The following is a 55367-nucleotide window of genomic DNA, read 5'->3' as shown; positions in this document are numbered from 1 at the left end:
ATGTCGTTCGTGTTCTCCCACGTCCACACCACCAGACCACCGCACCGCTCGACGGTCACGAAGACGCCCCCGCAGCAATCGGTGACGCAGTGATCGTTCGACAGCTCGACCCGCCGCGGTTCGTCACCGGCCCTCAGCGGCCATGTTTCGGGCGGGCCGATCAGCATCTCGTGAAAGAGGCTCGAATCGCTGTCGGGGTGGATCGTCTCCACGACGTCCACCCCGTCGACCAGCAAACGGATCCGCGCCGCCGCTCGCCATGACTCCGGATCTGCGGGGACATGGCGAAGGGAAAGGACGTTGAACGGCTCGGACGGCTTCATCTCCTCATATTCGCACTCTCGGAACCCGACCTCCCGATGCTCGCGCGAATCCGTACACCCTTCCCGGCCCGACCCGGCATCGACCGTATAGGGCGGACGGTTCGCGTCCACTGCGTACAGTCCATGCCCGTCGACACCCTGATGGCGCGGCCCGGCGAAAAGGGTTTATCTTCTTGCGCATGGATCACCAGGGGGAGTTCCGTCGGGCAGCGCTTGAGGCGGGCATTCCGGACGACGAGATCGGCAGGTTCAGTCGGCATCTTCGTTTGTCGATCGGGTTGTTCGGGGGCAGCGGTGGTTCTCCGGTCGGGCGGTTCGGTGGGTCGCCCCGGCTGCCGGTGGGCATGGAGTGGCCGTCGGCCGGGGACGTTCCGTTGCCCTTGTTCCTTTCCGTCGATTGTGGGGCGCTGCCGAGAGTGGACGGCTTCGACCTGCCGGCGGACGGGACGCTGCTCTTCTTCGTGCGCCAGGAAATGGACCATGAGGACAGTTCCGGAAAGTACGCGCGGATCGTGTACGTACCGGACGGCACTGAAACCGTGGTCGCGGAAGCCCCCATCTCCGCGTGTGTCCGCGAGCAGATCGACCTCTGCGCCGAGCTCAAAGCCGAATTGCCCCTTTGGCTCCAGGAGGGTGACGAGGACGAGGGCTGGCACGAGTACTGGGAGGATCTCGAATGGGAGGACATGTCGCCCTTCCAGCAGCAGTTGTTCCGGTCCATGGAGCATGACCTGCCGCACCTGGACGAACTCCGTGCTCTGGCCTACGACCTCTGGCCCTCTGGTGCCGGTATCGCCATCGGCGGGTATGCCGACGACGAGGTGATCGGCAGCATCGCGGAGCAGACCCTCGCGGGGCGTGAGAAGGCGGGCGAGATCCCCGCCGTCCCGATCGCGCAATGGTATTCCCGCCTGGAGGAGGAGAAGCACCGGCTGACGAGCGAATGGATATCGCTCGCCGGTGAAGCCCGGGTCTACGAGGAGTACCGCACGAGTTTTGTGATCCGCCACGACGACCTGGCCGCCGCTCGGGTGGACAAGGCGCTGGCCGTGACCGATTTCGAGGCCCCGTGACCGGATCCGACGCACCTCTGTGACCGATGGGCCGATGAGCCCTGTTCGCAGAGGCCGTCCCGGCGTCCGCGCCGACGGTCGACCACTTGCCCGTGTCGACCACCCGGTTGCCGAGGATCATCCGGCCGGACCTGCGCCGGCGGTCAGTCGACGAGCGCGGTGGCTTCGATCTCGACGAGGACGCCGGGTGCGAAGAGGCGGTCCACACCGATGAGCGACGACGGGGGGAAGGGGGACGGCAATCCGATCTCGTCCGCGACGGCCTCGGCCCCCGCCGTGAAGGCCTCCATCTTCTCCGGTTCCCACTGTGTGACGTAGAACGTCAGGCGCAGTACGTCGTCGAACGTGGCGCCGGCTCCGGCGAGGCCGCGCGCGGTGTTCCGCAACGCCTGTGCGACCTGCCCGGAAAGGTCTCCCGCCGCGACGGGCGTCCCGTCGGCGAGGCCGGAGATCTGCCCGCTGACGTGGACGTGCCTGCTGCCGGTGCCGACGGCGACGTGATGGTAGGGCGTGGGCTGCAACAGGCCCTCGGGAGTGAAACGTTGAACGGGCATGACGGTCTCCTTCTCGCGAAAGACGCTGGTATACCTTTGATACCTAAGAGACGCAGCAAACTTCAACGAGACCAGGTTTCATGAGCGATACCGCCGCTTCTCCCGAGAGCGAATTGAGCATCCCGGCACCGCACCGGGAACTGCTCGACCAAGTGCTGGACAAGTGGTCGCTGAGCGTGCTCGGTGAACTGTGCGAAGGGCCACGTCGGTTCAACGAGCTGCGCCGGGCGATCCCCGCCGTCACGCAGAAGTCGCTGACCGCCACCCTGCGCAGACTGGAACGCAACGGCATCGTCGAGCGCGAGGTCGTGAACGACAGGCCTGTCGCGGTGGAATACCGGATCACTCCGCTGGGAAAGACCATGCGCCCGCCTGTCGACGTCCTTCTGGAGTGGGCGCGTACGTACATGCCCCGGATCGAACGGGCGCGAGAAGTCTTCGACAGCAGGTGAGGCGTTGAGCGGTTGGTGTTCCAGCCGGATATTCGTGCCCTGAGCCGAACGGCACGCGGCCGAAGTGGACGCCGGTCGACGCCACCGCCATCGGCGTACACCCTTTCCTCAGCGGTGAGTTGCTGGTCGTGGCGCACGTCGTGCGGCCTTCGCGACAGGGGCTGTTCCGCCCGTACCGCACCGAACGCACCACGGGACGACCGCTTCCGGTGGGGCGGAAGGGATTCTCTTTGCCGAAGTTGCGGATGTTTCGTCTCGAGATTGTCGGTCAGGCGGAGAACGACCCGATACCGAGGAAGCAGGAGGGACACGATGATCACCCGCGAGCAGATCCCGACCGTGCTGGACCGCCCGGTCTGCGACGCCGAGGGCAACAAGATCGGCGACGCCAAGCACGTCTTTCTCGACAACGCCACCGGCCGCCCGGAGTGGGTCAGCGTCGAGACCGGCATGTTCGGCACCAGCGAGTCGTTCGTGCCGATCAAGGACGCCACCGTGGTCGAGGGCCGCCTCCAGGTCCCCTACGCCAAGGACAAGGTCAAGGACGCCCCCAACGTCGACGTCGACTCGGGCGGGCACCTGTCCGGGGACGAGGAGCAGCGCCTGTACGAGCACTACGGCATCGCCTGGGACGAGGCCTGGCACCAGGCCAATCAGCCCGGCGAGACCGGTTGGGCCCACGCCTCCGCGACCGAGAGGACCGGTGGGACCGGCATCTCCGGCAGGGCCGCCGGCGGCGACGAGGCGATGACCCGCTCCGAGGAGCGGATGCGCGTCGGCACCGAGCAGCAGGAGGTGGGCCGGGCCCGTCTGCGCAAGTACGTGGTGACCGAAGAGGTCCAGCAGACCGTCCCCGTCCGGCACGAGGAAGTCCGCATCGAGCGCGAGCCGATCACCGACGCCAACCGTGACGAAGCCCTGTCCGGCCCCGAGATCTCCGAGGCCGAGCACGAAGTGACCCTCTACGCCGAGCGTCCTGTCGTGGAGACCGAGGTCGTCCCGGTGGAGCGGGTGCGTCTGGGCACCGAGGGGCACGTCGAGGAGGAGACGGTTCGCGGCCAGGTCCGCAAGGAGCGCGTCGAAGCCGACACCCCGGACCGCGACACCCGCCACTGACAACCCTCTTCCTTCAACGGAAGAGAGCGAACCGGCCCCCGGGGTAGCCCCGGGGGCCGGTTCGCGTACCGTGCCACCTGTTCGGTGAGGAGACGCATGGCCCGGGACCCCCGTCACAGGGGTCGGCAGCGGGGCGACTCCCGGCCCCGGAACTCCCGGCGAACCCGCTGAAGGCCCGGCGCGATCCCCGCTGTACCGGACTTTCCGTCTCCCCGATCACGCGCCCTCCTCCTCTTCCCGACGGACGGAGAAGGCGCCCGCGGCAGCGGCCAGGACCGCTGCCTCCGCGGCCCGTTCCGGGAGTCGAGGATCCGGATCGGCACGCAGGAGCACCAGTTGGTGGTAGAGCGGGGCCGTTGCGGCGATCAGCAGGCTCCGGGCGTCCGTGTGCCGGGCGGGGAGTTCACCGCGCTCGACGGCCCGCCCGACGAGGACCTCGCACTGGGCGTACCGGTCCGTCCACAACTGAGTCTGGGCCCGCGCGGCCTGTTCGGAGTGGAACGAGGCGGCCATCAGGGCGACGGCGAACGAGGGCCGTACGACCAGGGATTCGTGGATCTCCTGATTGAGGGCCGTCAGATCGCCGCGCAGGGAGCCGGTGTCCGGCGGCTGCCAGTCGATCTCGCCGGCGGCGGCGATGACGTCGGCGAGCAGGCCGCCGACGTCGCGCCAGCGCCGGTAGACCGTGGCGCGGTGCACCCCGGCCCGCGTCGCGACCCCCTCCATCGTGAGCCGTTCGTGGCCGCCCTCGGCGAGTTCGGCGCGCACCGCGGCGAGCACCTGGGCGCGGACGCGGGCGGTGCGACCGCCCGGACGGCGGTCCGGCGTCGTGTCCAGTGGGTCTGTCATCGGCAGGCGGTGTCCGGTTGATCGGAGCGACAGGGCTGTGCCAGCATCTTAATGCGACAGTCGTCGCTCCAGGCTCGTCAGAGAGGAACCGCCGCCGCGATGCAGCCCGTTCCCGCCGACCCCACCGTGCTCCACCCGATGCCCGAGCACCCGCGCGTGGTTCTGCTCAAGCCCCTGGTGAAGTCGCCGCTGATCGAGGTCGGCGACTTCACCTACTACGACGATCCGGACGACCCGACCGCGTTCGAGACGCGCAACGTCCTGTACCACTACGGTCCCGAGCGGCTCGTCATCGGCAAGTACTGCGCACTCGGGACGGGCACCCGGTTCCTCATGAACGGCGCCAACCACCGCATGGACGGCCCCTCCACCTTCCCGTTCCCCACCATGGGGGGCTCCTGGGCGGAGCACTTCGACCTGATCACCGACCTGCCCGGCAGGGGCGACACGGTCGTCGGCAACGACGTGTGGTTCGGCCACGGCGCCACCGTCATGCCCGGCGTACGCATCGGTCACGGCGCGATCGTCGCCGCCGGTGCCGTGGTCACCGGCGACGTTCCCGACTACGGCATCGTCGGCGGCAACCCCGCCCGGCTCATCCGTGTCCGCCACGACGCCGCGGACGTCGCCCGGCTCCTCGCCGTGGCGTGGTGGGACTGGCCCGTACGGCACATCACCGGGCACGTACGGACGATCATGTCGGGAACCGTCGCCGACCTGGAAGAGGCCGCCGCACGGCTCGACTCACCGGCTGCGCAGTAGGAGCAGGGCGGTGTCGTCCGTGCGGGTGTGCCGGAGGCCCGTGTGGTGGAGGAGGCTGTCGGCCAGGTCCTCCAGGGGACGGTCGGCGTTGCGGGTGAGGTGGCGGGTGAGGGCGGTGATGGAGTCGGTGATGTCGGTGCCGGGGGTTTCCACGAGCCCGTCGGTGTAGAGCGCGAGGAGCGACCCCGGGGGCAGCGGAACGGTGGTGACGGGATAGTCGGCCCCGGTGCACGGGTGGATGCCGAGCAGGGGTCCCGGCTCCACGGGGAGCGCGACGGTGTGCGGCGACGGGGCGGAGCTGTGCAGGAGCGGGGGCGGGTGTCCCGCGCTGGCCAGGTGGAGGCGCCGTTCGGCGAGGTCGACGTGGATGTACAGGCAGGAGACGAACAGGTCGGTCTCGAGGTCGGTCAGGACGCGGTTGGTGCGGGCCAGGACGTCGCCGGGCGCCGCTCCGGCGGTGGCGTGGACGGCGGTGCGGACCTGACCCATGAGGGCCGCGGCCTTGATGTTGTGGCCCTGTACGTCTCCGATGACGGCCGCCGCCGCGGTGTCGCCGAGGCGGATCAGGTCGTAGAAGTCGCCGCCGATGTCGACGCCCCGGGCGGCCGGCAGGTAGCGGGCGGCGACGGCCAGACGGGGAACGGGAGGCAGGGTGACCGGCAGGAGCGCCTGTTGCAGACCGTGGGCGAGGTCGTGCTTGGCGTCGTACAGCAGGGACCGGTCCATGGCCTGGGCGATCAGCCCGGCCAGTGACACCAGGACGGCGCGGTCGCTCGCGCCGAAGGAGCGGGGACGGTCGTAGGACAGGATGCAGCAGCCGACACGGCGGTCGGAGACGAGCAGGGGCAGGAACGCCCAGGCCTGTTTGCCGCTGAGCGCGGGCGCCTGCGGGTGGGCGCGGGTCATCTCGGCGGGATCGGCGTAGAAGGCCGGGACGCCGCTCCGCAGGACGTGGCCGACGGGGGTGACGCCGGTGTCCAGGGGCAGACCGTCCAGGCGGGCGATGGTGCGCGGGTCGTAGCCCCGCTGCCCGAGGATCCTCAGACGGCCGGCGTCGGCGGCGGAGACGACCATGCCCTGTGCTCCGAAGGCGGGCAGGATCTGATCGGCCACCGTGTTGACGACGTCGGCCACGGTGACGGTCTGGCTCAGGGCGGCCGCCAGATGGATCAGCTGGTGGATCCGCCCCGTACCGGCGGCCTGCGGCGGAGGGTCCGGAGCCGGGGTGACGCGGGGCGACGGGGCGTCGGCCGACCGCTCGCGGAGGCTGGGGGAGACGAAGGCGCTGATGCCGCTGTCACCGGGGTAGAGCCGGATGTCGAACCAGCGGCCGGACGGGCCCGGCGCGGTGTAGGCGACGGGTTCGCGGCCGAAGACGGCGGCGCGGTAGTGGTCCTCGTGGACCGGGGCGTCGAGCCAGGGCACGGCCTGCCACGGCAGGGTGCCGAGGAGGTTGTCGGCGCTGCGGCCGAACAGCCGGGCGGCGGCCTCGTTGAGGTAGGTGATACGGCCCTGCAGGTCGAAGCCGAGGGCGCCGACCGGCAGCCGCTGCAACAGGTCGTCGGCGGCGAGCCCGGTCTGTGCCGGGTCCGGACCGGGCCGGAGCAGGGGCACGGAGCGCGGCTCCCCGGGGACGCTCCAGGCGGCGGGCGCCCGGTCCAGCACCTGGGTGATCCGGTTGGCACTGGACAGGACGTGCCCGCGTCCACGACGGGTCAGCGAGGGCGGGTGGCTCTCGGGCCACAACAGCGCCAGGACCCCCCACCGGCGGGTTCCGCGCAGGGGGGCGAAGGCCAGCGCGAACTGGTACGGCAGCCCGGCCGCGGCGTTCGGATACAGACGGGCCATGTCCTCCTGCCGCCCCACCCACACCAGGCGGTCCTCACGCACCGCCTCCGACAGCGGGCCGGCGGCCGACACCGCCACCCGCCACCACGGCGCCACCGCCTTCACCGGCAGCCCGCACATCGTCATCAGGCCCAGCACCGGCTCGTCCGGGGACAGCAGGTACACACCCGCCGCCACCGCTCCGGTACGCCGCACCGTGCCGCTGAGCACCTGGTCCAAGGACACCCAGTCGCCGGACGCGACACCGTCATCACTCACATACAAGACATTAAGGCGTCGGAGAAGAGAAGGTCCGACCGGAAGACCGCGCGGGCATGTCGCATCGGACGGGGGAGCGCGAGACGCGTGGCGTCCAGCGGTTCGGAACGACGGGAGGAGTTCCGGCGGGGAACGTCCTCTGCCGCGCTACGCGCCGTCCGGCGGGTCTTCTCACCGCGCCACGCTCGACGTCCGGCGGCGCGGTGATGTTCTCCGGGCCGTACGGGAGGCGGTGCCGGCCGCGCTCAGGCGGGCACCGTCGCTTCCCGGTCGGTGGCGGGCTCGCGGGCGGCCGGGCGCCGGGGCTCGGGCCGCCAGGTGGTGACCAGGGCCGCGGCCAGGAGCAGCTCGGCGATGTCGCCGCCGTAGTACATGATCTCCGCGCCCGCCCGGACCTGGGGGACGGGAGCGCGGACGTCGATCCAGAAGCCGCCGTACATCAGCTGGGAGACGACCGCGTGGGCCGTGATCGCGAGGCCGAGGTAGACCAGCCGGACGCGTACTCCGGGCCGGGAGGGGGCGGGGTCGGGACCGGCGATGACGTGGGCGAACAGGTATCCGGACAGCAGGAAGTGCACGTGCAGCGGCCAGTGGGCCGCCGGGGTGGCCGCGATCGCGTTGTGGAGGGGGGTGAAGTAGAGGACCGCGAGGCTGCCCGTGGACAGCGCCAGCGCGACGGCGGGGTGCGTGAGCACGCGGGCGGGCGGGCTGTGCAGCACGCCGGTCACCTGTCGTCCCCGGGCCGCGGGCAGAGCGCGCAACAGGAGGGTGACGGGGGCGGCCAGGACGAGCGCGAGCGGCGCGTACATGCCGATGAGCATGTGCTGGACCATGTGCCCGCGGAAGTCCTCGTGCGCGAAGGGCGCCACGGGCGGCAGCGACGCGACGCCGAGCAGGAGGACGCCGGTCAGGAACCATCCGGTCCGCCGGCGGCTCCAGCCCAGGGCCGGGTTGCGGAGGCGCGCCCGCCGGACGAGCAGCAGATAGGCGCCGACGGCGGCCGACAGGACGAGCGCGGGCGGCAGCCACTCCGGGAAGCCGCCGCCCGCGTCGTGTCCGGGACCGTGGACGTGGTGGTCCATCAGGCGGACCGGCCCTCACGCCGCCCGGCGGGGGCGTCGTGGTCGGAGAACCCGCCGCCGCGCCGGAGCAGGTGGCCGCCGGCGACCAGCAGGGCGCCCAGGATGAGGAAGCCGACGTCCCACCAGACCTGGTCTTCTCCGGCGTGGACGTGGTGGATGCCCAGGACGTGGTGGTCCAGGACGCCCTCGACGAGGTTGAACAGCCCCCAGCCGACGAGCACCCAGCCCCACAGCACCCGGGAGGTCCACACCCGCAGCCGGTTCCGGGTGACCCGCGAGTACAGGACGGCGAGCCCGAGGAGGACCGCCAGCCAGCACACGGTGTGGAAGACGCCGTCCCACAGGGTGTTCATCTCCAGGCCGGAGACGGTGCGGGGGTCGTAGTACTTCACCCCCATGCGGTCCTCGTCGGTGCTGGAGAGCATGTGGTGCCACTGCAGGAGCTGGTGCAGCAGGATGCCGTCGACGAAGCCGCCCATCCCCACGCCGAGCAGGATGCCCGGCAACCGGATGCTCACAGGCCGCGCCGTACCGGCCCGGGATTCGCCCGTCGTGGTGGCCATCGCTCGCTTCAGCTCCTGGTCCTGGGGCCTGTTGGAAGGTGTCCCGGGGCTCGTCCGGCCATGATCCGCCGGACATGCCCCGACCGCACCTTCCCCCTTCCCCGGCATTCACGCGCGCGCGTGCCCGCCATGCGGCCCAATCCGCTCTCGGCCTCCTCGCCGACACCGCCCTCGGGCTCGGCCCGGTCCGGCGTCGCGTCCGCGGTCACGCCGAAGGCCGGGGATCAGTGCTCGCAGAGCGGGAACTCCCGTTCGCAGAGCTGCTCGTTGTGCTCGTCCGGCGTACTCGGGCCCGTCCGGGGTGAGGTGGACGGCGGCGAGCTTGACGACGACCCGGAGGCCGCGGCCGCGCAGGCCGATCCGGGCGGACGCGTCGGGGTCGGCGTGCGGTGGCGGGGAGGGTACGTCGGCGGATGCGGGACCCGCTCCCCGCGACCGACGGGGCCCTCGGCCAGGAATAGGCCCGGGCCCGCGCCGGGTTGCCACGGGCATGACGATCAACGCGCCGCAACCCGAGGTCCTGCGCTACACCGCCTTCTCCGGCACCCCCGACGGCGGGAACCCCGCCGGTGTCGTTCTGGACGCCACCGGCCTGGACGACGACGCCATGCTGGCCGTCGCGGCCGGCCTCGGATACTCGGAGTCCGCGTTCCTGACCGCGCCCCCGGAGGGTCTCGGCGGCGAGGGGGAGCGGGCGTACACCATCCGTTACTTCAGTCCCAAGGCCGAGGTGCCGTTCTGCGGACACGCCACCGTCGCGACCGCCCTCGCGCTCGCCGAGCGGACGGGCCCCGGGAAGCTGCTGTTCGCGACGCCCGCCGGCACCGTGCCGGTGGAGGTGACCGAGCAGGACGGGACGCTCCGGGCCACCCTCACCAGCGTCGAGCCGCACGTCGAGGGGATCACCGACGCCGACCTCGCGGAGGCGCTCGCCGCGCTCGACTGGCCGGCCGCCGACCTCGACCCCGCCTTCCCGCCCCGCGTCGCCTTCGCCGGAGCCCGCCACCTCGTCCTCGCGGCGGCGACCCGCGCCCGTCTCGCCGACCTCGCGTACGACTTCGCGCGCCTCGAAGCCCTGATGCACCGCCTGGACCTGACCACGGTCCAGCTGGTGTGGCGGGAGTCGGCCACCGTCTTCCACGTCCGCGACCCGTTCCCCGTCGGCGGCGTCGTCGAGGACCCGGCGACCGGCGCCGCGGCCGCCGCGTTCGGCGCCTACGCACGCGATCTCGGCCTGGTCCCCGAGGACGCCGTCCTCACCCTGCACCAGGGCGAGGACCTGGGACGCCCCGGCGAACTCACGGTGACGCTGCGCGCGGGCGACCCGCGCGTCCGGGTCAGCGGCGCGGGAACCCGTATCGGCTGACGTACCGGCACGGGCCCCGGGGCGTGCGCCGTCGCGTGGAGCACGGCCCCCGGGCCCGTCAAGTGTTGCGTGTGCCTCACCGGTGGGTGCTGTTCAAGGAGAGGTCTCGGCGTCAAGCTGAGCGGCGTGCTCCGGACCATCGCGGGCGCACTTCTGATCGAGTCGGAACACGCCGTTGACGGCCAGAGCAGCGAACGGAGAACACTCGTGATTGTCGGAGTCCTCAAGGAAGCGCGGGCAGGTGAGAGTCGCGTCTCGGCCACACCGGCCACGGTCGAACAGATCCGCAAACTGGGGTACGGCGTGGTCGTCGACCCCGGCGCGGGCGTCGCGGCCGGCTTCACCGACGGCGCCTACGAGGCCGCCGGCGCGACCGTCGGCGACGCGGTGGCGGCGGACGTGGTGCTGGGGGTCAACGCCCCGGCCCCGTCCCAGCTCGACCGGGTCCGGCCGGAGGCGACGGTGATCGCCCTGTTCTCCCCGGCCTTCGACCCGGCGATGGTCGAGGACCTGGGCCGGCGCCCCTTCACCGCCCTGTCGATGGACGCCGTGCCGCGCATCAGCCGGGCCCAGTCGATGGACGTGCTCTCGTCGATGGCGAACATCGCCGGATATCGGGCCGTCATCGAGGCGGCGCACGAGTTCGGCCGGTTCTTCACCGGCCAGGTGACGGCGGCGGGCAAGGTGCCGCCCGCCAAGGTGCTCGTCGCGGGCGCCGGCGTCGCCGGTCTGGCCGCGATCGGCGCCGCGGGCTCGCTCGGTGCGATCGTCCGCGCCACCGACCCCCGGCCCGAGGTGGCCGACCAGGTCCGCTCCCTCGGCGGCGAGTACCTGTCCATCGAGTCCCCCGAGACCGAGGTCTCCAAGACCGGCTACGCCAAGGAGATGGGCGACGACTACAAGGCGCGCGAGGCCGAGCTCTACGCCGCCCAGTGCCGCGAGGCCGACATCGTCGTCACCACGGCGCTGATCCCCGGCCGCCCCGCGCCGACGCTGATCACCGCCGAGATGGTGGCGAGCATGAAGCCGGGCTCGGTGATCGTCGACATGGCGGCCGCCAACGGCGGCAACGTCCAGGGCACGGTGAAGGGCGAGAAGACCGTCACGGAGAACGGCGTGACGATCATCGGCTACACCGACCTCGCGGGCCGACTCCCGGCGCAGGCCTCGCAGTTGTACGGCACCAACCTGGTGAACCTGCTGAAGCTGATGACGCCCGACAAGGACGCCCGCCTCGTCCTCGACTGGGACGACCCGGTCCAGCGCTCGATCACCGTCGTGCGCAAGGGCGAGACGGCCTGGCCGCCCCCGCCGGTCCAGGTCTCGGCCGCCCCGGCCCCCGCGCCCGCGGCGGCCGCGGTGGAACCCGCGCCCAAGAAGGCGCCGACCACGGCGAGGCAGAGGTTCGGCGGCGTGGCCCTCGGCGCCCTGGCCCTCTTCCTCCTTGCCGCGTTCGCGCCGGCGGCGCTGCTGCCCCACGTGACGGTCTTCGTGCTCGCGATCGTGATCGGCTACTACGTCATCGGCCACGTCCACCACGCGCTGCACACACCGCTGATGTCGGTGACGAACGCGATCTCCGGGATCATCGTCGTCGGCGCGCTCCTCCAGATCGGCCACACCAGCACGGCGGTCACGGTGCTGTCGTCCGTGGCGATCCTGCTGGCCAGTATCAACGTCTTCGGCGGCTTCGCGGTGACGCGTCGCATGCTCGCCATGTTCAACCGGAGCTGACATGTCTGCGACCATTGCCGCCCAGGCGGCCTACCTCGTCGCCGCGCTGCTGTTCATCCTGGCGCTGGCGGGACTCTCCAAGCACGAGACGGCACGGCTCGGCAACGCGTTCGGGATGCTCGGCATGGGCGTCGCGCTCGTCGCGACGGTCGTGCTCGCGGTCGACGGCGACGTCAGCACCGCCGGCCTCGGCCTCATGGCCGTCGCGATGCTGGTCGGCGCCCTGATCGGCCTCCAGCGGGCCCGCGGCGTCGAGATGACCGGCATGCCCGAACTGATCGCGCTGCTGCACTCGTTCGTCGGTCTGGCCGCCGTCCTGGTCAGCTGGAACGGCTTCCTGAACGTCGAGCACGACCCCGACGGCCACGAGGCGAAGGCCCTGGACGCGCTCGGCACCCTCGGCATCCACCACGCCGAGGTGTTCATCGGCCTGTTCATCGGCGCGGTGACCTTCACCGGCTCCGTCGTGGCGTACCTGAAGCTCGCCGCGAAGATCGACTCCAAGCCGCTGGTGCTGCCCGGCAAGAACGCCCTGAACCTCGGCTCGCTCGCCCTGTTCGTCGCCCTGACGGTGTGGTTCGTGATCACGCCGGAGCTGTGGCTGCTCATCGCCGTGACGGTCCTGGCCCTCGCCCTCGGCTGGCACCTGGTGGCCTCGATCGGCGGCGGCGACATGCCGGTCGTGGTCTCGATGCTCAACAGCTACTCCGGCTGGGCCGCGGCGGCCTCCGGCTTCCTGCTCGGCAACGACCTGCTGATCGTCACCGGCGCCCTCGTCGGCTCGTCCGGCGCCTACCTCAGCTACATCATGTGCAAGGCGATGAACCGCTCCTTCTTCGCGGTCATCGCGGGCGGCTTCGGCATCGAGGCGGCGTCCGGCGCGGACGTCGACTACGGCGAGCACACGGAGATCACCGCCGAGAGCGCCGCCGAACTGCTCGGCTCGGCCCGGTCCGTGGTCATCACCCCCGGCTACGGCATGGCCGTCGCCCAGGCCCAGTACCCGGTCGCGGAACTCACCTCGAAGCTCCGGGCCAGGGGAGTGGACGTACGGTTCGGCATCCACCCGGTCGCCGGGCGCCTGCCCGGCCACATGAACGTGCTCCTCGCCGAGGCCAAGGTGCCGTACGACATCGTCCTGGAGATGGACGAGATCAACGAGGACTTCGCCGCGACCGACGTCGTCCTCGTCATCGGCGCCAACGACACGGTCAACCCGGCCGGCGCCGAGGACCCCGGCAGCCCGATCGCCGGCATGCCGGTCCTCACCGTCTGGGAGGCCGGCAAGGTCATCGTGTTCAAGCGCTCGATGGCCTCGGGGTACGCGGGCGTGCAGAACCCGCTCTTCTTCAAGGAGAACACCTCGATGCTCTTCGGCGACGCGAAGGCCCGGGTCGAGGACATCGTCGGCGCCCTCTGAGGCACGACGAGGGGAGGGCCTCCCGGCCGGGAGGCCCTCCCGCTCCACCGCACCGTCCGGCGACTACCGTCGCGGGCATGGTCGAACACGATGTACTCGGCGCCACCCGCGAGGCCTACGACGCCGTCGCCTCCACCTACGAGCAGATGTTCCGCGACACGCTGCGGGACCTCCCCCTGGACCGCGCGATGCTCGACGCCTTCGCCGAGGTCGTCCGCGAGGGCGGGGAGGGACGGGTGGCGGACCTGGGCTGCGGACCCGGCCACGTCACCGCCCACCTGGACGGTCTGGGACTGGAGGCGTTCGGCGTCGACGCCTCTCCCGCGATGATCGGACTGGCCCGCCGGGCCCACCCGCACCTGCGGTTCGACGTGGGCTCGATGGCCGCCCTCGACATCGCCGACGGCGCGCTGGACGGCGTGCTCTCGCGCTGGTCCGTCATCCACATCCCGCCGGACGAACTCCCCGCCGTCCTGGCGGAGTTCCACCGCGTCCTGGCCCCCGGCGGCCACCTCCTGATCGCCTTCTCGGGGAGCGAGGGCCCGTCGCACCCGACGCAGGTCTTCGACCACGCGGTCGCGCCCGCCCACCGCTGGTGGCCCGACTACCTCGCCGCGACACTGCGCGCGTCAGGGCTCACGGAAACGGCCCGGATGACCCGCGAGCCGCGGCCCGCCGACCGGCGGCAGTTCCAAGAGGTCCACCTGCTGGCCCGCAAGACCTGAGCGGTGCGTCCGTACGCGTTCCCCGACGAGGTGCCGCCCGCCCCCGGCCCCGATCACCGGACGCGGCCGTCGGGGCGCCCGGTCCGGGGTGGTCCGGTCGACCGGCGCGATCCTGGGCAGACGACGGTCGTGCCGGGACCCGCCCGCGCCGCCGTCGCCATCAGGAACGGACAGCCGCATGAACCTCCTCGACCGCATCGCCTTCCGCACGGCACGGGCCGCCGCCCGCCGTCGCGGGGACCGGCCGGCCCTGCACCCCCGGGGGACGGCCCTCGCGGGACGCCTCACCACGTCCGGCCACCGGGAGCCCTGGGGCGTGCCGTGGCTCGACGCCCCCGGCTCCGCCACGGTGACGGCCCGCTGGTCCCGGGGCGCCGGGCTGCCGCACCCGCTGCCGGACGGGCTGGGCCTCGCGCTGCGGGTGGAGGACGCCGGCGGGCCGCGCCGCCCCCTGGACCTGCTCCTCACGACCGGCGGCCGAGGCCGGTGGACCCGTCACGTACCGTTTCCCCGCACGTCCGCCACGGCCGGCCCGTACTCCAGTCTCCTGTCGTACGTCGTCGGCGGGCGGCGGGGCGTGCTGGCCGCGTTCCCGGTGCCCGGTTCCCCGCGGATCCCCGCCGACCCCGCGACGGTGGGGGCCGCCGCGGCCGGGCGGCCCGTGGTGTTCCAGCTCTGCTTCGGGGCGGGCGGCACCTGGCGGCCCCTGGCCCGGCTCACCCTCCACGGCGAGGCGCCTCCGGCCACCCGGGAAGCCGGCCCGTTCGACCCCTACCTGAACTCCCTGCCCGGCTTCCACCCCGTCGACCGCCTCCGGTCGCTGCGCCTCGCCGCGTACGCGGGATCACGGGCCGGACGGCACGTACCGCCGCCCTCCTGAGCGGGCTCGCGGGCGGTGCGCCTCACTCGCCGTTCTTCTGGAGCAGACAGTCGTACCCGAGCTGCAGGGTGTCGGCGAGCGCCAGGGCGGTGAGGCCGCCCGTCACGGTCCGCGTGGCACGCGGCCACAGCAGGCGGGCACCGGTGAAGGTGGCCGTCAGCCACACGCTCAGACAGAACGGGCAGGTGATCAGCTCGCCCACGGTCGACCTGACGGCGCCCCCGCGGGGACTCTCGCTCACTTCCGCGGGGCCCGTCGCCGACTCGTACCGCGTGAAGGGCGCCCGCAGGGGACTGGTGACGGACCCCTTGGTGAGGAGCCGGCTCAGCCGGAACACGGCCGCCGCCGTCAACGGGAGGTCCCAGGGGTCGTGGCGGTCGGGCAGCTTCGTCCCGCGCCTGCGGACCGCCGCGCCCCAGGCGGCCGTGTAGGCGCCGAACGCGACGACGGCCCCGAGGTGCCCCCCGAGCCGGCGGTCCTCCTGCGGCGAGTACGCCTCGCCCAACCGTCGGAACGTTTTCTTGAGCTGGTGCACGAAGGGCCTTTCCCTGTACGTCGTGGTTCATGGGGACGGTCTCCGCCGACGGCGCCGGCGGTCGTGTCCGTTCGGTACGGCCAGGACGTCAGGCCCGGTCGGGGGAGGGAGCCGCTTCCGGGGCGCGCAGCCTCACCTCGAGCCGGCCGCCGACGACGCGGGTGTCGAAGGAGGGCTGGGGGGCCGTCGCGGGGCCCTTCACGTTCCAGCCGTCCTCCAGGCGGAAGACGCTGCCGTGCCACGGGCAGCGCACGCAGCCGTCCTCGATCGTTCCCCGGGACAGCGGACCGGCCGCGTGGCTGCACGCGTCCGCGAGGACATGTACGCGGTCCGCGCTCTCGCGCACGACCAGGACGGGCACGTCGCCGACGTGTCGCCGCACCGCCTGCCCGAGGGGGAGGTCGGCGACCTGTCCGAGCGCGTGCCAGCCGGGTTCCACGAGGTCGGGGACCGAGGCGGCGCGGTTGACGCCGGATCCCTGCCGGTAGGCCAGATGACCCCCGATCGCGCCGCCGACGCCGACGGCGGTCAGGCCCGCGAACGCCAGCGCCTTGCCCCGGAGGGTGCGGCCCCGCGCCCGCGCGACCAGGGAGGCCGTGTAGAGCCCCACTCCCGTGGCGTTCGCCGCCGCGTGCACCAGACCGACCCGCATCTGACGGCGCCGCAGCTCGGCCCAGTCGACCCAGCCCGCCACGGCCGCGGGGGCCGCCGCCGCGAGTCCCACGCCGATCAGCGCGCCCGCCGCCCGCCGCTGCCCCGGCATCAGGTCGAGCACCGCCGCCGAGAACCAGGCCCCGATCGGCACCTGCACCATCACCGGATGGACGGGGTGGCCCAGCCAGCGCCCGTGCAGCGCGTCCCTCCCACGGCCCAGGGGAATCGCCCGGACCACCTCACCGAGGCGCTCGGCCGACCCGTCGAGGGCGGTGGCGCGCTCCAGGCGATCCATGGCCCGCAGCACCCTGCCGGGACCCGAAGCCGAGGGCAGGACGCGTTCCAGCGCCCGCCGGACGCTTCCGCCCGCGGGGGCATGGGCGTCGAAATCCGAGGCAGAAGTCATGAACGTCGTATAACCGGCACGTGGTCGGCGAAACGGATCACGGTCGTTGTTCAGTACGACGGACGGCAGAGGACCCCGACCCGGGCCGGGGCCCCACGACGGACGGCAGGGCCCCGGCCCGGGACCGGCCGCCGCTACGCGTTCTCGTCGTCGTCCGGCTCCCGCTCCCCCTCGGCCTGCGACGGTGTGGTCCGCTCCGGTTCGACGTCCCGGTGCTCCGTCCCCTCCGGGCCGCTGTCCTCGGGCCGTTCCCCCTCGGCCTGCGACGGGGTGCTCTGCTCCATGGCTCCGTTCCTTCCCTCGGCGCGGTTCGTACGGTCGCGCGGCAACCGCGTACGGGTGCCCCGGGGGCGGTTACCCACTGTCGCGCGGTTCACCGCCCCGCATGGCCGACACCGCCCCGGGTAGAGGCCGGGACATGGCAGACAGGAAGCGCTACGCGGTGGCCGCCTCGGGCAGTTGGACGGACGAGGAGGACGGCCGCCGTCTGCCCGCCGGTGAGGTCCACGCCTGGGAGCAGGGCATGAACCAGACCGTGTGTGGACTCTCCCTGCACCGTTCCCGGCTGACGCGGCTGTCGCACGTCGTCTGGACCGACGTGTTCCCCGAATCCGGCGGCGCCGCCGACCGGGTGCGGCGGGTCTGCCCGCGCTGCGCGTCCGTCGCCGGACGCCGTGGCCCCGACGCCCGCCCGCGGTGGCAGCGCGTGAACCCGCGTCCCTGACCGGGGCGGGAGCTCGTCGGCGCCGAAGATTTCCGGCAATGGTTCGGAGATCGAGCGTATGAGCGGAGCGTAAGGGGGCAGGCGCGAAGTACAGCAAACAGATAGAAACCCTTCCAGCACGCAGGAGGAGCCTTGAGTGACTTCCAGGACTCGGACCGGCAGGACCAGAGCAGGGCGGCGGAAGTAGCGCGAACCGCTCAGGACAAGGCCGGAGAAAGCGCTTCGCTGGTGGGCGGAAAGGCCGCGGAAGTGGGCGGCACGGCGAAGGAACAGGCCGGCAACGTCGTCGGCGAGGCCGCGGCCCAGGCCAAGGACCTGGCGGGCGAACTGCGCAACCAGTTGCAGGGCCAGGCCGAGACCCAGACCCAGCGCCTCGCGGAGAACGTACGACGCCTCTCGCACGAGCTGCGCGAACTGGGCGACAACGGCAAGCCGGACTCCACGATGGCGGACCTGGCCCGCCGGGCCGCCGACGGAGGCCACCGGATGGCCTCCCACGTGGAGAACCGAGGCCCCGACGGCCTGGTGAGCGACCTGCAGAGCTTCGCCCGCCGACGTCCGGGCGTCTTCCTCGCCGGCGCGGCGCTGGCCGGCTTCGTGGTGGCCCGCGCGGGCAAGAGCATCGGCGCGGCGTCCTCCGGTGGCACGGGTGGCACAGGCGGGGAGACCCGCTCTCCGGAACCGTACGCCGGTACGTACGAGACGCACGGCACGTACGGGACGGAGCGCCCCCTCACGGATCCCGACCCCCTGCCGCGCGCCACGCCGGGCACGTACGAGGACCCGCTCGACACCTACGGCCAGTCCCAGCCCCCGCACGTCACGCCGGCTCCGCCGAACCGTCCGCCCGCGGGCGGCGGACAGACGTACGGCGGCCCCTCGCGTCCGGCGGGGGGGATCTGATCATGGCCCTCTCCTTCCAGGAGCGCCCCACCTCGGCGGCCGTGCCGCCGGGTGAGGCGCCCGAACCGTCGATCGGCGATCTGGTCAGCGAGATCGGTCAGGACCTGTCCCGCCTGGTCCGGGACGAGATCGAACTGGCGAAGGCCGAGATCAAGCAGGAGTCCGCCAAGGCGGGCAAGGCCGTCGGCATGCTCGGCGGAGCGGGCTATGCCGCCCACCTGGTGGCGCTGCTCGGCAGCCTGACCGTCGTCTTCGCCCTGGCCAACGTGATGGACCTGGCCTGGGCGGCCCTGATCGTCACCGCCCTCTGGGCGATCGTGGGCGGTGTGCTCTACTCCGTCGGCCGCAAGCGCCTGCGCACCGTCAACCTCAAGCCGGAACAGACCGTGGAGACCCTCAAGGAGGACGCCAAGTGGGCGCGACACCCGACGAGCTGAGGAACGACGTGGAAGAGCGGCGGGCCCATCTGGCCCACAACGTCGACCGCCTGGCCGACCGGATCACCCCGGGCAGGGTCGCGCGTCGCAAGGCCGATTCGATACGGCACCAGGTGAGCGGAGTGAAGGAACGGGTCATGGGCAGTGCACACGACTCGGCGCACGGCGCGTCCGAGGGTCTGAACCGGGCGGCGAGCAGCGTCGCGGACACGGCGCGGGAGGCGGGGGACAGCGTGAGCGAGGCGGTCCAGCAGGCTCCGGCGCGGGTGCGCCGGCAGACCCAGGGCAGCCCGTTGGCCGCCGGTCTCATCGCCTTCGGCGCGGGCATGCTCGCCTCGGCCCTCCTGCCGACCACCGAGGCGGAGGAGCGCCTGGGGCAGCAGCTCAAGGAGCACTCCGACGAGCTGCTGGAACCGGTGAAGCGGACGGCCATGGACGCGGCGCAGGAGGTCCGTGAGGAGCTGCGCGGCCCCGCTGCGGACGCGGTCGAGTCGGTGAAGAGCACCGCTCAGGAGGCCGTCGGGACGACCAAGGAGCACGCGCAGGACGCGGGCCGGGAGACCGCCCAGGAACTGCGGCAGACCGGCCGTGACGCCGCCGACGACATCAGGCACACCTCGGGCGGCGGGGGACAGTCGGGATACTGAGAACCGCGTCGTCGCACGGAACAGTGGCGGCTGCCGGCCCACGGGCCGGCAGCCGCCACTGTGTGTATGTGTATGGAGGGGTGGTGTCCGCGGCGTGGTGCGACCGTCGCGGTCAGCCGACGAGCGCGAAGTCGATCTCGGAGCGGGCGCGGGCCAGTTGACGGCGGGAGGCGACCAGAGCGGCGTCGGCGTCACGGGTGCCGGTGGACACGCACAGGGTGTAGGTGACGTCCTCGAGCTGACGGCGCACCTCGGCCGAACCCTGCTCGGCGTACAGGGCCCGCAGCGTCTCGTACTGCTCGACGAGGTTCTCCAGCACCATGGGGTGGGCCATCAGCATCAGCCGTCTCCTTACTCCGAACGGGGTACATCCCGTTTCGCGCGTGTGCCCCGGACCGCGCGGCGGAAACCGTGCGGTCCGGGGTGTCTCGGAGGGATGGGACGTTCGCGTCCGCGCCGGTGGGTCCGGCGCCGTGATCAGGACCGCCCGTGGGCGGCGTCAGTGGTCGCCGGGCATCCCGCGGCGTCCGCGCGCGCCGGAGCCGCCGCGCGTGTCGCCGGCGCGGTCCCGGGCCGCGGAGGCGGCGGCGAGGGCGAGGAGGGTGGCCACGGCGCCGGTGATGAGGTTGCTGGTGATGGAGCGGGTGTGGGCGACGTCCCCGGCGACGACCCAGGGGGCGACACAGGTCCAGATGCCGATGGCCGCGGCGGCCCAGGCCATGGAGTGGGTGCGTTCGTAGGAGTTGCCGAGGCCGCCGAGCAGCAGCATGTAGGCGATGCCGGCGATGAGGTTGGTGACGGCGAGGGTGGTGAAGCCGTTGAAACCGGCTATCCAGGGTGACGCGGCGAGATACAGACCGGTGACGAGGGCCAGGGCCTCGATCATCTGGGCCCGCGGGGTGGCGGCGGCACGGTCGTGCCGGGCCCGCAGCTCCATCAGGTCGGGGTGCTCTTCGATGGGCGCGCGATGGGTCGACGCCATGATGACCTCCAGAAGGACGGTGCTTGTCCAGCACTTACCCGTAAAAACGGCATAAACGCCCCAATCGGAGCATTCTTGGCATTCTGTTGGTCGATGTCACCCGGCGGCGGGGCGTGCGGGAGCGTGCGGCACGTCGCCCTCCGCGCCCGCCAAGTGGGTGCTTCCTGCCCGTGGCAGTCGAAAAGCGCAGGTCACAGCCGATGGGATGAAGTGTTTTAAGCCGAGTGCCCGCATTTGTTCGGTTCGCCGAAAAAGTTGGTCTACGGTCGCCCTGCACGTGTGCTTTCCTCCAAGCCCTTCGCAGGAGTTCCCATGACCGTCTCCACGGAGCCGCCCACCCTCGTACCCGTGAAAGGAAGAGGCCCCGGGCGGGTCGTCGTGGACTGGGCGACGACGACCGACCACAAGAAGATCGGGCACCTCTACCTGATCACGTCGTTCGCGTTCTTCCTGCTGGGAGGCCTGCTGGCGCTCGTGCTCCGGGCGGAACTGGCGCGGCCGGGTCTGCAGATCGTCTCGCCCGAGCAGTACAACCAGGTGTTCACCCTGCACGGGACGGTGATGCTGCTGCTGTTCGCCACCCCCACGTTCGCCGGTTTCGCCAACGCGATCATGCCCCTGCAGATCGGCTCGCCCGACGTCGCCTTCCCCCGGTTGAACATGTTCTCGTACTGGCTGTTCCTCTTCGGCGGCCTGATCGCCTTCGCGGGCATCTTCACCCCCCAGGGCACGGCGGACTTCGGCTGGACCGCCTACACGCCCCTGAGCGGCGGGGAGCGTACGCCGTACGTCGGCGGCGACATGTGGATCATGGGTCTGGCCTTCGCCGGTTTCGGCACGATCCTGGGCGCGGTCAACTTCATCACCACGATCATCTGCATGCGCGCGCCGGGCATGACGATGTTCCGGATGCCGATCTTCACCTGGAACGTCCTGCTGACGTCGGTACTCGTCCTGCTGGCCTTCCCCGTCCTGGCCGCGGCCCTGTTCGCCCTGGAGGCGGACCGCAAGTTCGGGGCGCACATCTTCGATCCGTCCAACGGCGGGGCGCTGCTGTGGCAGCACCTGTTCTGGTTCTTCGGGCACCCGGAGGTCTACATCATCGCGCTGCCGTTCTTCGGCATCGTCAGCGAGATCCTGCCGGTCTTCTCCCGCAAGCCGCTCTTCGGTTACATCGGTCTGGTCGCCGCGACCATCGCCATCGCGGGCCTTTCGGTGACGGTGTGGGCGCACCACATGTTCGCCACCGGGGCGGTCCTGCTGCCGTTCTTCTCCTTCATGACCTTCCTGATCGCGGTCCCGACCGGCGTGAAGTTCTTCAACTGGATCGGCACGATGTGGAAGGGCTCGCTCTCCTTCGAGACCCCCATGCTGTGGTCGATCGGCTTCCTCGTCACCTTCCTCTTCGGCGGTCTGACCGGCATCATCCTCGCCTCGCCGCCGATGGACTTCCACGTCACCGACAGCTACTTCGTCGTCGCCCACTTCCACTACGTCGTCTTCGGCACGGTCGTCTTCGCCACCTTCGCCGGCTTCTACTTCTGGTGGCCCAAGATGACCGGCACGATGCTCGACGAACGCCTGGGCAAGGTCCACTTCTGGACCCTCTTCACCGGCTTCCACGGAACGTTCCTCGTCCAGCACTGGCTGGGTGCCGAAGGCATGCCGCGCCGTTACGCGGACTACCTGAACGCCGACGGCTTCACCGCCCTGAACACGATCTCCTCCATCGGCGCGTTCCTGTTGGGAGCGTCCACCCTGCCGTTCTTCTACAACGTCTGGAAGACCGCCAAGACCGCCCCCCGCATCACCGTCGACGACCCGTGGGGCTTCGGCCGCTCCCTGGAGTGGGCCACCTCCTGCCCGCCGCCCCGGCACAACTTCGTCACCCTCCCCCGCATCCGCTCCGAGTCGCCCGCCTTCGACCTCAACTACCCCGAGGTCGCCGCCCTCGACCACGCCAAGGGGGACAAGCGGGACGTGTTCGACGACTCCGGCGCCGCCACCCACGGCGGCCCCGACGCCGGCCGGGACGCATGACCGCGTACGGTTCCGGGGAGCCGCGGGCCTCCGCGAGCCGAATCGGCGACGGCGCACGCGGCGAACCGCGCGCCCTGACGGCGGAGGCGGCCGCGGGCATCGCCCGGCTCGAGGGGTACCTCCTGGCGCGGCGGGTCAGGACCGAGGCCGCGGAGGCCGGCGACGTCTTCGCCGACCGGTTTCCGTGGCTGGGGCCCCAGGAGCGGTCGGAGATCGCCCGCGCGTTCGCGGGGGAGCACCTCGCCGTGCGACGCCGCATGCTCCGGGACACCGTCGCGCGCGCGGACGAACTCCGCCGCGAGTACGGCGACCGCTACGACCGCCTCCGCCGTCGGCTGCTCGCCGCCGCGCTGGGCGCGGCCGGTGCGGCGACGGTCGTGGTGTCACTCGCGGTGAGAAGCGCCGGCTGACTTCTGCCGGGCCGCGCGGTCCGACCACCAGACCGCCGCGGACACCAGGCTCAGGACGACCAGGACGCTTCCGGCCACGATGCAGAGCATGCGGTCCGCCGTGTGGACGGCGGTGTTCTGGGCGCCCAGGACGAACGGCGAGGCGATCAGCCAGGCGCCCGCGACGCCCACGACCGCGTCGGACCACAGCCCTCCGCCGCGGTACAGGCGCGTGCTCGCGGCGAAGGCGACCACGAGCCCCACCACCAGCTCGTTCACCTGGGCGTCCTTGGGCCCGTCCTGCGTGGCCATCGGGAACAGCAGGACCACGACGGAGGTGACCAGCATCAGCAGGCCCAGGATCTGGTCGTGCGCCCCCTGGCGCAGGACGTGGGACCGGTCCGGGACGCGCGGGACCGTTCCCCGGTCGACGTGGATCGCCATGGCGCTCATCTCCTCGGGAAGGGTCACCCGCGACTACCCGGTGGGTCCGGCCCCACTCTCCCGTACGACGGTGTGAATCGTATGAAAAGGGTGAAACGGGGCACGCGCGCACCACGGGGACACGAGCGCACCCACGAGGAGGCCGGCATGGACCCGTCCGGCTCGGACCGCCTGGAGATCGAGTTCATCGGCAACGCCACCCTCCTGCTCAGGTACGGCGGGCTGACCCTGCTGACCGACCCCAACTTCCTGCGCGGAGGCCAGTACGCCTATCTGGGGAACGGCCTGGTGAGCCGGCGCCTGCGCGATCCCGCGCGCGAGGTCGACGCGCTGCCCGCCCTGGACGCCGTCGTCCTCTCGCACCTGCACGGGGACCACTTCGACCGCGTCGCGCGGCGCGGCCTGGACTCCGGCCTCCCCTTCCTCACCACGCCCCACGCGGCCCGCCGGCTGAACACGCTGCACGGCTTCCGCCGCGCCCGCGGCCTCGGGACCTGGGAGGACACGGTCCTGCGCAAGGGGGCCACCCGGGTCCGGATCACCGCCCTGCCGGCCCGGCACGCCGGCCACCCCGTCCTGCGGCGGCTCCTTCCGCCCGTCATGGGCACGCTGCTGCAGTTCGGGGAGGTGGACGGACCCGGCGGCGTCAACCTGTACCTCACCGGCGACACCCTGCTCTTCGAGGGGCTGGACGAGATCCCCCGGCGCTTCCCCGGCATCGACCTCGCGGTCCTCCACCTCGGCGGCACCACCCTGCCCGGCGGCATGCTCGTCACCATGGACGCCGAACAGGGCGTCGAACTCGCCCGCCGCGTGGACGCCGCCCGGCTCCTGCCGGTGCACTACGAGGAGTACACCGTGATGAAGTCGTCCCTCTCCGCCTTCCTCGACGCCGCGCGCCGCGAAGGCCTGGGCGAGCGCCTCGTGCACTGCCCGCCCGGCGGCACCACCGTGCTGACCGCGCGGCACCCGGCCCCGTAGGACATCGGCCGTCAGCCCGCCCGCAAGGCCGCGGGCCGGGAGCGCGCGGCGGTCGGCGGCCCCGTGGCGTCCGCGGCCCGCGGCTTTTCACGCGGGTCCCACGGGCTTCCTACAGGCTGGTGAGCAGCTGCGGGGACAGGTTCTTGATCATGGTGTTGGTCCAGCGCATCTGCCGCAGTGTCCGGGGGTGGCAGAACGAGGCGAGCGCGAGGAGCCGGTGGTCCCTCAGGGCCTGTGCGGCCTGGGCCAGCATCTCCCAGTGCAGCGAGTTGTGCGCCGCGGCCAGATGAGCCTCGCGCAGGTCGCGCAGGAGCAGCAGCCCGGGATCGGACGGACCGCCCGCGGGGTCCGGCGCCTTCTTGCGGGGCGCCGCGAACAGGTCGGGGGAGGAGCCGCCGGGCGGACCGTCGAGGCCCGGACCCCGGAGGTCCGGGCCGTCGGAGTCGGGCCCCTCGGAGTCCGGGTCGCCGGAGTCCGGGCCGTCGAGGTCGAGGCCGTAGTGGGCGGCCGTGTCGGCGAGGCGCCGGACGTGTTCCCGGGACCAGGTGGCGACGTCGGTGGCGACGTGATGGACCTCGTGTTCGGCGCGGTGCCGCTCGGCCAGGGCCACGAGGCCGTCGACGAGGTCGCGTTCGCCCTGGTGGAGGGCGCGCAGAACGAGCGTGACGCCGTTCACCGGTCGTCCTCCTTCGTGTCGTGGGCGGGGTGCGGCTCCTGGGTGACGCGCGCGGCCGGCCCTCCGACGGTGGCCGGCACGCCGCGCGGGGACGCCGGGGCCGAGGCGGCGGTGGTAGGCGCCGGCGACGGGGTCCCGTCACCGCGCTCGACGAGGGTGAGCGAGGCCGCGGCCGTCTTGAACATCGGCTGCTTGGACGCGGGGTCCCAGTCGGTGATCGTGGTCTCGTTGGCCGCACGGCCCGGGGTGTCGGGGCCCGGACCGTCGCCGGCGGGGGTGTCCCAGTACCCGTAGTGGAAGGGTACGAAGAGCACTCCCGGCCGCAGACCGGTGACGCGCAGCCGTCCCCGCAGGGCGCCGCGGGGGGTGCGCACCTCGACCAGGTCACCCTCGCGCAGGCCGGTCCGCGCCGCGTCCTCCGCGGAGGCCTCGACCCACACGTCGGGGGCCGCCGCGTTCAGCTGGGGCGCGCGGCCGGTCTTGGTGCGGGTGTGGAACCGGTAGACGGTCCGGCCCGTGGTCAGCTGGAAGGGGTACTCCTCGCTCGGGCCCTCGTGCGGCGGCAGATAGGCGGCGGCCTTGATCATGGCCTTGCCGTCGGGGTGGAGGGAGCGGTACTCCACCGCCCCGTCCGCCGCTCCGGTCACCAGGTCCTTGCCGTAGTTCTCGCACACGTCGGAGGATCGAGGCGGCCTGCACCCAGCGCTGCACCGCGCCGGGCTCCACGCCCTCGGCGAGGTGGGTGTCCACCCGGACCGGCCACGGCTCGTGGCGCCCGTGCGGTACGCGGCCGCCCCAGGGGTCGGCGATCCGGTCCACCGAAGACTCCATCACGACCTCCACCGGGCGACCTGCGGACCGGTCACGGATGCCCCTCGCCCCCGGCCCTCTAACGCGACCGCTCCGGAAGCCACCCCGGTGCCGCGTCGGAGACCGCCGGAGCCCCTCGACGGTCCGGGCGCGGCGGTCCGGGGCCCGGCGGACCGGACGCGGCGGACCGGGCTCGGCGGTCCGCCGGGCGTCCGGCGGGACACGTCCGGCCGCGGTCCGCGGCGCGCGCTCCCGTGGCGCCGTCAGGCGTCCGTCGTATCGGCCCGGCGCCGGCGGCAGTACAGGAACACGTGCGGTTCCGGACCGGCGTGCGGATGGGCCGGGGTGAACAGCGTCTCCTCGCGCTCCAGCACGTCGAGACCGGCCTCCTCGGCCACGGCGACGAGGTCCGGCGCGCCGAAGCTGGTCACACGCACGGGCTGTCCCATGAAGACGCCCTCCACGCCCTCCACGTCCAGCGGCACGGTGGCCAGGACCAGGAGTCCGTCCGGCACCAGCGCCCGCGCCAGCCGCCGGACGACGTCCGCCTGTTCGCTCCGGTCGAGCTGGAGCAGGGAGAAGTACACGCAGACCGCGTCGAACGACGCGACGTCGAGCGGCAGTTCGCGGACGTCGACGCACCGGAAGGAGGCGGACGGCACCTGACGGGCCGCCAGTTCCACCATGACGGGGGAGACGTCGACGCCCAGCACCTCGTGACCGGCGCCCGCGAGCGTCTCGGCGGTGGGCCGGCCCGTGCCGCTGCCCACGTCCAGGACCCGGCTGCCCGGCGCGAGCCGACCGAGCAGCCACTCCAGCGAGCGCCGGTGCGCCTCGGAGTCGGCGAACGCCTTCTCGTACGCCGCTCCCAGCGCGTCGAACACGACTGCCGCGGGGGGCCGTTGCTGCTCGTCGGTCACGGAGGTCCTTCCGGTCGGGTCGGGCGGATGTCGTCGCATCGTTCCACCGGCGGGCGGGCGCCCACAAGGGCTCCCGGCCCCGCCGCCCCGGCGGTCGGAACACCGGCACCGGCCGCTCGACCGGGTCCGGCACCCGACCCCCGCGATTCCCGCCGCGCGGGGCCGGCGGGACGCACCGCGAGCCGGGGTTGTGGCGGTCCCCGAGGGAGGCGACGGCCCGGTCGGAGCTTCTGCGCGACCTCACGTCCACCGTCCTGGCCGACACGGCGCTCAGGGTGAGGCGGACGTGGCGCCCCTCGCTCCGGCGACGAGCGACTTTTGATAATGAAAACCGTTGTCATATACTGGCCCCATGGCACGCAACGAACTCCGCCCGGTCGTCAAGCTCCGCTCCACCGCGGGCACCGGCTTCACCTACGTCACCCGCAAGAACCGCCGCAACGACCCCGACCGCATGGTGCTGCGCAAGTACGACCCCGTCGCCCGCCGGCACGTCGACTTCCGCGAAGAGCGCTGACCCCGGCCCCTCGCCCCACCGTCCGAAAGGTTCCCGCCGTGAAGCCCGGCATCCACCCCGCCTACGGCCCCGTCGTCTTCCGCGACTCCGCCTCCGGCACCGCTTTCCTGACCCGATCCACCCTGACCAGCGACAGGACGATCGACTGGGAGGACGGCAACACCTACCCGCTCGTCGACGTCGAGATCTCCTCGGCGAGCCACCCCTTCTACACCGGCACCGCCCGCGTCCTCGACACCGCCGGCCGCGTCGAACGCTTCGAGCGCCGCTACGGAGCCCGCTGATGGCGCACGTGCGCGAACTCCCCGTCGTGATCGTCGCCGGGCTCCACGCCGAGGCCCGCAAGGAGGTCGTCGACCGCCTCCTGCGGGCCGTCCCGGGGAGCGTGGCGCTCCACCACGACCTCTCCTCGGCCCCCGACGGCACCGTGCTCCGGCTCGTACGGGACGCCTCCGGGCCCGTCTCCCGCGGTGAGACGCCGCTGGTGAACGACTGCGCCTGCTGCGCGCTGCGCGAGGACCTCGTCCCCGAGCTGGAACGCCTGGCCGGCGACGGTCTCACCCGTCTCGCGGTGGTCGAGCTGTGGGACTCGGTCGAGCCGAAGGCCATGGCCGAGGTCGTCGCCGGACACGGCGGGGACCGCCTGTCCGTGACGGGCGTGATCACCGCCGTGGACCCCGCGCTCGTCCTGCCGTACCTCGCCAACGGCGACGACCTCGCGGAGGCGGGGCTCGCCGCCGCCCCCACCGATCGGCGGACCGTCGGCGACACCTGGGCCCGCCAGCTGGAGTACGCCCCCGTCCTCGCCGTGGTCGACAGCGCGGAGGCGGACGACGAGGACCGCGCCCTCCTCGCCCAGCTGCACCCCACCGCCCGCCGCGTGCCGGCCGCCTCGGCCGACCTCGCCCGGGCCGCGTTCGCGGGCTTCGACGTCGAGGCCGCCGCGGCCGCCCAGCACCCCGCGTGCGCGCTCCTGCCCCAGGAGGCCGACGAGGCAGGCGTGACCACCTTCGTCTGGCACCGCCGGCGGCCGTTCCACCCCGAGCGCCTCTACGAGGCCCTGGAGGACCTGTGCTGCGCGGCGGCCCGCAGCCGCGGCCGGTTCTGGCTCGCCGACCGCCCGGACACCCTGCTCGCCTGGGACGCGGCCGGCGGGGCGCTGTGCGTGGAGAGCGCGGGGCCCTGGCTCGCCTCGCTGCCGGACGCGGCCTGGGAGATGGTCCCGCCCGTACGCCGGGCGGCCGCCGCGCTCGACTGGCACGCCGACCACGGCGACTGCTGCCAGCACCTCGTCTTCACCTCGCCCGGCCTCGACCGGGACGGCCTCGAACGGCTCCTCGACTCCTGCCTGCTGACCGACGCGGAGTACGCGTCGGGGCCGGAGGAGTGGAAGCGCCTGCCCGCGGCCTTCGCCCCCCTCCTCGACGCCGCCTGACCCCGCCGCACGACACGTACGACCCGCCCGTCCAAGGAGAGACCCCCGTGGCCCGACGCCCCGAGCCCCGCAAGCCCGTCAAGACCCGTCCCAACCCGCTGGACGCGGCCGGGATCACGTACATCGACCACAAGGACACCGACCTGCTGCGCAGGTTCATTTCCGATCGCGGCAAGATCCGCAGCCGGCGCGTCACCCGCGTGACCGCCCGGCAGCAGCGGGCCCTCGCCGCCGCGATCAAGAACGCCCGCGAGATGGCCCTGCTGCCGTACGCGAGCCGCTGACGCCGGTCGTGACCGGGCCCGCTCACCCCCCGGCGGGGAAGCGGTCCGGCGCGAGCGTGGCGAGGAGGGAGTCCAGGGCGAGTTCCGTCGACACGGCCATGTCGACCGCGTCGGGCGCGAGGAGCCACTGGACCTGGAGGCCGTCCATGACGGCGATGATCGCGCTCGCGGCCGGCTCGACGCGGGCGTCGTCGTCGGCGAGGCCGCCCGCCTCGCGCAGCGCGTCGGCCACGAAGGCGCGCAGCCCGGTGTAGCGGTCGCGGAAGTAGGTCTGCGCGGGGTGGTCGTCGGTGACGGACTCGGCCGAGAGCACCGCGTACAGGCGCACGATGCCCTCGCGCTCGGCGTTGCGGCGGGCGGTGTCGACGAGGTGGCGCAGGAACTCCGTCCCGCGCGGCCGCTCGGGCCCGAGCTGCTCGATGTCGGACTGGTCGCGGAGCTCCAGGACGCTGGTGAGCAGCTGGGCCTTGGTCCGGAAGTAGTGCAGGACCCCGGCCTGGGTGAGTCCGGCGCGGTCGGCGATCTCCTGGATCGGCGCGTTGTGGTAGCCGCGGGCGGCGAAGGTGTCCATGGCGATGTGCAGGATGTCCTGCCGCCGCTGCTTGGCCTCCGCGCTGCGGGGCGTACGGGGCGGGCGCTTCGTCTTACCTACCGGGTTGTCGCTCACGCGCGCCAGCATAGGTGCCCCCGGAAGCCGGGAGACCGGCTCGGGAGGCGCTTCGGAGGAGTGTGAGGCAGACCACTTACTAAGTACTTAGCGGGTGTGCTTTCATGTGGCCGTCACCATGACGGCACGCCGTCACCATGACGGCACGCCGTCACCACGACGGCACACTGTCGTCACGGCTGGAGGGGATCCCCATGTCTGCCCTGTCGCCCGCGCTTTCCGCCCCGCCGGCCCGGCCGGAGGCGGCGGACGAGAGCCGCCGGGCCGCGCTGGTCGAGGCCCTGGACCTGACGAGCAAGGTGCGGCTGCTGACCGGGGCGACCCTGTGGGCGCTGCACGGGGAACCGAGGCTCGGACTCCACCCCGTGGTCACCTCCGACGGCCCGCAGGGCGTGCGGGGGACCGGTGAGGTGCCCGGCGAGACGGGCCTCCTCGCCCCGGCCCCGAGCGCCACCGGCGCCACCTGGGACACGGAGCTCGCCGAGCGCCTCGGACGCGTCTTCGCCGCCGAGGCCCGCCGGAAGAAGGTGGACGTCGTCCTGGCCCCGCTGGTCAACCTCCAGCGCACCCCGGTCGCCGGCCGCCACTTCGAGTGCCTCTCGGAGGACCCCCTCCTCTCCGGCGCGCTCGGCGCGGCGATCGTGCGGGGACTCCAGGGCGAGGGCGTCGCCGCCTGCCTGAAGCACTTCGTCGCGAACGACTCCGAGACGGACCGGACCAGGTACCGCGCCAGGATCGACCCCCGTACCCTCCGCGAGGTCTACCTCGCCCCGTTCGAGCGCATCCTCGCCGAGACCGGGCCGTGGAGCGTGATGGGCGCGTACTCGGGACTCGACGACGGCACCGAGTCGGCCCCGCTCCTCGAACACCGGCGGATCCTGCGGGGCGTCCTGAAGGACGAGTGGGGCTACGACGGGGCGGTGATCAGCGACTGGGCAGCCGCCCGCACGACCGCGGCCACCGCCCTCGCCGGCCTCGACCTGGTGATGCCCGGTCCCGAAGGACCGTGGGGAGACGCCCTCGTCGAGGCGGTCCGCCGCGGCGAGGTGGACGAGGCGGTCGTCGACGACAAGGTCCTGCGGCTCATGCGGCTCGCCGCCCGGGTCGGCAAGCTCACCGAGCCCTGGACGCCCGGCGAGCAGCCCCCGCCCCTGCCGCCCGCGCCCGCGCCCGCACCGGTCGGCGAGGCGGACTTCGCCGCGCTGCGCGAGGTCCTCACCCGGGGCACCGTCCTGTTGCGCAATGAAGGGGCCCTTCTCCCCCTGGACCCGGGCCGGCTGGGCAGCGTGGCGCTGATCGGGCCGAACGCCGTCGAGCCGTACCTCCAGGGCGGCGGCAGCGCCCACGTCCCCGCCGTCCGCACGGTGGGGTACGCCGAGGGGCTGCGGGCCGCCCTGCCGGACGGGGTCGGACTGACCGTGCACCGGGGCGGTTCGTCCCGGCGGCACGCCCCCTTCGCCGACCCCGCGCTCCTCACCGGGATGCGCGCCGCGTACCTGTCCGAGGACGGCACGCCGCTGGGCGAGGAGGTCCGCCGCACCGGCGACTGGGGGGTCTTCGGCGTGCCGGACGGCGTCACCGACGTGGTCCTGACCGGCCGGATCACCCTCGCCGAACCGGGCGAGCACCTCCTGGAGTTCGGCTGCGCCGGACGCTTCACGGTCACCCTCGACGGCACACCGGTCCACACCGGCGAGGACGACCGGGGCGTCGAACTGATCCTGGAGTCCCGCCACAGCCACCCCGGGACCCACCGCCGCACCGTGCGGGTGGACGCCGAACCGGTGCGCCTGGACCTGAGGATCGACCTCCGGGTCGTCGACGCCGACGCCTACGGCCGCTTCGTCACCGCCCACGTGCGCCACCTGCCGCCCGGTCCCGGCGTCGAGGACGAGATCGCCGAGGCCGTCGCAGCGGCCCGCGCGGCCGACGTCGCCGTGGTGGTCGTCGGGACGAACGAGGAGGTCGAGTCCGAGGGCTGGGACCGCCCCGACCTGGAACTGACCCCGCAGCAGCACCGCCTCGTGCGCGCGGTGGCCGCGGCCAACCCCCGTACCGTGGTGGTGGTCAACGCCGGCGCCCCGGTCCTGCTGCCCTGGGCCGACGAGGTCCCCGCCCTGCTCTGGGCGTGGCTGCCCGGCCAGGAGGCCGGACACGCCCTCGCCGACGTCCTGTTCGGCCGCGCCGAACCCTCCGGCCGCCTGCCCTGGACCCTGCCCGCTCGCGCCGAGGACGTCCCGGTCCCCGACGCCGTCCCCGCCGACGGCGTCCTCGACTACCACGAGGGCCTCCACATCGGCCACCGCGGCTACGACCGCGCCGGCACCGAACCCGCCTTCCCCTTCGGCCACGGACTCGGTTGGACCACCTGGTCCTACGACCATGCCGAGGCCCTCGCACCGTCCGCGCCCGCCACCGGCCCGGCCGACGGGCCCCGGATCGCGGTGACCCTCACCAACACCGGCCTCCGGACCGGACGGGAGGTCGTCCAGGCGTACCTGGAGGCCCCCGACGACGCCCCCGGCGAACCCGTCCGCGTCCTGGCCGGGTTCGCCGTCGCCGAGGTCCCCGCGGGCGGCACCGCGACGGTCACCCTGACCCTGCCCCTGCGGGTCTTCCAGACCTGGGACGAGGAGCACCGGACCTGGCGCACGGCCGCCGGACGCCGCCGCCTGCGCGTCGGCCGCTCCAGCCGCGACCCGCGCCTGACGCTCGACCTCGACCTCGACCTCGACCTCGGCTGACGCCCGTACCCCACACGCCACGTTCCGCACGGACGCACCACCCCCTCGTGTCAGGTCCCCCCACCGAAGGAGAGCCGCACCGTGTCCCACCGAACGACCGCACGGACCCGCGCCGCGGGCGCCGCACTCGTCCTCGCCGTCGCGTGTCTCGGCGCCACCGGCGCCGGCACCGCCCGGGCCGCCGACCCCACCGCCCAGGTCTGGGTCACCACCCCGGACGGAACCCGGAAGCTCGCCGCCGAGACCGTCCCCTTCACCGGTACGGTCCAGCCCGTCGACATCCGCGTCGATCCCGGCAGCAGGGGACAGAGGTTCACCGGCGCCGGTGCCTCGGTCACCGAGGCGTCCGCCCACCTCGTCCAGAGCCTGCCCGCCGACAAGCGGGCCGACCTGATGAAGTCGCTCTTCTCCCCGAGCGAGGGCATCGGACTGAACTACCTGCGTCAGCCGCTGGGCAGCACCGACTTCAACTCCGGCGGCTTCTACACGTACGAGGACACCAAGGGCTCGTTCTCCCTCGCCCGCGACCAGCGGGAGATCATCCCGGTCGTCAAGCAGGCGACCGCCCTCAACCCCTCGATCCGCTTCATGGGTTCGCCCTGGTCGCCGCCCGCCTGGATGAAGACCGGCAACTCGCTCAACGGCGGCGGCCTGAGGACCGACCACCACCAGGCGTACGCCGACTACCTGGTCAAGGCGATCAAGGCGTACGGGCAGCAGGGCATCACCCTCACCGACCTCACGGTCCAGAACGAGCCCGAGTTCGCCACCAGTTACCCGTCGATGTCGATGACCCCGGCCGAACAGGCCGCGTTCCTCAAGGTCCTCGACCGGACCCTCACCGCCGCCGGACTGCCCACCAGCGTCCTCGCCTACGACCACAACTGGGACCACCCGAACTACCCGCTGGAGGTCTTCGCCGCCACGCAGGGGATCCAGCGCGTCATCGGGGCGGCCTTCCACTGCTACGGCGGGCAGCCCTCCGCCCAGCAGCAGGTTGTCAATGCCGGGAAGCGCGTCTTCTTCACCGAGTGCTCCGGCACCGACAGCGCGAACACGGCCACCACCTTCGCCGACACCCTCCGGTGGCACGCGGAGAACCTCGTCGTGCAGAACATGCGCAACGGCGGCGAGACCGTCGTCAACTGGAACCTCGCCCTCGACCGGAACGGCGGTCCCCACCAGGGCCACTGCACCAACCGCTGCAACGGCGTCGTCGAGATCGAGAACGGCGACGTCACCCGCAACGCCGAGTACTACGTCCTCGGCCACGTCAGCAAGTTCGTCAGGCCCGGCGCCACGCGGATCGGCTCCACCAGCCAGGGTGCCGGAGGCGTGCAGAACGTCGTCTTCCAGAACCCGGACGGCTCCTTCGCCGCCTACGTCGTCAACACCGCGAGCAGCGACCGGCGCTTCTCCCTGACCGAGGGCGGAAGGTCCCTCGTCCACACCCTCCCGGCCGGCGCCGTGGCGACCGTCGTCTGGACCGGCGGCGGCACCCCCGGAGGTCCGGTCGACCCGGCCGCCTGGTACCGCGTCGCCAACGCAGGCAGCGGCGCCTGCCTGGACGCCGCCGACTGGGGTACGGCGGACGGAACCGCGCTCCAGCAGTGGGGCTGCACCACCGGCACCAACCAGAAGTGGCAGTTCCGCCCCACGGGCGACGGCTACCACCAGGTCGTCAACCAGTTCAACTCCCGCGTCTGGGACGTCGACGGCGGCCCCGGCGCCACCGCCGCCGGCGTCAGGGTCCACCTCTGGAGCTACGTGGGCGGCACCAACCAGCAGTGGCGGCCCGAGGCCGTCGGCACCGGCGGCCGGTACCGCTTCGTCGCCCGCCACAGCGCCAAGTGCCTCGCCGTCGACAACGCCTCGACCGCCCACGGGGCCCGGCTCTCCCAGCAGCCCTGCGACGGTTCGGCCGCCCAGACGTTCACCCTGACGGGCTGACCCCGGCACCGCCGCCTCCTTCCCGTCGTCTCCCCGCCCCTTCCCCGGAACCGGCCGTGGCGAGAATCTGTCCCTGGGGAAAGGGGCCGTCACGGCGCCGGGGAGGGGGCGGGGATGAACGCGTGGGTGGTCCCGGGGTACACGGAGACCCGGGAGCTGGGGGCGGGCGCCGGCGGGCGCGTGGTGCTCGCCGTGCACGACGCGACCGGCACGCCGGTGGCCGTGAAGCACCTGGGGAAGCGGCTCCGCTCGGACGAGTCGTTCGTGCGCGCCTTCCGGTCCGAGGCCCGGCTGCTCGGCGCGCTGGACACCCCGTACGTCGTGGGGTTCTACGAGTACGTCGAGGCGCCGCACGGCGCGGCCATCGTGATGGAGCTGGTGGACGGCGTCGCGCTGAGCGCCCTCCTCGCCCGGGAGGGCGCGACCGGCCCCGAGGCCGCGCTCGTGGTGCTCAAGGGCTCGCTCCTGGGCCTCGCCGCCGCCCACCGGGCGGGCGTCGTGCACCGCGACTACAAGCCCGGGAACGTCCTGGTCGCCGCCGACGGCTCGTCCAAGCTGGTCGACTTCGGGATCGCGACCGGACACGACAGCAGCCCCGGCGTCGCCGGGACGCCCGCCTACATGGCGCCCGAGCAGTGGAACGGCGCCCCCGCCTCCCCGGCGGCCGACGTCTACGCGGCGACCGCGACCTTCTTCGAGTGCCTGACCGGACGCAAGCCCTTCGCGGGCGACAACTTCGCCGAACTCGCCCTCCAGCACCTGGAGGCACCCGTCCCCGACGGAGAGGCGCCGGAGCCGCTGCGCCCGCTCATCCGGCGGGGACTGGCCAAGGCGCCGCACGAACGGCCGGAGAACGCCGCCGCGTTCGTCGGCGAACTGGAGTCGGTCGCCACCGCCGCGTACGGCCCGGACTGGGAGGAGCGGGGCCGCGGCCGCCTGGCGGCCCTCGCCGCGCTCCTGCCGCTGCTCTTCCCCTCCTCCGGCGGTACGGTCCGGGGCGCGACCGCGTTCGCCACGACCACGCTCGTCCGGCCGAGGGCGCCGCGCCTCCGGCGCCGCCTTCCCCGCGGCCTGCCCGCCGGGGCGGCCGCGCTCGTCCTGGCACTGCTGCTCGCCCTCGCCGCGCGGGCCGGGGGAGGGGAGCCGGACGGGGACCGGGCCGCGCAGGCCTTCGCGACGACGTACACCGCACTGAGCACGCTCCCGCCGGACCCGGGCGCGCCGCCCTCTCCCTCCTCGGCCCCCACGCCCACACCGACACCGACACCGACCGCTACTTCGACGGATCCGGAGCCCTCCGCCCCGCCGGACGCCCCCTCACCGACGGACGGCACGCCGACCGCGACGCCCACCCCGGCCGCTCCGGCCACGGAGCCGACGTCGACCCCGCCGACCTCGCCGGCCGCACCCACCGGCTCCCCTCCGACCACCCCGCCCACCGCACCACCCACCACCCCGCCGACCACGCCCCCGACGACGCCGCCCGCCTCCGTGACGGCCGTCTCCGTCACCGGCCTGCGGCAGACCGGGTCCACCACCGCCGAGGCCACCGTCGAGATCACGACCGACGGCACGGGGCCGGTGACGCTCCTCGTCGAGTGGTCCACCGGCGACGAGAAGGGGTCGCCGGGCGCGCCGGACGGCTCCGAGACCTTCCGGCGCGAGGGGGACACCCGGTACACCCTGACGCTCCCGCACGCCTTCCGGGGCTCCGGCTGCTACTGGGGAGCGCGCGCGACCACCGATCCGGCCGCCGCGAACGGCGGTTCCCTCCAGCAGGTCTTCGTCCGGCGGTGCGTGATCTCGTGAACGACGACGACTACAGCGCCACCGAACTCGGCAGCCACTGGTTCGAGGGGCCGGTGCCCGGCCCGGAGCCCGACCGGCGGGAGGGCGAGGTCCTGCGCTTCGGCCCCGGGGTGACCGCGGCCGCCGTCCACCGCGCCGGGAACACCCCCACCGCGGTCCAGATCTGGCACGGCACCCTGCCCGGCACCCCGCCGCCGCGTCCGGCCCGCCCCCGGCGGCTCCGCCGCTACGCGCCCGCCGCGCTGGTCCTGGCCGCCGTCCTGCTCCTCCTCGCCTGGCGCGCGTACGGCCCCCGGGCGGCGGTGCGGGACGTCGCGGTCACCGTCCCCGGGCGCCCGCTCGGCTGCGACGGCACGGCGGACGTCGTGGGCGTCGTGCGCACCGACGGCCGGCCCGGCACCCTGACGTACCACTGGGAACGCAGCGACGGGACCCGGTCCGCGCCCCTGCGCGAGACCCTGGCCCCGGGGCAGGAGGAGGCCCGGCTCCACCTCCTGTGGACCTTCCACGGACCCGGCACCCACCGGGCCGCGGCGCGCCTGGTGATCACGTCGCCCGCCGCCCGCACGGCCGAGGGGACCCTCACGTACCGCTGCGGGTAGCGAACCCGGCGACGCGGTCGGAGCCGGCCCGCCTCCGGTTCGGCACGGCGACCGCCGAGGCGCCGTCACGGCCGCGTGGATATCGTCGGACCCGTGCGGCGCGGGCGACCGGGCCCGGCCGCCCCCCGCCCTCCCGCGTCACCCGAAAGGCACCCCCGTGACCCAGCAGGCCCCCGCCCCCGACGCCCCCGAAGTGCGCCGCGTGGACGCCCGGCACCGCTACGAGATCCTCGTCGACGGCGAGCGCGCCGGCCTGACGGCCTACCGCGACCGCGACGACCGGCGGGTCTTCTTCCACACCGAGGTCGACGACGCCTACGCGGGCCGGGGCCTGGCCGGGATCCTCGTCGAGCGGGCCCTCACCGACGTGCGGGCCTCCGGCATGCGCGTCGTCCCCGTCTGCCCGTACGTGGCGAAGTTCCTGAAGAAGCACGAGGAGTTCGCCGACATCACCGACCCGGTGACCCCCGAGGTCCTCCAGTGGCTGGACGCCCGCTTGGGGCGCTGACCCCGGCCATTGGCCGACACGCGAGCGGATGGCTCGAAAACCTATGTTCGGGCAGGTAAACCCTGTTCGGATCAAGATCACTGCATGGAGGTAAAGGCACCGTTCTCATGAGGTGGACCGGGTGCGCCGGCCGTTACTGTTCCCCGGGATCAGGGCGAACCGCCGGATCTCCGCACCCCGTTTCTCCTTGCGGCGGTGTGACGCGCCCGGGCGCCGATCACCGCCTTCGTGGAAGAGAGCCCGTCCGATGACCGTTGACGACCGCCCGGACGTGCGGCTGGAGCCGCCCCGCCAGTCCAGTCTGAGCACCGCGGCCGCCCGCAGGCTCGCCCACACGGCCAAGTCCGCCCCGCAGACGCAGGAGATCACCTCCCGCTGGCTGCTCCGGATGCTCCCCTGGGTGGAGACCAGGGGCGGCGCCTACCGGGTGAACCGCCGGCTCAGTCACACCGTCGGGGACGGACGCGTCGAGTTCGTCCAGGACGGCACCCGGGTCCGGGTCATCCCGCGCGAACTCGGCGAACTGGCCCTCCTCCGCGGCTTCGACGACGAACAGGTGCTGACCGCCCTCGCCGCCCGGTGCGTCCAGCGCGACTTCCGCGCCGGCGAGGTGCTGGCCCGGCACGGCGACCCCGCCGAGGGCGTCCACCTGATCGCCCACGGCCGGATCGGCCAGACCTCCCCCGGCAAGTACGGCGGCGAGGACACCGTCGCCATCCTCGCCGACGGCGACCACTTCGGGGAGAACGCCCTCCTCGGCGTCGGTGCCGCCTGGGACCGCACCGCCACCGCCGAGACCGCCGGCACCCTGCTCACCCTCTCCCGCGCCGACTTCGCCGCCGTCCTGGCCTCGGCGCCCGGTCTCCATGCCCATGTACGGGAGTTCGGCTCCCGGGCGGACCGGCCGCGGAACAAGTACGGCGAGGCCGCGATCCCGATGTCGTCCGGCCACACCGGCGAGGTCGCGCTGCCGGGCGCCTTCGTCGACTACGAGCTCGCGCCGCGCGAGTACGAACTCTCCGTCGCCCAGACCGTCCTCAAGGTCCACTCCCGCGTCGCCGACCTCTACAACGGCCCGATGAACCAGACCGAGGAGCAGCTCAGGCTCACCGTCGAGGCGCTGCGCGAGCGCCAGGAGCACGAGCTGGTCAACAACCGGGAGTTCGGCCTCCTGCACAACGCCGACTTCAAGCAGCGGATCCAGCCGCACTCCGGCCCGCCCACCCCGGACGACCTCGACGAGCTGCTCACCCGCCGCCGGGGCACCAGGTTCTTCCTCGCCCACCCCCGGACGATCGCGGCGATCGGGCGCGAGCTCAACGCCCGCGGGATCTACCCCGAGCAGGTCGACCTCGACGGCCGGCGCGTCCGGTCCTGGCGCGGGGTCCCGATCCTGCCCTGCGACAAGATCCCCATCAGCGCGGAGAACACCAGCTCGATCCTGGCCCTGCGCACCGGCGAGGACGACCAGGGCGTCATCGGCCTGCGGCAGACCGGCCTGGCGGAGGAGTACGAACCGGGCCTCTCGGTCCGCTTCATGGGCATCGACGAGCAGTCGATCATCTCCTACCTGGTCACCACCTACTACTCCGCCGCCGTCCTGGTGCCCAACGCGCTCGGCGTCCTGGAGAACGTGGAGATCGCCCGCAGGCGCTGAGGCCCCGGCGCCCCGCGCGCACCCGCCCGTCCAGCACGGCCCGGAGCCCCCGGGCCGGGCGAGCACGCCCGGAACCGGGCGGCCCGCCCATCCCTCCAAGGAGTCACGGATGCCCGAGCCCGGGTCCTCCCCCCTGCGGCCGAGCCTGCCCACGGCCGCGTCCCACGCACTCACCCTGCCCACCGTCCCCGCCCCCGGGGGCATCCCGGCCGCCCCGCCACCCCTGCACGAAGACATCCCCGAAGCGCCGCCCCGGCCCGCCCTCGAACGGATCCTGCGCGGCCCCAGCGGCCTGGGCACGGCGGGCCTCTCCCTCGTCCCGCGCACGGAGCCCCCCGCACCGCGAAAACCGGCGGACCCGGCGGAGGGGCGTCCGATCCCCGGCCTCTACTTCCACCCGGTGCCGGAGCCCGACTCCGCCCGCGTGGCGGAGGTCAGCCGCCGCATCAAGGAGTGGGCGGTGGACGAGGTCGACCTGTTCCCCGACGACTGGGAAGGGGAGTTCGACGGCTTCCTGGTCGGCCGCTACATGGTCGCCTGCCACCCCGACGCCCCGACCGTCGACCACCTGATGGTCGCCACCCGTCTGATGGTCGCCGAGAACGCGGTCGACGACTGCTACTGCGAGGACCACGGAGGTTCCCCCGTCGGCCTCGGCGGCCGTCTCCTCCTCGCCCACACCGCCCTCGACCCGCTGCACACGACATCGGCCTACCAGCCGCAGTGGGCGGAGTCGCTCCACTCGGACGCCCCCCGGCGCGCGTACCGCTCCGCCATGGAGTACTTCGTCCGGCAGGCCACCCCCTCCCAGGCCGACCGGTACCGGCACGACATGGCCCGGCTGCACCTGGGCTACCTCGCCGAGGCCGCCTGGGCCGAGACCGACCACCTGCCGGAGGTGTGGGAGTACCTCGCGATGCGGCAGTTCAACAACTTCCGCCCCTGTCCCACCATCACCGACACCATCGGCGGTTACGAACTCCCCGCCGACCTGCACGCCCAGCCGGCCATGCAGCGGGTCCTCGCCCTCGCCGGCAACGCCAGCACCATCGTCAACGACCTGTACTCGTACACCAAGGAACTCGACAGTCCAGGCCGCCACCTGAACCTGCCCGTGGTGCTCGCCGAGCGCGAGTCGCTCTCCGAGAAGGACGCCTACCTGAAGGCGATCGAGGTCCACAACGACCTCATGCGCGACTTCGAGACCGAGGCCGCCGCCCTGGCCGCCGCCTGCCCCGCCCCGAGCGTGCTGCGCTTCCTGCGCGGCGTGGCCGTGTGGGTCGACGGCAACCACCACTGGCACCGGACCAACACCTACCGCTACAGCCTGCCCGACTTCTGGTAAGAAACGGAAACCTCAGTGACCAGCACCGACACGACCACCGCCGCCGCGTTCGTCCCCGGCCCCGCGACCCCCTACCAGGGCGACATCGCGCGCTACTGGAACGCCGAGGCCCGGCCCGTGAACCTGCGCCTCGGCGACGTCGACGGGCTCTACCACCACCACTACGGCATCGGCGACGTCGACCACGCCGCCCTCGGGGACCCGCAGGACAGCGCGTACGAGAAGAAGCTCGTCGCCGAGCTGCACCGCCTGGAGTCGGCGCAGACCGAGGTCCTCCTGGACCACCTCGGGGACATCGGGCGCGAGGACGTCCTCGTCGACGCCGGCTGCGGCCGGGGCGGTTCGAGCGTCATGGCCCACCAGCGCTTCGGCTGCAAGGTCGAGGGCGTCACCCTCTCCTCCACGCAGGCCGAGTTCGGCAACCGGCGCGCGAAGGAGCTGGGCATCGACGACCACGTCCGCGCCCGCGTCTGCAACATGCTCGACACCCCCTTCGAGAAGGGCAGCGTCGCCGCCTCGTGGAACAACGAGTCGAGCATGTACGTCGACCTGGACGACCTCTTCGCCGAGCACTCCCGGTTCCTGAAGGTCGGCGGCCGGTACGTCACCATCACCGGCTGCTGGAACCCGAAGTACGGCCAGCCGTCGAAGTGGGTCTCGCAGATCAACGCGCACTTCGAGTGCAACATCCACTCGCGCCGTGAGTACCTGCGGGCGATGGCCGACAACCGGCTCGTCCCGCAGGCCGTCGTCGACCTGACCCCGGCGACCCTGCCCTACTGGGAGCTGCGGGCCACGTCGTCCCTGGTCACCGGCATCGAGGAGGCGTTCATCGAGTCGTACAAGGACGGCTCCTTCCAGTACGTCCTGATCGCGGCCGACCGGGTCTGACCGGGGTCGCGCCACAAGAACGCGCCGGGGGCGACGGGACCGACCTCCTACGGTCCCGTCGCCCCCGGCGTCCGTCGTTCCCGCCGCTGGGGCCTGTCCGGTGGAACAGGGCCTAGGCGGTGTCCCCGAACGCCCTCAGGACGCGCTCGGCGGCCAGCGTCGCCGTCAACTCGCCGTCTTTGACCTGCCGTTCGAGCAGGGGCGCGAGCTCCTGGACCGCCGGGTTCGTGCGCAGCCGGTCGAGGAGTTCCTCGCGGACCATGGTCCAGGTCCAGTCGACCTGCTGGTCCTGGCGCTTGGCCGTGAGGCGGCCGGTCGAGTCGAGCAGCGCGCGGTGCCGCTCCAGGCGCCCCCACACCTCGTCGAGGCCCGAGGACTCCCGGGCGCTGCAACTGAGCACCGGCGGCGTCCAGAACGCGTCGGCGCCGTGCATCAGCCGCAGCGCGCCCGCCAGTTCGCGCGCGGCGGCCCGCGCGTCGCGCTCGTGCGGGCCGTCCGCCTTGTTGACGGCGACCACGTCGGCCAGTTCCAGGACGCCCTTCTTGATGCCCTGGAGCTGGTCGCCGGTGCGGGCCAGGGTCAGCAGCAGGAAGGAGTCGACCATGTTGGCGACGGCCGTCTCCGACTGGCCGACGCCCACCGTCTCCACCAGGACCACGTCGTACCCCGCCGCCTCCATGACGACGATCGACTCCCGGGTCGCCTTCGCGACCCCGCCGAGCGTGCCGGCGGTGGGGGAGGGGCGGACGAAGGCCGCCGGGTCGACGGCGAGCCGCTCCATCCGCGTCTTGTCGCCGAGGATGGAGCCGCCCGTACGGCTCGACGACGGGTCGACGGCGAGGACCGCCACCCGGTGGCCGAGCCCGGTCAGCATCGTCCCGAACGCGTCGATGAAGGTCGACTTGCCGACCCCGGGCACCCCGCTGATCCCGATCCGCACCGCCCGGCCGCTGTGCGGCAGCAGCTCGGTCAGCAACTCCTGGGCGAGGGCCCGGTGCTGGGGCCGGGTGGACTCGACGAGGGTGATCGCCCGGGCGATCAGCGCGCGCTTCCCGTCGAGCACCCCCTTCACGTACGTGTCGAGTCCGATCACAGGTCGTGCCCGAGGCCGGCGGCGAGGCGCGTCACCAGGTCGTGGGCCGCGTCCGGGATGACGGTGCCGGGCGGGAAGACCGCCGCCGCGCCCATCTCCAGGAGCGTCGCCACGTCCTGCGGGGGAATCACCCCGCCGACCACGATCATGATGTCCTCGCGGCCCTCCGCAGCCAGCTCCTCCCGGAGCGCCGGCACGAGGGTCAGGTGACCCGCGGCCAGCGAGGAGACCCCGACGATGTGCACGTCCGCCTCGACGGCCTGGCGGGCGACCTCGGCCGGGGTCTGGAACAGCGGGCCGACGTCCACGTCGAAGCCCAGGTCGGCGAAGGCCGTGGCGATCACCTTCTGGCCGCGGTCGTGGCCGTCCTGGCCCATCTTGGCGACCAGGATGCGCGGACGCCGCCCCTCGGCCTCGCCGAAGGCGTCGACCAGGGCCCGGGTGCGCTCCACGGAGGGGGACTCCCCTGCTTCGTTGCGGTACACACCGGAAATGGTACGGATCTGGCCCGCGTGGCGCCCGTACACCTTCTCCAGGGCGTCCGAGATCTCGCCGACGGTGGCCTTCGCGCGGGCCGCGTTCACGGCCAGTTCGAGGAGGTTGCCGTCGCCGCCGGCCGCCCGGGTGAGCGCGGCGAGCGCGTCCTGGCAGGCCTGCTCGTCCCGCTCCTCGCGCAGCCGCCGCAGCTTGGCGATCTGCTGGGCGCGGACGGAGGAGTTGTCGACCTTGAGGACCTCGATCTGCTCGTCGGTCTCCACCCGGTACTTGTTGACGCCGATCACCGGTTGCCGGCCGGAGTCGATCCGGGCCTGGGTGCGGGCCGCGGCTTCCTCCACGCGCAGCTTGGGGATGCCCGCGTCGATGGCCTTCGCCATGCCGCCGGCGCCCTCGACCTCCTGGATGTGCTGCCAGGCGCGCCGGGCGAGGTCGTAGGTCAGCTTCTCGACGTACGCGCTGCCGCCCCACGGGTCGATGGTCCGGCAGGTGCCCGACTCCTGCTGGAGGAGGAGCTGGGTGTTGCGGGCGATGCGCGCCGAGAAGTCGGTCGGCAGGGCGAGCGCCTCGTCGAGCGCGTTGGTGTGCAGCGACTGGGTGTGGCCCTGGGTCGCCGCCATCGCCTCCACGCAGGTGCGGGTGACGTTGTTGAACACGTCCTGGGCGGTCAGCGACCAGCCCGAGGTCTGCGAATGGGTGCGCAGGGAGAGGGACTTGGTGTTCTTCGGGTCGAACTGCCTCACCAGCTTGGCCCACAGGAGGCGGGCCGCGCGCAGCTTGGCGACCTCCATGAAGAAGTTCATGCCGATCGCCCAGAAGAACGACAGGCGCGGGGCGAACGCGTCCACGTCGAGCCCGGCCTCGCGGCCCGCGCGGATGTACTCGACGCCGTCCGCGAGGGTGTACGCCAGCTCCAGGTCGGCCGTCGCGCCCGCCTCCTGGATGTGGTAGCCCGAGATGGAGATCGAGTTGTAGCGCGGCATCCGCTGCGAGGTGTAGGCGAAGATGTCGGAGATGATCCGCATCGAGGGTCCGGGCGGGTAGATGTAGGTGTTGCGGACCATGAACTCCTTGAGGATGTCGTTCTGGATGGTCCCGGCCAGCTTCTCGGGCGGTACGCCCTGCTCCTCGGCGGCCACGATGTAGAGCGCGAGGACCGGCAGGACGGCGCCGTTCATCGTCATCGACACCGTCATTCTGTCCAGCGGGATGCCGTCGAACAGCTGGCGCATGTCGTAGATCGAGTCGATGGCGACGCCGGCCATGCCGACGTCGCCGGTGACGCGCGGGTGGTCGCTGTCGTAGCCGCGGTGGGTCGGCAGGTCGAAGGCGACCGACAGGCCCTTCTGGCCGGCCGCCAGGTTGCGCCGGTAGAAGGCGTTGGACTCCTCGGCGGTGGAGAAGCCCGCGTACTGGCGGATCGTCCAGGGCTGGTTGACGTACATCGTCGGGTACGGGCCGCGCAGGTACGGAGCCATGCCCGGTCGGGTGTCCAGGAAGTCGAGGCCCTCCAGGTCCTGCCCGGTGTAGAGCGGCTTGACGCCGATGCCCTCCGGGGTCTCCCAGAGCAGGTCGCCGCCGGCCGCCTTCTTGACGGCCGCGCGCCACTCGTCGGGGCCGCCGGCGGCGGCGGGGGACCCGAGTTCGATCCCGGAGAAGTCGGGGACGGTCATCGGGACACTCCCATGCGGTCGAGGGCGGTGGAGAGGAGGGCGACGGCGTCGCAGCCCGCGAAGAGGTACGTGTCGACACCGGCGTACCGCGCGGGGCGGCCGGCGAGCAGGACGTGCTCCGCCCCCGCCGCGCGCAGCTCGGCCGCGGTCTCCTCCGCCCGCTCCTCGTACAGCGCGTCGCTGGAGCACAGGCAGGCCTCGCGGGCGCCGCTCTCCTCGAACGTGCCTCCGGTGACCGGCTCGACGCCGCCCGCCTGGAAGAGGTTGGCGGCGAACGTCAGCCGGGCCGAGTGCGCGGCCGCCGGGCCGAGCGCGGCCAGGTAGACCTTCGGCCGGGCGCCGGTCGCCGCGAGGTGGGCGTCGGAGCGGGCGCGCAGCGCCTCGTACGCCTCGTCGCGCCGGACGCGGGGAAGTCCGCCGGAGGGCGGCTCGGGCGCGGGGGCGCGCTCGACGGGCTTCTCCGCGAGGTGCGGGAACTCGCTGACGCCGGTGATCGGTTCGCGGCGGGTGGCGAGCTTCTTGCTCCGGGCGGCCCAGGTCCCGGCCAGGCGCTCGCCGACGAAGCCGGAGCGCAGTGCGGTCTCCTGGCCGCCCTCCCGCTCGATCGTGCGGAAGAACTCCCAGGCGGCGTGGGCCAGTTCGTCGGTGAGCCGCTCCACGTACCAGGAGCCGCCGGCCGGGTCGACGACCCGGGCGAGGTGGGACTCCTCGATGAGGACGGTGGAGGTGTTGCGGGCGATGCGGCGGGCGAAGGCGTCCGGCAGGCCGAGCGCGTCGTCGAAGGGCAGCACGGTGACGCTCTCCGCGCCGCCGACCCCGGCGGCGAGCGTGGCGATCGTGGTGCGCAGCATGTTCACCCACGGGTCGCGGCGGGTCATCATCACCGGCGAGGTCACCGCGTGCTGGCGCTGCGCGCCCGCCTCCGGGGCGCCGGAGACCTCGGCCACCCGGGCCCACAGCCGGCGCGCCGCGCGGAGCTTGGCGATCGTCAGGAACTGGTCGGCGGTGGCCGCGTAGCGGAACTCGATCTGCCCGAGGGCCTCCGCGACGCTCAGGCCCGCCCCGGTGAGTCCGCGCAGGTAGGCCACGCCCGTCGCGAGGGAGCAGCCCAGCTCCTGCGCGGCCGAGCCGCCGGCCTCGTGGTACGGCAGGGCGTCCACGGTCAGGGCCCGCAGGCCCGGGTACCCGTCGGCGCAGCGGCGCGCGAGACCGGCGACGGACACGAGGTCGTACGCCTGCCGGCCCGTGCGGGCCTCGTGGCCCAGCGGGTCCGCGCCCAGGTTGCCCCGGGCGGCGTCCGGGGCGATGCCCCGCTCCTCGTACAGGCGGAGGAGGCGCTCGGCGGCGGCCGCGGTCTCGTCGCCCGCGTCGAGGACGACGGGCGCGAGGTCGAGGTAGACGCCGTCGAGGACCTTGTCCAGGGAGCCGACCGGGATGCCCGTGCCGCCGACGCCCAGCCAGAGGGAGGTGACGCCGTTCTCCAGGTCGGAGAGGACCGCGCCGTTGTCGGCGGTCAGGTGGCGCTGGCGCACGTCCCAGCCGCCGGTGGTGTTGCCCTCGGCCCGGCCGCCGCGCACGAAGGGCGCGAAGCCGGGCAGGCCGGGGTCGGGCGCGGCGTCGCGCGCGGTGTACAGCGGGCGCGTGTCGAGGCCGTCCTCCAGCAGGGTGGACAGGGCGTCCTCGGCTTCGGGGCCGGAGAGCTCCTTGCCCGATTTGCGCAGGACGCCCGCCACGAGGTTTTGCCACTGCTCATGTGGCGCGTCAGGGAATTCGGACGCCAGGGAAAGCCCGTCGTCAGGCAGGACCGTCATGCTCGGATGCTAGGGGAGATCGACAAGAGAGCAGGAGAGCGCACGACTGTGACCTTCTTCTCTTCACCCCTCGTGAGTTAGGTTAGGCTTGCCTAAGTGTTCGGTTCGGCCTTTCCGTCCCCTGCCCCGGGAGAACTCGCATGCGCCCCTCCAGCCCCCGCGCCGCCCGCCCCACCCCCGCCGAACGCGTGCGCTCGATCCTGACCGCGGCCCACTCCATGACCGTCGTCACCGACGGGGGCGAGCAGGAGGTGCACCGCCTCGACGGCACGGGCCCGATGGGCCACATCCACCTGCACGACCCCGCCGAGCACCGCCCCGCCGGGAGGACCGCACGCCTCCCCGTACGCCTCGAACTCACCGACATCGCCCCCACCCCGGTCCGCGACCGCCTCCGCGCCCGCGTCACCCTCACCGGACTCCTCGACGCCCCCTACACGTCCGAGGCCGCCCGGAGCACCTGCATGGAGTTCGGCCAGGCGCTCCTGGAGGACGCCGACGGACGCACCTTCGTCGCGCTCGACGAACTCCTGGCGACCGAGCCCGACCCGATGGCCGGCTGCGAGGCGGCCATGCTCACCCACCTGGTCGACGAACACGCCGAACTCGTCCCGCTGCTGCTCCGCCTCGTCCGGCCGCTTCCCGGCCGGGACACGGTCCGCGCCCTCCCCGTCGCCCTGGACCGCTACGGCATCACCCTCCGCCTCGAACACCGCACGGGCCACCGGGACGCCCGGCTGGCCTTCCCCACCCCCGTCACCGGCGTCGACGAGGCGGGCCCCCGCATCCACGCGCTCCTCGCCGCGGCCCGCCGCTCCTCCCACCCCAACCGCCTGCCGGCCTGAACGGCCCCGCCCCCGCGCTCCGTCGAGATGCCGAAGCGGGGGCGCGGACGAAGAATGGACGGGTAGGCCCGCACGCCGGCGCCGGAACCGCTCGGGGATCCCCTACCGGGACACGGCCACGCCATGAACGCAGGAAGCCCGGTCGAGGGCCGGACGCCACCGCAGAAGGGCGCCCTGTACCGCACGGGCCACTGGTGCGCCCGTCACTTCGTCGTCGTCATCGTGCTCTGGCTGGCCGCCGTGGCGGGCCTCCAGCTCCTCGACCGGGCCGTCGGCGGCCAGTACTCCGACGACTTCGACCTCCCCGGCGTCCAGTCCGCCCAGGGCCTCGACGTCCTCAAGGCGCACGACCCCGCGGCTGGCGGCTACGGCGCCCAGATCGTCCTGAACCGGCCCTCCGGCCCCCTCACGGACGAGGCGTCCGCCGTCAACTCCACCGTCACCGCCCTGGAGAAGCTGCCCGACGTCCTCGGCGCCCAGAACCCGCTGCCGCCACCGGGCACCGCCCCGCCCGCCACCCCCGCCGGGACCCCCGACACCGGACCGCTCTCCACCGACGGCAAGACCGCCTACATCACCGTCCGCTTCAGCGTGCCGCCCTCCACCCTCGGCACCGACTACCTCAACGGCGTCGACACGGCCGTCCAGCCGCTCCGGGACGCCGGCGTCACCGTCGAGTACGGCGGCACCCTCGGCGAACTGGCCCGCCCCCAGGCCGACGACCGCACCAGCGAGGCCATCGGCTTCGCCGTCGCGATCGTGGTCCTCGTCATCGGCTTCGGCAGCCTGATCGCCGCCGTCCTGCCCCTCGTCACGGCGCTCCTCGGGGCGATCTGCGGCCTCGCCCTCCTCGGCCTCATGGCCGCCGCCTTCACCTTCGGCACCGTCTCGCCCACCCTCGCCACGATGATCGGCCTCGGCGTCGGCATCGACTACGCGCTCTTCCTCATCACCCGCCACCGCCAGAACCTCATGAACGGCCGCGATCCCGCCGACGCGGCGGGCCTCGCGACCACCACCAGCGGCCGCGCCGTCCTGGTCTCCGGCTGCACCGTCGTCATCGCCCTCTCGGGCCTCTGGGTCTCCGGCGTCACCTTCATCGGCAAACTCGGCCTCGCCGCCGCCTTCACGGTCGTCACCGCCGTACTCTCCGCGCTCACCCTCGTTCCCGCCCTGCTCGGACTCGTCGGCCGCCGCGTCGACCGCTACCACGTCCGCAGGCCCGTCGCGGAGACCGACGCCGAACCCGGGGCGCCCGCCCACGGAACCTGGCACCGCTACGCCCAACGGGTGGAGAAGCGCCCCTGGTGGTTCCTGACCGGCGGCGTCCTGCTCCTCCTCGTCCTCGCCTTCCCGCTGCTCTTCATCCAGCTCGGCCACATCGGCGACGGCGCCGACCCCGAGTCCTTCACCGACCGGCGGGCCTACGACCTCGTCTCCACGGCCTTCGGCCCCGGCGCCAACGGCCCCCTGACCCTCGTCGTGGACCAGTCGGCCGTCCCCGCCGACGACCGGGCGGCCCTCGCCACCAAGCTCCAGCAGTCCCTCGCCGACGTCCCGAACGCCGCCTCCGTCACCCCCCTCCAGCCCACCTCCGACGGACAGGTCCTCGTCGGCACCGCCTACTCGGTCGCCTCCCCGCAGGACGAGCGGACCACCGAACTCACCGACCACCTCGTCGACGACGTCCTGCCGCAGGCGGTCGCCGGCACCGACGCGCAGACCTACGTCACCGGCACCACGGCCGCCCAGGTCGACTTCCTCGACCTCGTCTCCAGCCGCCTCCCGCTCATCATCGCCGTGGTGGTCGCCCTCGCCTTCCTCGTCATCCTGATCGTCTTCCGGGGCCTCCTGGTCGCCCTCAAGGCCGCCGTCCTCAACGTCCTCTCCATCGCCGCCTCGTACGGCGTCGTCGTCGCCGTCTTCCAGTGGGGCTGGGGCGGACCCGCGCTCGGCGTCTCCGGCAAGGTGCCCATCGAGAGCTACGTCCCGATGATGATGTTCGCCATCGTCTTCGGCCTGAGCATGGACTACGAGATCTTCCTGCTGTCCCGCGTCCGCGAGGCCTGGCTGCGCACCGGCGACCCCAAGGCGGCGGTCGCCCACGCCCTGGAGATCACCGCCCGGGTCATCACCTGCGCCGCGCTCATCATGGTCAGCGTCTTCGCGGCCTTCGTCGTCTCCGACAACATCGTCGTCAAGATGCTCGGCCTCGGCCTCGCCGCCAGCGTCCTCATCGACGCCACCGTGGTCCGCCTGCTCCTCGTCCCCGCCGTGATGACCCTCCTCGGCCGGCACGCCTGGTGGACACCGCACCGGCTGGACCGGATCCTGCCGCACCTGGACACCGAGGGAGAGGGCGAGGCCACACCGGAACGGACCCCGGCCGCGGGCGGACCTCCCGGATCTCCCGGACCTTAGGGCCCGGCCCGCCCGGCGGTCGGGCGGTCGTGACCCCCGCCGCGCCACTTCGACACCCGCCTCGCCGCCGACGGCTCGTACACCTACGCGGTGGGCACCGAGGAGCAGCGCGCGACCGTCGAGGGCGTCCCGGGCGTCACCTTCCTGCCGCTGTCCGCGGCCACCCCGACGGCCAAACACCTGCTGATCCTGCGGAACACGGTGGACGGGCCCGGTTTCGACGGGGCGATCCAGCGGGTGCCGGTGGGCAGCGACCCGGCCCGTACCGCCGGGATCACGGGCGCCCACCACCCCCGTACGGGCTACTGCGACCTGTCGACGCCGACCTCCTCCGGTCCGGACGGCTGCCCGGTCGCCTGATCCCCGGCGCGCCCCCGTGCCGCGGCGGGCCGGCCCCCGTTCAGCTCCCCGAGCAGTTTCCAGGTGCGGCGCCGGTCGTCCTCGCCGTTCATCTCCGTCGCGGTGAACACCACCTCCGTCGCCCCCGCCTCGCGGTAGCGCCGTATCCCCGCCGCGACGGTCTCCTCGTCGCCGATCAGGGCCAGGTCGGCGGCCCGCTCGGCCCCGGAGAGCCCGATCACCCGCTGATAGGAGGGGATCCGCTCGTAGAGCGCGAGGGCCTCGGCCGCGGTCTCCCGCACCGCGTCCGGGGCGGACGTGACCACGCCCGGCACGAGGGCCACGACCCGGGGCGCGGGGCGGCCCGCCGCCTCGGCGGCGGCCTGGACCGCCGGCACGACGTGCTCGGCGAGCGCCCGGGGCCCGGCCAGGAACGGCAGGATCCCGTCGGCGAGTTCACCGCTGACCCGCAGCGCCTGCGGTCCCATCGCGGCGACCAGGACCGGCACCGGCGGTTCGGCGCCCGGCACCGCCGCCGAGTACGGGGTCGTGGCGGTCAGGAGCTCCCCGTGGAAGTCGGCGTCGCCCGTTTCGAGCAGCGGACGCAGGGCGGTCAGGAACTCCCTGAGCAGCCCGATCGGCCGCTCGTACGGGATGCCGAAGCCGGTCTCGGTCAGGTGCCGGGTGCCGAGGGCGAGCCCGAGGTGGTAGCGGCCGCCGGTGGCGGCCTGCGCCGTCTGCGCCTGGGACGAGACGACCAGCGGGTGCCGGCCGAAGACGGGGATCGCGGCCGTCCCGACCTGGAGGCCCGGCACCTCGCGCCCGACGATCGCGGCCAGCGAGGGCGAGTCGTACGCGAAGGACTGGCCGAACCACGCGGAGTGCAGGCCGGCGTCGCGCGCCTCCCGCGCGAGCCGCACCGTGTCGTCGATCGGAAGCTGACGTGAGGTCGAGCCGAGCGTTGCTCCGAGAGTCATGCATCCGGCAACGGGCCCCGCCCGGAGGGGAATTCCCGTTCCCGTGTGACGAACACGTGTCGTGGGGGAGCGCGGGGGGAGCGGGGGACCGGCGGCCCGCCGCACTCCGCGAGGGACGATGGGGGCATGAGGACTCTCGCCGAAGTGGACGCACTGGCCGACCGCGCGCACGCCGGACAGGTCGACAAGACCGGCGCCCCGTACGTCGCACACGTCCGCGCGGTCGCGGCCGGCCTGGCGCCCCTCGGCCCCGAACTGGCCATGGCCGGCCTGCTGCACGACGTCGTCGAGGACACCGACTGGACGGCGGAACGGCTCCGCGCCGCCGGGATCCCGGACCGGGTCGTCGCCCTCGTCGAAGCCGTCACCAACCGGCCCGGTCTCACGTACGAGGAGAAGATCCGCCGGATCACCGCCGACCCCGACGCCACCCTCGTGAAGATCGCCGACAACGCACACAACAGCCGCACCGACCGGTCCGCCGCGCTCCCGCCCGACCAGCGGGAACGGCTCGCCGCCAAGTACCGCGCGGCCCGCGCCGTCCTCTGGCCCGCCGCCGACCCCGACCGGATCGCGACGATCCTGCGCGTGGTCAACCCGGACCTCCTGGCCGAACTGGACGGCCCCGCCCCGGGTGCCGGTACGCCTTCCTGATCCGGTACGGACCGGCCCGGTACGGCCTGGCACAACCCGGCCCGGCCTGACCCGATCCGATCCGGCCCGGTAGAGCCCGGCCCAGTGCAACCCGACCCGCCCGGACCCGCTGTGACCCGGCTCACGGGAACCCGTTCCGGGCGCCGGACAGACCACAGACGTGAACACCGACACGCGCGCACGCATCCGGGACGGGGATCCCTCGGCCTTCGCCGAGCTCTTCGACGCCCACGCCCGGGGCGTCTACAACCACGCCTTCCGGCTGACCGGCGACTGGTCGGTCGCCGAGGACGTCATGGCGGCGACCTTCCTGGAGGCGTGGCGGCTCCGGAGCAAGGTCGACCCCGACGGCGGATCGCTCCGCCCCTGGCTGCTCGGCGTCGCCACCAACGTGGCCCGCAACCACTGCCGGGGCAACCGCCGTTACCGGGCGGCCGCCGCCGCGTACGCCGCGGCCGTCCCCGAGGCCTCCGTGCCCGACCACGCCTCCGAGGTCGCCGGACGGCTCGACGACCGCCGCCGCATCGCCGCCACCCTGCGGGCGCTCGCCACCCTGCGCCGCACCGAACGCGAGGTCCTCGTCCTCTGCCTCTGGGAGGGCCTCGCCTACACCGAGGTGGCCCGCGCCCTGAGCGTCCCCGTCGGCACCGTCCGCTCCCGGCTCTCGCGCGCCCGCGCCCGGCTCCGCGACGGCGCCGAGGACGAACTCGCCCGGGAGGGAAGGAGATCCGATCCGCCGGAACGGGAACCCGCCCCCCGCTCCCGGCAGACAACAGGTGACCGCGCGACCGCGGTCCGGCCCGCGCAGGAAGGAACCCGATGAACCCCGAACCGACCGACCCCCGTACGGCGAACCGCCACGGGACCGGGGACCCCTCGGTGGTCCTCCCGGCGATCGGGGAGCGGGACCTCCCCCCGTGCCGCCACCAGTTCCACAAGGAGCGCCTGATGAACCGGATCCACGAGGACCGCCGCGCCGCCGCCCCCCGCGCGTCCCGCGACCCCTTCCTGCGGAAGGCCGTCCTCCTGCCGGCCGCCACCGCGCTCGCCGGCGCGCTCGCCGTCGGCGTCCTCGTCCTCGCCCCGGGCGGAACCCCGGCCACCGGCGACGACCGCGCCACCGGACCCGCCCTGACCACCACCGTCGGCGCCGTCGACGCCCACGGCGCGCCCCGCCTCCTCGACCGCATCTCGCTCGCCGCCGCCGGGACCGAGGCCCCGCGCCCCCGTGCCGGCCAGTACGTCTACATCGAGACGCTGAGCGCGTCCACGTACGTGAAGACCGTCGACGACGTCAGCACCCTCGTCGGCGAGCCCCTGCACACCCGGCAGTCGTGGCGGTCGCCCGACGGCCGCAAGGGCCGGCTGATCGAGCCGGGCAACACCGGCCCCGAGGGCATCACCCTGGAGGGCACCGACGAGCGGGGGAACGTGCCGGAGCCGCACCTCGGCGCGCCCTCGCACGACTACCTCGCCACCCTGCCCACCGACCCCGACGAGCTGCTGCGGAAGATCTACGAGGAGACCGAGGGACAGGGCAACGGCAGGGACCAGCAGGCCTTCACCACCATCGGCGACCTGCTCACCGAGAGCTGGCCGACCCCCGGACTCACGGCGGCGCTCTACCGGGCCGCCGCGAAGATCCCCGGCGTGGTGACGGTCGACGGCGCCACCGACGCCGCCGGCCGCAAGGGAGTCGCGGTCGCGCGGCTCGACGAGTTCAGCGGACAGCGCACCGAGTGGATCTTCGACAGCGGGACCCTGACCTTCCTCGGGGAGCGCACGGTCCAGGTGGTGGGCAGCGACGGCGAGGACGGCCTCATCAAGCCCGGGACCGTCGTCTTCACCCACGCGATCATGGTCCGGGCCTTCGTCGACGAGATCGGGGCGACGCCCTCCGCCACCGGCTTGCCGGGGTAGACGACGAACAGGTCGTCCACCGACCGGGCCGTTGCGGGTCGCCTTCACCGGACCGGCTGTCGGCCGGGGCCACGCAGGCGTTCCGCACCCGGCACCCCGACTGCGGGGCCCCGGTCGAAGAGGCGTACCTGCCGCAGGTCCTGCCATGGCTGCCGGCGGTGAGGTGGACATCGTGCCGACCTGCTGTCCGATGCATGAGGAGGGCATCGTCATGGGGTTGGCCCTGGTGAAGGAGGTACGCGTGCTCGCCGCGCCGACAGGGCACCCGTTCGCCCGCCGTGCGACCGTTTCCGTCGAGGATCCGGCTCGCGTGATCGTGCCGCAGATCCCGAGACGCTGCCGGAATGCCTGCGACAGGACCGGGCGCCGTGCCGGCCCCCGCCGGGAGGCCGATCGCGCTCGGTCCGTCGGCCATGACGCTCGACGAGACGCTGACGCCGGTGGGCGCGGGGGAGGGGGCTTCGCCGTCGGCACCCGCACAAGGTGCTGTTTCACCCGCCCCGATGTCGTTCACGTCCCCTTCGAGGACGCCGCGCCGGTGGACTGGGACCTGGTACGGCCCACCGACGGTGCGACGGCCCGTGTTCGTGCCTTCGGTGAGGCAGCGTTCCACCCGGTGCAGGCACCCGCGTGAAACCCCTGAGGTCGGAGACGGCCCGGACGCCGTCCGGGCAGAGCGCACAAGCGCCGGATCGACGACCCGCGACCCCGGCACTCCCGGCGAAACCGACCGTGCTTCGTGTCCGCGGAAATGAGTCGTTCCGAGATGCCGGGGACCCCTGCCGGGCCGTGTCCGTTTCTTACCCGAGTGCCACGCACCGGCACAGTGCCGCCGAACAGCGAGGGAGGTTCGGGTGTCAGCAGGGCAGCAGGGCCGTGACGGTCTTTCCTCCGTCTGCCCGGCGAGTGACCGCGGTACTTGTGGAGAGTCGGGTGATCATCGGCCAGCCGAACCCGCCGGCACCGCCGTTCAGGTCGGGGGTGCGCACGCGTGGGACGTGGGGGCTGGAATCGTGTACGGCCACTTCGATGCCGTTCGGGCCGGTGGCCAGGACCAGGGCGCAGGTGCCGCCGCCGTGACGGAGAGCGTTGGTGACGAGTTCCGAGACCACCAGGACCACGGTTTCAGCGGCTTCGGGCGTGAGTGAGGGGACGAGCCCCTCGAGGAAGTGTCGGGTGCTGTCGCGGGCGGCGGCGATGGATCCGGGAAGACGGCCGCTCACGACGTCGACGCTCATCATGTCCATCAGGACCCCCTGTCTCTGGTTTCGCCCATGACCGTTGCTCCGCGTCCATCACGTCTGCCCCGTACATATGGTCATCAATCAGGCATACCTGCTCTTCGGTCCCGTGGAAGTGTCGCTCGACACCGGTTATCTGTCTGTCCGGCAAACAAAAATCTGTGTTCGCCGTAGTAGACATTCGTCTTCAGCGCAGCTATGTTTTCTCTTGTAGGCGAGAAGGACAGCAAGGCCTGGCAGAGATGAACTGCCGGCAAGCGGTATCAGCGGTACACGCAGTAGCAGGACGGTACGGCGGTGGAGTTCCGGAGCCGGGGTTGTGCAGGACGGCGACGGAGCTGGCGGCCGGACCGGGTGGCCCGCGGTGATCAGGGGCCACCGACGCGAGACCGCGGTCATGGCAGATGCGGCCTCGTGAAAGCAGTACCCGGCAGTGAAGTCAGTGAGCGGTACCCCAGCAGTAAGCAGTTGGTCACCGAGGAGAGAACGGAGGGGCGAAGCGCCATCGGGATCGCCCGGACGCAAGCACTGGGTCCGGGTACCGCAGGACATCGTGAGTGAGGTGGTCTCCGGTCGAGCAACCGCGATCCCCACGATCCCGACAGCAGCCGGGTCGGGTCCGTGGACACAGGAGGCCGGCGCAGTGTCAGGGCCGGCAGGTGGTGTAGTAGTTCCTTCGGGGCCCTGGTGCCGTACGGCACCAGGGCCCCTCAACGCGTTCCGGAGAGAGGTGCAGGTGACAGCAGACGACACGCGCGGGCGTCTCGACGACGACGACTATCCCGCCTACACCATGGGCCGGGCCGCCGAGATGCTCGGCACCACCCCCGCCTTCCTGCGCGCCCTGGGCGAACACCGCCTGATCACCCCGCTGCGCTCCGAGGGCGGCCACCGCCGCTACTCCCGCTACCAGCTGCGCATCGCCGCACGCGCCCG

The 55367-nt window shown here is 73.0% G+C and carries 56 protein-coding genes and 1 pseudogene (1 of these 57 running past the window's edge); 36 read left to right on the top strand and 21 right to left on the bottom strand.

Annotation, left to right across the window (positions count from 1 at the left end; all coding sequences use genetic code 11):
* Positions 1-434: the 5' portion of a hypothetical protein gene (locus tag ACFY7E_RS27485; protein ID WP_389489380.1), read on the bottom strand. It extends 379 nt beyond the left edge of the window; 434 of the gene's 813 nt are visible here — the first part of the coding sequence; it begins with the start codon at positions 432-434; its stop codon lies beyond the left edge, outside the window.
* A gap of 68 nt (positions 435-502) precedes the next feature.
* Between ACFY7E_RS27485 and ACFY7E_RS27480 the strand changes: the two genes are divergently transcribed.
* Positions 503-1396: a DUF1963 domain-containing protein gene (locus tag ACFY7E_RS27480; RefSeq protein ID WP_389489378.1), complete on the top strand. Its 894-nt coding sequence runs from the start codon at positions 503-505 to the stop codon at positions 1394-1396.
* 143 nt (positions 1397-1539) lie between these two features.
* Here the strand turns inward: ACFY7E_RS27480 and ACFY7E_RS27475 are convergent, their stop codons facing one another.
* Positions 1540-1950, bottom strand: a complete 411-nt coding sequence (locus ACFY7E_RS27475) for a RidA family protein (protein WP_389489376.1) — start codon at positions 1948-1950, stop codon at positions 1540-1542.
* 80 nt (positions 1951-2030) lie between these two features.
* On the opposite strand from ACFY7E_RS27475, the gene ACFY7E_RS27470 reads away from it, so the two are divergent.
* Both ACFY7E_RS27470 and ACFY7E_RS27465 read left to right on the top strand, forming a co-directional pair.
* Complete coding sequence (locus ACFY7E_RS27470; RefSeq protein WP_389489374.1) at positions 2031-2402, top strand: winged helix-turn-helix transcriptional regulator; 372 nt, start codon at positions 2031-2033, stop codon at positions 2400-2402.
* Between the two features lie 312 nt (positions 2403-2714).
* A complete protein-coding gene (locus ACFY7E_RS27465) occupies positions 2715-3518 on the top strand; it encodes a DUF2382 domain-containing protein (protein WP_389489370.1) in 804 nt (267 codons plus the stop codon).
* Positions 3519-3734: 216 nt separating this feature from the next.
* Here ACFY7E_RS27465 and ACFY7E_RS27460 read toward each other — a convergent pair whose 3' ends face one another.
* Positions 3735-4367: a TetR/AcrR family transcriptional regulator gene (locus tag ACFY7E_RS27460; RefSeq protein ID WP_389489368.1), complete on the bottom strand. Its 633-nt coding sequence runs from the start codon at positions 4365-4367 to the stop codon at positions 3735-3737.
* Between the two features lie 99 nt (positions 4368-4466).
* Between ACFY7E_RS27460 and ACFY7E_RS27455 the strand changes: the two genes are divergently transcribed.
* A complete protein-coding gene (locus ACFY7E_RS27455; RefSeq protein ID WP_389489365.1) occupies positions 4467-5129 on the top strand; it encodes a CatB-related O-acetyltransferase in 663 nt (220 codons plus the stop codon).
* Here ACFY7E_RS27455 and ACFY7E_RS27450 read toward each other — a convergent pair.
* From ACFY7E_RS27450 to ACFY7E_RS27440, 3 genes are all read right to left on the bottom strand, one after another.
* The gene (locus ACFY7E_RS27450) at positions 5112-7235 is read right to left on the bottom strand and encodes a SpoIIE family protein phosphatase (RefSeq protein WP_389489363.1); all 2124 of its coding nucleotides are present in this window, start codon (positions 7233-7235) and stop codon (positions 5112-5114) included. The two genes, ACFY7E_RS27455 and ACFY7E_RS27450, sit on opposite strands and share 18 nt — an antisense overlap.
* A gap of 245 nt (positions 7236-7480) precedes the next feature.
* Positions 7481-8317, bottom strand: coding sequence for a cytochrome c oxidase assembly protein (locus ACFY7E_RS27445; RefSeq protein ID WP_389489361.1), 837 nt, complete (start codon positions 8315-8317; stop codon positions 7481-7483).
* Complete coding sequence (locus ACFY7E_RS27440) at positions 8317-8880, bottom strand: DUF2243 domain-containing protein (protein ID WP_389489359.1); 564 nt, start codon at positions 8878-8880, stop codon at positions 8317-8319. Before ACFY7E_RS27440 ends, ACFY7E_RS27445 begins: the two co-directional genes overlap by 1 nt.
* Positions 8881-9370: 490 nt before the next feature.
* Between ACFY7E_RS27440 and ACFY7E_RS27435 the strand changes: the two genes are divergently transcribed.
* The 5 genes from ACFY7E_RS27435 (at position 9371) to ACFY7E_RS27415 (ending at position 15005) form a co-directional block, all read left to right on the top strand.
* Positions 9371-10246 (top strand): PhzF family phenazine biosynthesis isomerase, encoded by an 876-nt coding sequence (locus ACFY7E_RS27435; protein WP_389489357.1) that lies wholly within the window; start codon positions 9371-9373, stop codon positions 10244-10246.
* A gap of 207 nt (positions 10247-10453) precedes the next feature.
* The gene (locus ACFY7E_RS27430) at positions 10454-11980 is read left to right on the top strand and encodes a Re/Si-specific NAD(P)(+) transhydrogenase subunit alpha (RefSeq protein WP_389489354.1); all 1527 of its coding nucleotides are present in this window, start codon (positions 10454-10456) and stop codon (positions 11978-11980) included.
* Position 11981: 1 nt separating this feature from the next.
* Positions 11982-13400, top strand: a complete 1419-nt coding sequence (gene pntB / locus ACFY7E_RS27425) for a Re/Si-specific NAD(P)(+) transhydrogenase subunit beta (protein WP_389489352.1) — start codon at positions 11982-11984, stop codon at positions 13398-13400.
* Between the two features lie 77 nt (positions 13401-13477).
* Entirely contained in the window at positions 13478-14125 is a 648-nt protein-coding gene (locus tag ACFY7E_RS27420; RefSeq protein ID WP_389489350.1) for a class I SAM-dependent methyltransferase, read from the top strand.
* A gap of 178 nt (positions 14126-14303) precedes the next feature.
* Positions 14304-15005: a phosphodiesterase gene (locus ACFY7E_RS27415; protein WP_389489348.1), complete on the top strand. Its 702-nt coding sequence runs from the start codon at positions 14304-14306 to the stop codon at positions 15003-15005.
* A 22-nt stretch (positions 15006-15027) separates the two neighbouring features.
* Here ACFY7E_RS27415 and ACFY7E_RS27410 read toward each other — a convergent pair whose 3' ends face one another.
* The 3 genes from ACFY7E_RS27410 to ACFY7E_RS27400 form a co-directional block, all read right to left on the bottom strand.
* Positions 15028-15540, bottom strand: a complete 513-nt coding sequence (locus ACFY7E_RS27410; RefSeq protein ID WP_389489346.1) for a DUF1360 domain-containing protein — start codon at positions 15538-15540, stop codon at positions 15028-15030.
* A gap of 88 nt (positions 15541-15628) precedes the next feature.
* Complete coding sequence (locus tag ACFY7E_RS27405) at positions 15629-16600, bottom strand: Rieske 2Fe-2S domain-containing protein (protein WP_389489343.1); 972 nt, start codon at positions 16598-16600, stop codon at positions 15629-15631.
* A gap of 134 nt (positions 16601-16734) precedes the next feature.
* Positions 16735-16884 (bottom strand): hypothetical protein, encoded by a 150-nt coding sequence (locus tag ACFY7E_RS27400; protein ID WP_389489341.1) that lies wholly within the window; start codon positions 16882-16884, stop codon positions 16735-16737.
* Positions 16885-17018: 134 nt separating this feature from the next.
* Between ACFY7E_RS27400 and ACFY7E_RS27395 the strand changes: the two genes are divergently transcribed.
* From ACFY7E_RS27395 to ACFY7E_RS27380, 4 genes are all read left to right on the top strand, one after another.
* The gene (locus ACFY7E_RS27395; RefSeq protein ID WP_389489339.1) at positions 17019-17324 is read left to right on the top strand and encodes a hypothetical protein; all 306 of its coding nucleotides are present in this window, start codon (positions 17019-17021) and stop codon (positions 17322-17324) included.
* A gap of 132 nt (positions 17325-17456) precedes the next feature.
* Positions 17457-18227, top strand: a complete 771-nt coding sequence (locus tag ACFY7E_RS27390) for a hypothetical protein (RefSeq protein ID WP_389489337.1) — start codon at positions 17457-17459, stop codon at positions 18225-18227.
* A 2-nt stretch (positions 18228-18229) separates the two neighbouring features.
* Entirely contained in the window at positions 18230-18664 is a 435-nt protein-coding gene (locus ACFY7E_RS27385) for a phage holin family protein (RefSeq protein WP_389489335.1), read from the top strand.
* The gene (locus tag ACFY7E_RS27380; RefSeq protein WP_389489333.1) at positions 18640-19311 is read left to right on the top strand and encodes a DUF3618 domain-containing protein; all 672 of its coding nucleotides are present in this window, start codon (positions 18640-18642) and stop codon (positions 19309-19311) included. Before ACFY7E_RS27385 ends, ACFY7E_RS27380 begins: the two co-directional genes overlap by 25 nt.
* Before the next feature lie 112 nt (positions 19312-19423).
* On the opposite strand, the gene ACFY7E_RS27375 is transcribed toward ACFY7E_RS27380, so the two are convergent.
* Both ACFY7E_RS27375 and ACFY7E_RS27370 read right to left on the bottom strand, forming a co-directional pair.
* The gene (locus tag ACFY7E_RS27375; protein ID WP_389489330.1) at positions 19424-19651 is read right to left on the bottom strand and encodes a DUF5133 domain-containing protein; all 228 of its coding nucleotides are present in this window, start codon (positions 19649-19651) and stop codon (positions 19424-19426) included.
* A 159-nt stretch (positions 19652-19810) separates the two neighbouring features.
* Complete coding sequence (locus tag ACFY7E_RS27370; protein ID WP_389489328.1) at positions 19811-20293, bottom strand: SPW repeat protein; 483 nt, start codon at positions 20291-20293, stop codon at positions 19811-19813.
* 312 nt (positions 20294-20605) lie between these two features.
* Between ACFY7E_RS27370 and ctaD the strand changes: the two genes are divergently transcribed.
* Both ctaD and ACFY7E_RS27360 read left to right on the top strand, forming a co-directional pair.
* Positions 20606-22333, top strand: coding sequence for a cytochrome c oxidase subunit I (ctaD, locus tag ACFY7E_RS27365; RefSeq protein WP_389489325.1), 1728 nt, complete (start codon positions 20606-20608; stop codon positions 22331-22333).
* Positions 22330-22743, top strand: coding sequence for a hypothetical protein (locus ACFY7E_RS27360; protein ID WP_389489323.1), 414 nt, complete (start codon positions 22330-22332; stop codon positions 22741-22743). The genes ctaD and ACFY7E_RS27360 overlap by 4 nt, the downstream gene beginning before the upstream one ends.
* Here the strand turns inward: ACFY7E_RS27360 and ACFY7E_RS27355 are convergent.
* Positions 22717-23166, bottom strand: a complete 450-nt coding sequence (locus ACFY7E_RS27355; protein ID WP_389489320.1) for a hypothetical protein — start codon at positions 23164-23166, stop codon at positions 22717-22719. The two genes, ACFY7E_RS27360 and ACFY7E_RS27355, sit on opposite strands and share 27 nt — an antisense overlap.
* Before the next feature lie 147 nt (positions 23167-23313).
* Between ACFY7E_RS27355 and ACFY7E_RS27350 the strand changes: the two genes are divergently transcribed.
* A complete protein-coding gene (locus tag ACFY7E_RS27350) occupies positions 23314-24147 on the top strand; it encodes an MBL fold metallo-hydrolase (protein ID WP_389489318.1) in 834 nt (277 codons plus the stop codon).
* Positions 24148-24256: 109 nt separating this feature from the next.
* Here the strand turns inward: ACFY7E_RS27350 and ACFY7E_RS27345 are convergent, their stop codons facing one another.
* The 3 genes and pseudogenes from ACFY7E_RS27345 to ACFY7E_RS27335 form a co-directional block, all read right to left on the bottom strand.
* Positions 24257-24823, bottom strand: a complete 567-nt coding sequence (locus ACFY7E_RS27345) for a hypothetical protein (protein WP_389489316.1) — start codon at positions 24821-24823, stop codon at positions 24257-24259.
* Positions 24820-25500 (bottom strand): annotated as a pseudogene (locus tag ACFY7E_RS27340) (molybdopterin dinucleotide binding domain-containing protein); the annotation flags it as partial. The pseudogene ACFY7E_RS27340 and the gene ACFY7E_RS27345, both read right to left, overlap by 4 nt.
* Before the next feature lie 396 nt (positions 25501-25896).
* Positions 25897-26592: a class I SAM-dependent methyltransferase gene (locus ACFY7E_RS27335; RefSeq protein ID WP_389489313.1), complete on the bottom strand. Its 696-nt coding sequence runs from the start codon at positions 26590-26592 to the stop codon at positions 25897-25899.
* 313 nt (positions 26593-26905) lie between these two features.
* Here ACFY7E_RS27335 and rpmG point away from each other — a divergent pair, with 313 nt between their 5' ends.
* Genes rpmG through rpsR form a run of 4 tightly spaced genes read left to right on the top strand, consistent with a single transcriptional unit; the run spans position 26906 to position 28789 of the window.
* Positions 26906-27070 (top strand): 50S ribosomal protein L33, encoded by a 165-nt coding sequence (gene rpmG / locus ACFY7E_RS27330; protein ID WP_062750742.1) that lies wholly within the window; start codon positions 26906-26908, stop codon positions 27068-27070.
* A gap of 38 nt (positions 27071-27108) precedes the next feature.
* Complete coding sequence (locus ACFY7E_RS27325; RefSeq protein WP_383438955.1) at positions 27109-27354, top strand: type B 50S ribosomal protein L31; 246 nt, start codon at positions 27109-27111, stop codon at positions 27352-27354.
* Complete coding sequence (locus tag ACFY7E_RS27320; protein ID WP_389489309.1) at positions 27354-28505, top strand: CobW family GTP-binding protein; 1152 nt, start codon at positions 27354-27356, stop codon at positions 28503-28505. Before ACFY7E_RS27325 ends, ACFY7E_RS27320 begins: the two co-directional genes overlap by 1 nt.
* A 47-nt stretch (positions 28506-28552) precedes the next feature.
* Complete coding sequence (gene rpsR, locus ACFY7E_RS27315) at positions 28553-28789, top strand: 30S ribosomal protein S18 (RefSeq protein ID WP_389489307.1); 237 nt, start codon at positions 28553-28555, stop codon at positions 28787-28789.
* Between the two features lie 22 nt (positions 28790-28811).
* Here the strand turns inward: rpsR and ACFY7E_RS27310 are convergent, their stop codons facing one another.
* Positions 28812-29375 (bottom strand): TetR/AcrR family transcriptional regulator, encoded by a 564-nt coding sequence (locus ACFY7E_RS27310; RefSeq protein ID WP_389489487.1) that lies wholly within the window; start codon positions 29373-29375, stop codon positions 28812-28814.
* Positions 29376-29650: 275 nt separating this feature from the next.
* Between ACFY7E_RS27310 and ACFY7E_RS27305 the strand changes: the two genes are divergently transcribed.
* The 8 genes from ACFY7E_RS27305 to ACFY7E_RS27270 all read left to right on the top strand — a co-directional run bounded on the left by ACFY7E_RS27305 (position 29651) and on the right by ACFY7E_RS27270 (position 40962).
* Positions 29651-32200 carry a beta-glucosidase gene (locus ACFY7E_RS27305; RefSeq protein WP_389489305.1) on the top strand — a complete coding sequence of 850 codons (2550 nt, stop codon included), beginning with the start codon at positions 29651-29653 and terminating at the stop codon, positions 32198-32200.
* 81 nt (positions 32201-32281) lie between these two features.
* Entirely contained in the window at positions 32282-34150 is a 1869-nt protein-coding gene (locus tag ACFY7E_RS27300; RefSeq protein WP_389489303.1) for an RICIN domain-containing protein, read from the top strand.
* Positions 34151-34264: 114 nt separating this feature from the next.
* Positions 34265-35959 carry a serine/threonine-protein kinase gene (locus ACFY7E_RS27295; RefSeq protein ID WP_389489300.1) on the top strand — a complete coding sequence of 565 codons (1695 nt, stop codon included), beginning with the start codon at positions 34265-34267 and terminating at the stop codon, positions 35957-35959.
* Positions 35944-36561, top strand: a complete 618-nt coding sequence (locus ACFY7E_RS27290; RefSeq protein WP_389489298.1) for a hypothetical protein — start codon at positions 35944-35946, stop codon at positions 36559-36561. Before ACFY7E_RS27295 ends, ACFY7E_RS27290 begins: the two co-directional genes overlap by 16 nt.
* 157 nt (positions 36562-36718) lie before the next feature.
* Complete coding sequence (locus tag ACFY7E_RS27285; protein ID WP_389489296.1) at positions 36719-37069, top strand: GNAT family N-acetyltransferase; 351 nt, start codon at positions 36719-36721, stop codon at positions 37067-37069.
* Positions 37070-37316: 247 nt separating this feature from the next.
* Positions 37317-38726 (top strand): family 2B encapsulin nanocompartment shell protein, encoded by a 1410-nt coding sequence (locus tag ACFY7E_RS27280; RefSeq protein WP_389489294.1) that lies wholly within the window; start codon positions 37317-37319, stop codon positions 38724-38726.
* A 109-nt stretch (positions 38727-38835) separates the two neighbouring features.
* Positions 38836-40071 carry a family 2 encapsulin nanocompartment cargo protein terpene cyclase gene (locus ACFY7E_RS27275; RefSeq protein ID WP_389489292.1) on the top strand — a complete coding sequence of 412 codons (1236 nt, stop codon included), beginning with the start codon at positions 38836-38838 and terminating at the stop codon, positions 40069-40071.
* A gap of 15 nt (positions 40072-40086) precedes the next feature.
* A complete protein-coding gene (locus ACFY7E_RS27270; protein WP_389489290.1) occupies positions 40087-40962 on the top strand; it encodes a geranyl diphosphate 2-C-methyltransferase in 876 nt (291 codons plus the stop codon).
* Between the two features lie 112 nt (positions 40963-41074).
* Here ACFY7E_RS27270 and meaB read toward each other — a convergent pair whose 3' ends face one another.
* The 3 genes from meaB to ACFY7E_RS27255 are packed head-to-tail and all read right to left on the bottom strand — an operon-like array spanning position 41075 to position 46034.
* Positions 41075-42055: a methylmalonyl Co-A mutase-associated GTPase MeaB gene (gene meaB / locus ACFY7E_RS27265; protein WP_389489288.1), complete on the bottom strand. Its 981-nt coding sequence runs from the start codon at positions 42053-42055 to the stop codon at positions 41075-41077.
* Positions 42052-44223, bottom strand: a complete 2172-nt coding sequence (gene scpA / locus ACFY7E_RS27260; RefSeq protein WP_389489286.1) for a methylmalonyl-CoA mutase — start codon at positions 44221-44223, stop codon at positions 42052-42054. The genes meaB and scpA overlap by 4 nt, the downstream gene beginning before the upstream one ends.
* The gene (locus ACFY7E_RS27255) at positions 44220-46034 is read right to left on the bottom strand and encodes a methylmalonyl-CoA mutase family protein (protein WP_389489284.1); all 1815 of its coding nucleotides are present in this window, start codon (positions 46032-46034) and stop codon (positions 44220-44222) included. Before ACFY7E_RS27255 ends, scpA begins: the two co-directional genes overlap by 4 nt.
* A 140-nt stretch (positions 46035-46174) precedes the next feature.
* On the opposite strand from ACFY7E_RS27255, the gene ACFY7E_RS27250 reads away from it, so the two are divergent.
* The 3 genes from ACFY7E_RS27250 (at position 46175) to ACFY7E_RS27240 (ending at position 49660) form a co-directional block, all read left to right on the top strand.
* Positions 46175-46879, top strand: coding sequence for a DUF2470 domain-containing protein (locus tag ACFY7E_RS27250; RefSeq protein WP_389489282.1), 705 nt, complete (start codon positions 46175-46177; stop codon positions 46877-46879).
* A 123-nt stretch (positions 46880-47002) separates the two neighbouring features.
* Entirely contained in the window at positions 47003-49300 is a 2298-nt protein-coding gene (locus ACFY7E_RS27245) for an MMPL family transporter (protein ID WP_389489280.1), read from the top strand.
* A gap of 90 nt (positions 49301-49390) precedes the next feature.
* Positions 49391-49660 (top strand): hypothetical protein, encoded by a 270-nt coding sequence (locus ACFY7E_RS27240; protein WP_389489277.1) that lies wholly within the window; start codon positions 49391-49393, stop codon positions 49658-49660.
* Here the strand turns inward: ACFY7E_RS27240 and ACFY7E_RS27235 are convergent.
* Positions 49603-50616, bottom strand: coding sequence for an LLM class F420-dependent oxidoreductase (locus ACFY7E_RS27235; RefSeq protein WP_389489275.1), 1014 nt, complete (start codon positions 50614-50616; stop codon positions 49603-49605). The genes ACFY7E_RS27240 and ACFY7E_RS27235 overlap by 58 nt on opposite strands.
* Positions 50617-50742: 126 nt before the next feature.
* On the opposite strand from ACFY7E_RS27235, the gene ACFY7E_RS27230 reads away from it, so the two are divergent.
* The 4 genes from ACFY7E_RS27230 (at position 50743) to ACFY7E_RS27215 (ending at position 53824) form a co-directional block, all read left to right on the top strand.
* Positions 50743-51270 (top strand): HD domain-containing protein, encoded by a 528-nt coding sequence (locus ACFY7E_RS27230; protein WP_389489273.1) that lies wholly within the window; start codon positions 50743-50745, stop codon positions 51268-51270.
* Between the two features lie 160 nt (positions 51271-51430).
* A complete protein-coding gene (locus tag ACFY7E_RS27225; RefSeq protein ID WP_389489271.1) occupies positions 51431-52093 on the top strand; it encodes an RNA polymerase sigma factor in 663 nt (220 codons plus the stop codon).
* Complete coding sequence (locus ACFY7E_RS27220) at positions 52090-53190, top strand: CU044_5270 family protein (protein WP_389489269.1); 1101 nt, start codon at positions 52090-52092, stop codon at positions 53188-53190. Before ACFY7E_RS27225 ends, ACFY7E_RS27220 begins: the two co-directional genes overlap by 4 nt.
* Before the next feature lie 145 nt (positions 53191-53335).
* A complete protein-coding gene (locus tag ACFY7E_RS27215) occupies positions 53336-53824 on the top strand; it encodes a hypothetical protein (protein WP_389489267.1) in 489 nt (162 codons plus the stop codon).
* 223 nt (positions 53825-54047) lie between these two features.
* Here the strand turns inward: ACFY7E_RS27215 and ACFY7E_RS27210 are convergent, their stop codons facing one another.
* A complete protein-coding gene (locus tag ACFY7E_RS27210) occupies positions 54048-54437 on the bottom strand; it encodes an ATP-binding protein (protein WP_389489265.1) in 390 nt (129 codons plus the stop codon).
* 730 nt (positions 54438-55167) lie between these two features.
* Here ACFY7E_RS27210 and ACFY7E_RS27205 point away from each other — a divergent pair.
* A partial coding sequence (locus ACFY7E_RS27205; RefSeq protein ID WP_389489263.1) for a MerR family DNA-binding transcriptional regulator occupies positions 55168-55367 on the top strand: 200 nt, incomplete at its 3' end.

The organism is Streptomyces sp. NPDC012825 (genome assembly GCF_042900925.1).
Classification (GTDB): domain Bacteria; phylum Actinomycetota; class Actinomycetes; order Streptomycetales; family Streptomycetaceae; genus Streptomyces.
The sequence above is the reverse complement of the archived record's forward strand: the minus strand, read 5'-3'. Positions and strand labels throughout refer to the sequence as shown.

Coding starts and splice junctions, on each gene's coding strand:
- ACFY7E_RS27480 (WP_389489378.1), top strand. CDS start 503: ATGGATCACCAGGGGGAGTTCCGTCGGGCAGCGCTTGAGGCGGGCATT.
- ACFY7E_RS27475 (WP_389489376.1), bottom strand. CDS start 1,950: ATGCCCGTTCAACGTTTCACTCCCGAGGGCCTGTTGCAGCCCACGCCC.
- ACFY7E_RS27470 (WP_389489374.1), top strand. CDS start 2,031: ATGAGCGATACCGCCGCTTCTCCCGAGAGCGAATTGAGCATCCCGGCA.
- ACFY7E_RS27465 (WP_389489370.1), top strand. CDS start 2,715: ATGATCACCCGCGAGCAGATCCCGACCGTGCTGGACCGCCCGGTCTGC.
- ACFY7E_RS27460 (WP_389489368.1), bottom strand. CDS start 4,367: ATGACAGACCCACTGGACACGACGCCGGACCGCCGTCCGGGCGGTCGC.
- ACFY7E_RS27455 (WP_389489365.1), top strand. CDS start 4,467: ATGCAGCCCGTTCCCGCCGACCCCACCGTGCTCCACCCGATGCCCGAG.
- ACFY7E_RS27445 (WP_389489361.1), bottom strand. CDS start 8,317: ATGGACCACCACGTCCACGGTCCCGGACACGACGCGGGCGGCGGCTTC.
- ACFY7E_RS27440 (WP_389489359.1), bottom strand. CDS start 8,880: ATGGCCACCACGACGGGCGAATCCCGGGCCGGTACGGCGCGGCCTGTG.
- ACFY7E_RS27435 (WP_389489357.1), top strand. CDS start 9,371: ATGACGATCAACGCGCCGCAACCCGAGGTCCTGCGCTACACCGCCTTC.
- pntB (WP_389489352.1), top strand. CDS start 11,982: ATGTCTGCGACCATTGCCGCCCAGGCGGCCTACCTCGTCGCCGCGCTG.
- ACFY7E_RS27420 (WP_389489350.1), top strand. CDS start 13,478: ATGGTCGAACACGATGTACTCGGCGCCACCCGCGAGGCCTACGACGCC.
- ACFY7E_RS27415 (WP_389489348.1), top strand. CDS start 14,304: ATGAACCTCCTCGACCGCATCGCCTTCCGCACGGCACGGGCCGCCGCC.
- ACFY7E_RS27405 (WP_389489343.1), bottom strand. CDS start 16,600: ATGACTTCTGCCTCGGATTTCGACGCCCATGCCCCCGCGGGCGGAAGC.
- ACFY7E_RS27400 (WP_389489341.1), bottom strand. CDS start 16,884: ATGGAGCAGAGCACCCCGTCGCAGGCCGAGGGGGAACGGCCCGAGGAC.
- ACFY7E_RS27395 (WP_389489339.1), top strand. CDS start 17,019: ATGGCAGACAGGAAGCGCTACGCGGTGGCCGCCTCGGGCAGTTGGACG.
- ACFY7E_RS27385 (WP_389489335.1), top strand. CDS start 18,230: ATGGCCCTCTCCTTCCAGGAGCGCCCCACCTCGGCGGCCGTGCCGCCG.
- ACFY7E_RS27375 (WP_389489330.1), bottom strand. CDS start 19,651: ATGCTGATGGCCCACCCCATGGTGCTGGAGAACCTCGTCGAGCAGTAC.
- ACFY7E_RS27370 (WP_389489328.1), bottom strand. CDS start 20,293: ATGGCGTCGACCCATCGCGCGCCCATCGAAGAGCACCCCGACCTGATG.
- ctaD (WP_389489325.1), top strand. CDS start 20,606: ATGACCGTCTCCACGGAGCCGCCCACCCTCGTACCCGTGAAAGGAAGA.
- ACFY7E_RS27360 (WP_389489323.1), top strand. CDS start 22,330: ATGACCGCGTACGGTTCCGGGGAGCCGCGGGCCTCCGCGAGCCGAATC.
- ACFY7E_RS27355 (WP_389489320.1), bottom strand. CDS start 23,166: ATGGCGATCCACGTCGACCGGGGAACGGTCCCGCGCGTCCCGGACCGG.
- ACFY7E_RS27350 (WP_389489318.1), top strand. CDS start 23,314: ATGGACCCGTCCGGCTCGGACCGCCTGGAGATCGAGTTCATCGGCAAC.
- ACFY7E_RS27335 (WP_389489313.1), bottom strand. CDS start 26,592: ATGCGACGACATCCGCCCGACCCGACCGGAAGGACCTCCGTGACCGAC.
- rpmG (WP_062750742.1), top strand. CDS start 26,906: ATGGCACGCAACGAACTCCGCCCGGTCGTCAAGCTCCGCTCCACCGCG.
- ACFY7E_RS27320 (WP_389489309.1), top strand. CDS start 27,354: ATGGCGCACGTGCGCGAACTCCCCGTCGTGATCGTCGCCGGGCTCCAC.
- ACFY7E_RS27305 (WP_389489305.1), top strand. CDS start 29,651: ATGTCTGCCCTGTCGCCCGCGCTTTCCGCCCCGCCGGCCCGGCCGGAG.
- ACFY7E_RS27295 (WP_389489300.1), top strand. CDS start 34,265: ATGAACGCGTGGGTGGTCCCGGGGTACACGGAGACCCGGGAGCTGGGG.
- ACFY7E_RS27280 (WP_389489294.1), top strand. CDS start 37,317: ATGACCGTTGACGACCGCCCGGACGTGCGGCTGGAGCCGCCCCGCCAG.
- ACFY7E_RS27275 (WP_389489292.1), top strand. CDS start 38,836: ATGCCCGAGCCCGGGTCCTCCCCCCTGCGGCCGAGCCTGCCCACGGCC.
- scpA (WP_389489286.1), bottom strand. CDS start 44,223: ATGACCGTCCCCGACTTCTCCGGGATCGAACTCGGGTCCCCCGCCGCC.
- ACFY7E_RS27255 (WP_389489284.1), bottom strand. CDS start 46,034: ATGACGGTCCTGCCTGACGACGGGCTTTCCCTGGCGTCCGAATTCCCT.
- ACFY7E_RS27250 (WP_389489282.1), top strand. CDS start 46,175: ATGCGCCCCTCCAGCCCCCGCGCCGCCCGCCCCACCCCCGCCGAACGC.
- ACFY7E_RS27245 (WP_389489280.1), top strand. CDS start 47,003: ATGAACGCAGGAAGCCCGGTCGAGGGCCGGACGCCACCGCAGAAGGGC.
- ACFY7E_RS27235 (WP_389489275.1), bottom strand. CDS start 50,616: ATGACTCTCGGAGCAACGCTCGGCTCGACCTCACGTCAGCTTCCGATC.
- ACFY7E_RS27230 (WP_389489273.1), top strand. CDS start 50,743: ATGAGGACTCTCGCCGAAGTGGACGCACTGGCCGACCGCGCGCACGCC.
- ACFY7E_RS27220 (WP_389489269.1), top strand. CDS start 52,090: ATGAACCCCGAACCGACCGACCCCCGTACGGCGAACCGCCACGGGACC.
- ACFY7E_RS27215 (WP_389489267.1), top strand. CDS start 53,336: ATGGCTGCCGGCGGTGAGGTGGACATCGTGCCGACCTGCTGTCCGATG.
- ACFY7E_RS27210 (WP_389489265.1), bottom strand. CDS start 54,437: ATGGACATGATGAGCGTCGACGTCGTGAGCGGCCGTCTTCCCGGATCC.